The sequence below is a fragment of the Photorhabdus sp. S10-54 genome (assembly GCF_963878145.1).
Taxonomy (GTDB): domain Bacteria; phylum Pseudomonadota; class Gammaproteobacteria; order Enterobacterales; family Enterobacteriaceae; genus Photorhabdus; species Photorhabdus kayaii.
The window spans coordinates 1-57,671 of sequence record NZ_CAWNXG010000027.1 but is presented as its reverse complement, the minus strand read 5'-3'; the positions used below and the strand labels follow the sequence as shown (position 1 = coordinate 57,671).

The 57,671-nt window shown below is 42.2% G+C and carries 52 protein-coding genes, 4 tRNA genes and 3 pseudogenes (1 of these 59 running past the window's edge); 23 read left to right on the top strand and 36 right to left on the bottom strand.

Translation table 11 applies throughout. The features are described 5' to 3' along the window. Positions 1-438: the 5' portion of a 23S rRNA pseudouridine(1911/1915/1917) synthase RluD gene (gene rluD, locus AACQ83_RS15090; protein ID WP_112878370.1), read on the bottom strand. The gene continues 540 nt to the left of window position 1, outside the view; the window shows 438 of its 978 coding nt (coding positions 1-438); the start codon lies at positions 436-438; its stop codon lies beyond the left edge, outside the window. A 138-nt stretch (positions 439-576) separates the two neighbouring features. On the opposite strand from rluD, the gene bamD reads away from it, so the two are divergent. Both bamD and raiA read left to right on the top strand, forming a co-directional pair. Next, positions 577-1,308, top strand: coding sequence for an outer membrane protein assembly factor BamD (gene bamD / locus AACQ83_RS15085; RefSeq protein WP_112878380.1), 732 nt, complete (start codon positions 577-579; stop codon positions 1,306-1,308). A gap of 285 nt (positions 1,309-1,593) precedes the next feature. After that, positions 1,594-1,944, top strand: coding sequence for a ribosome-associated translation inhibitor RaiA (raiA, locus tag AACQ83_RS15080; protein WP_112878379.1), 351 nt, complete (start codon positions 1,594-1,596; stop codon positions 1,942-1,944). A gap of 71 nt (positions 1,945-2,015) precedes the next feature. On the opposite strand, the gene AACQ83_RS15075 is transcribed toward raiA, so the two are convergent. Continuing rightward, on the bottom strand, positions 2,016-2,210 hold the full coding sequence (locus AACQ83_RS15075) for a hypothetical protein (protein WP_112878369.1): 195 nt from the start codon (positions 2,208-2,210) through the stop codon (positions 2,016-2,018). A gap of 77 nt (positions 2,211-2,287) precedes the next feature. After that, complete coding sequence (tnpA, locus tag AACQ83_RS15070; protein WP_112878368.1) at positions 2,288-2,692, bottom strand: IS200/IS605 family transposase; 405 nt, start codon at positions 2,690-2,692, stop codon at positions 2,288-2,290. 58 nt (positions 2,693-2,750) lie between these two features. On the opposite strand from tnpA, the gene AACQ83_RS15065 reads away from it, so the two are divergent. From AACQ83_RS15065 to AACQ83_RS15055, 3 genes are all read left to right on the top strand, one after another. Beyond that, complete coding sequence (locus AACQ83_RS15065) at positions 2,751-3,977, top strand: RNA-guided endonuclease InsQ/TnpB family protein (protein ID WP_192881035.1); 1,227 nt, start codon at positions 2,751-2,753, stop codon at positions 3,975-3,977. 100 nt (positions 3,978-4,077) lie between these two features. After that, positions 4,078-5,235 carry a bifunctional chorismate mutase/prephenate dehydratase gene (pheA, locus tag AACQ83_RS15060; RefSeq protein WP_112878367.1) on the top strand — a complete coding sequence of 386 codons (1,158 nt, stop codon included), beginning with the start codon at positions 4,078-4,080 and terminating at the stop codon, positions 5,233-5,235. A gap of 426 nt (positions 5,236-5,661) precedes the next feature. Continuing rightward, a complete protein-coding gene (locus AACQ83_RS15055; RefSeq protein WP_112878366.1) occupies positions 5,662-6,108 on the top strand; it encodes an H-NS histone family protein in 447 nt (148 codons plus the stop codon). Between the two features lie 1,331 nt (positions 6,109-7,439). Here AACQ83_RS15055 and tyrA read toward each other — a convergent pair. From tyrA to ffh, 8 genes are all read right to left on the bottom strand, one after another. Next, positions 7,440-8,561 carry a bifunctional chorismate mutase/prephenate dehydrogenase gene (gene tyrA, locus AACQ83_RS15050; protein ID WP_112878365.1) on the bottom strand — a complete coding sequence of 374 codons (1,122 nt, stop codon included), beginning with the start codon at positions 8,559-8,561 and terminating at the stop codon, positions 7,440-7,442. Between the two features lie 5 nt (positions 8,562-8,566). Continuing rightward, positions 8,567-9,661, bottom strand: a complete 1,095-nt coding sequence (locus AACQ83_RS15045) for a 3-deoxy-7-phosphoheptulonate synthase (RefSeq protein ID WP_275658144.1) — start codon at positions 9,659-9,661, stop codon at positions 8,567-8,569. An 840-nt stretch (positions 9,662-10,501) separates the two neighbouring features. Then, complete coding sequence (locus tag AACQ83_RS15040; RefSeq protein ID WP_112878364.1) at positions 10,502-11,308, bottom strand: alpha/beta fold hydrolase; 807 nt, start codon at positions 11,306-11,308, stop codon at positions 10,502-10,504. A 348-nt stretch (positions 11,309-11,656) separates the two neighbouring features. Continuing rightward, positions 11,657-12,010 carry a 50S ribosomal protein L19 gene (rplS, locus tag AACQ83_RS15035; protein ID WP_112878363.1) on the bottom strand — a complete coding sequence of 118 codons (354 nt, stop codon included), beginning with the start codon at positions 12,008-12,010 and terminating at the stop codon, positions 11,657-11,659. A gap of 64 nt (positions 12,011-12,074) precedes the next feature. Then, positions 12,075-12,827 carry a tRNA (guanosine(37)-N1)-methyltransferase TrmD gene (gene trmD / locus AACQ83_RS15030; protein ID WP_011145583.1) on the bottom strand — a complete coding sequence of 251 codons (753 nt, stop codon included), beginning with the start codon at positions 12,825-12,827 and terminating at the stop codon, positions 12,075-12,077. Positions 12,828-12,866: 39 nt separating this feature from the next. Continuing rightward, entirely contained in the window at positions 12,867-13,415 is a 549-nt protein-coding gene (gene rimM, locus AACQ83_RS15025) for a ribosome maturation factor RimM (RefSeq protein WP_112878362.1), read from the bottom strand. 18 nt (positions 13,416-13,433) lie between these two features. Further along, a complete protein-coding gene (gene rpsP / locus AACQ83_RS15020; RefSeq protein WP_015835325.1) occupies positions 13,434-13,682 on the bottom strand; it encodes a 30S ribosomal protein S16 in 249 nt (82 codons plus the stop codon). 136 nt (positions 13,683-13,818) lie between these two features. After that, positions 13,819-15,180, bottom strand: a complete 1,362-nt coding sequence (gene ffh / locus AACQ83_RS15015) for a signal recognition particle protein (RefSeq protein WP_112878361.1) — start codon at positions 15,178-15,180, stop codon at positions 13,819-13,821. Between the two features lie 184 nt (positions 15,181-15,364). Here ffh and AACQ83_RS15010 point away from each other — a divergent pair, with 184 nt between their 5' ends. Both AACQ83_RS15010 and AACQ83_RS15005 read left to right on the top strand, forming a co-directional pair. After that, on the top strand, positions 15,365-16,156 hold the full coding sequence (locus AACQ83_RS15010) for a cytochrome C assembly family protein (protein ID WP_112878360.1): 792 nt from the start codon (positions 15,365-15,367) through the stop codon (positions 16,154-16,156). A gap of 39 nt (positions 16,157-16,195) precedes the next feature. Next, positions 16,196-17,488, top strand: coding sequence for an HlyC/CorC family transporter (locus AACQ83_RS15005; protein ID WP_146747470.1), 1,293 nt, complete (start codon positions 16,196-16,198; stop codon positions 17,486-17,488). A gap of 232 nt (positions 17,489-17,720) precedes the next feature. Here the strand turns inward: AACQ83_RS15005 and luxS are convergent, their stop codons facing one another. The 17 genes and pseudogenes from luxS to gpt form a co-directional block, all read right to left on the bottom strand. Further along, positions 17,721-18,236: an S-ribosylhomocysteine lyase gene (luxS, locus tag AACQ83_RS15000; RefSeq protein ID WP_036814109.1), complete on the bottom strand. Its 516-nt coding sequence runs from the start codon at positions 18,234-18,236 to the stop codon at positions 17,721-17,723. Positions 18,237-18,385: 149 nt separating this feature from the next. Next, positions 18,386-19,945 (bottom strand): glutamate--cysteine ligase, encoded by a 1,560-nt coding sequence (gshA, locus tag AACQ83_RS14995; protein ID WP_112878359.1) that lies wholly within the window; start codon positions 19,943-19,945, stop codon positions 18,386-18,388. A 179-nt stretch (positions 19,946-20,124) separates the two neighbouring features. Further along, a tRNA-Arg gene (locus AACQ83_RS14990) sits at positions 20,125-20,201 on the bottom strand. 86 nt (positions 20,202-20,287) lie between these two features. Then, positions 20,288-20,364, bottom strand: a tRNA-Arg gene (locus AACQ83_RS14985). An 87-nt stretch (positions 20,365-20,451) separates the two neighbouring features. After that, positions 20,452-20,528, bottom strand: a tRNA-Arg gene (locus AACQ83_RS14980). A 10-nt stretch (positions 20,529-20,538) separates the two neighbouring features. Continuing rightward, positions 20,539-20,631 (bottom strand) — tRNA-Ser (locus tag AACQ83_RS14975). A gap of 386 nt (positions 20,632-21,017) precedes the next feature. Beyond that, a complete protein-coding gene (gene csrA, locus AACQ83_RS14970; protein WP_002209449.1) occupies positions 21,018-21,203 on the bottom strand; it encodes a carbon storage regulator CsrA in 186 nt (61 codons plus the stop codon). A gap of 246 nt (positions 21,204-21,449) precedes the next feature. Next, positions 21,450-24,080: an alanine--tRNA ligase gene (gene alaS / locus AACQ83_RS14965; RefSeq protein WP_112878358.1), complete on the bottom strand. Its 2,631-nt coding sequence runs from the start codon at positions 24,078-24,080 to the stop codon at positions 21,450-21,452. Between the two features lie 442 nt (positions 24,081-24,522). Next, on the bottom strand, positions 24,523-25,590 hold the full coding sequence (gene recA, locus AACQ83_RS14960; protein ID WP_112878357.1) for a recombinase RecA: 1,068 nt from the start codon (positions 25,588-25,590) through the stop codon (positions 24,523-24,525). A gap of 176 nt (positions 25,591-25,766) precedes the next feature. Beyond that, positions 25,767-26,324 (bottom strand): nicotinamide-nucleotide amidase, encoded by a 558-nt coding sequence (gene pncC, locus AACQ83_RS14955; RefSeq protein ID WP_112878375.1) that lies wholly within the window; start codon positions 26,322-26,324, stop codon positions 25,767-25,769. Between the two features lie 10 nt (positions 26,325-26,334). Then, positions 26,335-27,504, bottom strand: a complete 1,170-nt coding sequence (lplT, locus tag AACQ83_RS14950) for a lysophospholipid transporter LplT (RefSeq protein WP_112878374.1) — start codon at positions 27,502-27,504, stop codon at positions 26,335-26,337. Between the two features lie 68 nt (positions 27,505-27,572). Beyond that, positions 27,573-29,450: pseudogene (gene aas, locus AACQ83_RS14945) on the bottom strand (bifunctional acyl-ACP--phospholipid O-acyltransferase/long-chain-fatty-acid--ACP ligase); the annotation flags it as partial. 99 nt (positions 29,451-29,549) lie between these two features. Then, on the bottom strand, positions 29,550-30,074 hold the full coding sequence (aroL, locus tag AACQ83_RS14940) for a shikimate kinase AroL (protein ID WP_112878355.1): 525 nt from the start codon (positions 30,072-30,074) through the stop codon (positions 29,550-29,552). 176 nt (positions 30,075-30,250) lie between these two features. Continuing rightward, positions 30,251-31,504: a glutamate-5-semialdehyde dehydrogenase gene (proA, locus tag AACQ83_RS14935; protein ID WP_112878354.1), complete on the bottom strand. Its 1,254-nt coding sequence runs from the start codon at positions 31,502-31,504 to the stop codon at positions 30,251-30,253. 9 nt (positions 31,505-31,513) lie between these two features. Next, the gene (gene proB, locus AACQ83_RS14930; protein ID WP_112878373.1) at positions 31,514-32,617 is read right to left on the bottom strand and encodes a glutamate 5-kinase; all 1,104 of its coding nucleotides are present in this window, start codon (positions 32,615-32,617) and stop codon (positions 31,514-31,516) included. A 200-nt stretch (positions 32,618-32,817) separates the two neighbouring features. After that, positions 32,818-34,065 carry an esterase FrsA gene (gene frsA, locus AACQ83_RS14925; protein WP_112878353.1) on the bottom strand — a complete coding sequence of 416 codons (1,248 nt, stop codon included), beginning with the start codon at positions 34,063-34,065 and terminating at the stop codon, positions 32,818-32,820. A 13-nt stretch (positions 34,066-34,078) separates the two neighbouring features. Then, the gene (gene gpt, locus AACQ83_RS14920; protein ID WP_112878352.1) at positions 34,079-34,540 is read right to left on the bottom strand and encodes a xanthine phosphoribosyltransferase; all 462 of its coding nucleotides are present in this window, start codon (positions 34,538-34,540) and stop codon (positions 34,079-34,081) included. Between the two features lie 380 nt (positions 34,541-34,920). On the opposite strand from gpt, the gene pepD reads away from it, so the two are divergent. After that, positions 34,921-36,396 (top strand): beta-Ala-His dipeptidase, encoded by a 1,476-nt coding sequence (gene pepD, locus AACQ83_RS14915; RefSeq protein WP_112878350.1) that lies wholly within the window; start codon positions 34,921-34,923, stop codon positions 36,394-36,396. A gap of 52 nt (positions 36,397-36,448) precedes the next feature. On the opposite strand, the gene dinB is transcribed toward pepD, so the two are convergent. Then, entirely contained in the window at positions 36,449-37,504 is a 1,056-nt protein-coding gene (gene dinB / locus AACQ83_RS14910; RefSeq protein ID WP_112878349.1) for a DNA polymerase IV, read from the bottom strand. A gap of 241 nt (positions 37,505-37,745) precedes the next feature. Between dinB and AACQ83_RS14905 the strand changes: the two genes are divergently transcribed. From AACQ83_RS14905 to AACQ83_RS14890, 4 genes are all read left to right on the top strand, one after another. After that, a complete protein-coding gene (locus AACQ83_RS14905) occupies positions 37,746-40,076 on the top strand; it encodes a TonB-dependent hemoglobin/transferrin/lactoferrin family receptor (RefSeq protein WP_112878348.1) in 2,331 nt (776 codons plus the stop codon). Between the two features lie 601 nt (positions 40,077-40,677). Then, complete coding sequence (locus AACQ83_RS14900) at positions 40,678-40,992, top strand: antitoxin of toxin-antitoxin stability system (RefSeq protein WP_112878347.1); 315 nt, start codon at positions 40,678-40,680, stop codon at positions 40,990-40,992. Positions 40,993-41,153: 161 nt separating this feature from the next. Further along, positions 41,154-41,558 (top strand): type II toxin-antitoxin system YafO family toxin, encoded by a 405-nt coding sequence (locus AACQ83_RS14895; protein ID WP_112878346.1) that lies wholly within the window; start codon positions 41,154-41,156, stop codon positions 41,556-41,558. A 40-nt stretch (positions 41,559-41,598) separates the two neighbouring features. Further along, the gene (locus AACQ83_RS14890) at positions 41,599-41,814 is read left to right on the top strand and encodes a hypothetical protein (protein ID WP_240000815.1); all 216 of its coding nucleotides are present in this window, start codon (positions 41,599-41,601) and stop codon (positions 41,812-41,814) included. Positions 41,815-42,657: 843 nt separating this feature from the next. Here AACQ83_RS14890 and AACQ83_RS14885 read toward each other — a convergent pair. Next, complete coding sequence (locus tag AACQ83_RS14885) at positions 42,658-42,864, bottom strand: hypothetical protein (RefSeq protein ID WP_112878344.1); 207 nt, start codon at positions 42,862-42,864, stop codon at positions 42,658-42,660. 90 nt (positions 42,865-42,954) lie between these two features. On the opposite strand from AACQ83_RS14885, the gene AACQ83_RS24665 reads away from it, so the two are divergent. Continuing rightward, positions 42,955-43,089, top strand: coding sequence for a DUF7706 family protein (locus tag AACQ83_RS24665; protein ID WP_445260530.1), 135 nt, complete (start codon positions 42,955-42,957; stop codon positions 43,087-43,089). Between the two features lie 64 nt (positions 43,090-43,153). Here AACQ83_RS24665 and AACQ83_RS14880 read toward each other — a convergent pair whose 3' ends face one another. Together AACQ83_RS14880 and AACQ83_RS14875 are read right to left on the bottom strand one after the other, a co-directional pair. Continuing rightward, positions 43,154-43,606 (bottom strand): hypothetical protein, encoded by a 453-nt coding sequence (locus tag AACQ83_RS14880; RefSeq protein ID WP_112878343.1) that lies wholly within the window; start codon positions 43,604-43,606, stop codon positions 43,154-43,156. Further along, complete coding sequence (locus AACQ83_RS14875; protein WP_240000814.1) at positions 43,593-45,281, bottom strand: hypothetical protein; 1,689 nt, start codon at positions 45,279-45,281, stop codon at positions 43,593-43,595. The genes AACQ83_RS14880 and AACQ83_RS14875 overlap by 14 nt, the downstream gene beginning before the upstream one ends. On the opposite strand from AACQ83_RS14875, the gene AACQ83_RS14870 reads away from it, so the two are divergent. Next, positions 45,270-45,599 carry a hypothetical protein gene (locus AACQ83_RS14870; RefSeq protein WP_240000813.1) on the top strand — a complete coding sequence of 110 codons (330 nt, stop codon included), beginning with the start codon at positions 45,270-45,272 and terminating at the stop codon, positions 45,597-45,599. The genes AACQ83_RS14875 and AACQ83_RS14870 overlap by 12 nt on opposite strands. Here the strand turns inward: AACQ83_RS14870 and AACQ83_RS14865 are convergent. Beyond that, a complete protein-coding gene (locus AACQ83_RS14865; protein WP_112878342.1) occupies positions 45,569-45,898 on the bottom strand; it encodes a DcrB-related protein in 330 nt (109 codons plus the stop codon). The two genes, AACQ83_RS14870 and AACQ83_RS14865, sit on opposite strands and share 31 nt — an antisense overlap. Positions 45,899-46,784: 886 nt before the next feature. On the opposite strand from AACQ83_RS14865, the gene AACQ83_RS14860 reads away from it, so the two are divergent. Continuing rightward, positions 46,785-47,303, top strand: a complete 519-nt coding sequence (locus AACQ83_RS14860; protein WP_112878341.1) for a sigma-70 family RNA polymerase sigma factor — start codon at positions 46,785-46,787, stop codon at positions 47,301-47,303. Between the two features lie 102 nt (positions 47,304-47,405). After that, positions 47,406-48,281, top strand: a complete 876-nt coding sequence (locus AACQ83_RS14855) for a glycerophosphodiester phosphodiesterase family protein (RefSeq protein ID WP_192881034.1) — start codon at positions 47,406-47,408, stop codon at positions 48,279-48,281. 159 nt (positions 48,282-48,440) lie between these two features. Here the strand turns inward: AACQ83_RS14855 and AACQ83_RS14850 are convergent, their stop codons facing one another. Beyond that, a complete protein-coding gene (locus AACQ83_RS14850) occupies positions 48,441-50,366 on the bottom strand; it encodes a sigma 54-interacting transcriptional regulator (protein ID WP_205068661.1) in 1,926 nt (641 codons plus the stop codon). 247 nt (positions 50,367-50,613) lie between these two features. Between AACQ83_RS14850 and AACQ83_RS14845 the strand changes: the two genes are divergently transcribed. The 7 genes from AACQ83_RS14845 to AACQ83_RS14815 are packed head-to-tail and all read left to right on the top strand — an operon-like array spanning position 50,614 to position 56,510. After that, a complete protein-coding gene (locus AACQ83_RS14845) occupies positions 50,614-51,096 on the top strand; it encodes an MSMEG_0572/Sll0783 family nitrogen starvation response protein (protein ID WP_112878338.1) in 483 nt (160 codons plus the stop codon). 29 nt (positions 51,097-51,125) lie between these two features. Next, positions 51,126-52,133 (top strand): Nit6803 family nitrilase, encoded by a 1,008-nt coding sequence (locus tag AACQ83_RS14840; protein WP_112878337.1) that lies wholly within the window; start codon positions 51,126-51,128, stop codon positions 52,131-52,133. Positions 52,134-52,156: 23 nt separating this feature from the next. Then, on the top strand, positions 52,157-53,254 hold the full coding sequence (locus AACQ83_RS14835) for an MSMEG_0568 family radical SAM protein (protein WP_112878336.1): 1,098 nt from the start codon (positions 52,157-52,159) through the stop codon (positions 53,252-53,254). Between the two features lie 12 nt (positions 53,255-53,266). Further along, positions 53,267-53,830 carry an MSMEG_0567/Sll0786 family nitrogen starvation N-acetyltransferase gene (locus AACQ83_RS14830; protein WP_112878335.1) on the top strand — a complete coding sequence of 188 codons (564 nt, stop codon included), beginning with the start codon at positions 53,267-53,269 and terminating at the stop codon, positions 53,828-53,830. Then, positions 53,827-54,882 (top strand): sll0787 family AIR synthase-like protein, encoded by a 1,056-nt coding sequence (locus AACQ83_RS14825; protein WP_112878334.1) that lies wholly within the window; start codon positions 53,827-53,829, stop codon positions 54,880-54,882. The genes AACQ83_RS14830 and AACQ83_RS14825 overlap by 4 nt, the downstream gene beginning before the upstream one ends. Further along, positions 54,870-55,160 (top strand): MSMEG_0570 family nitrogen starvation response protein, encoded by a 291-nt coding sequence (locus tag AACQ83_RS14820; protein ID WP_112878333.1) that lies wholly within the window; start codon positions 54,870-54,872, stop codon positions 55,158-55,160. The genes AACQ83_RS14825 and AACQ83_RS14820 overlap by 13 nt, the downstream gene beginning before the upstream one ends. A 12-nt stretch (positions 55,161-55,172) precedes the next feature. Next, positions 55,173-56,510 (top strand): MSMEG_0569 family flavin-dependent oxidoreductase, encoded by a 1,338-nt coding sequence (locus AACQ83_RS14815; RefSeq protein WP_112878332.1) that lies wholly within the window; start codon positions 55,173-55,175, stop codon positions 56,508-56,510. 625 nt (positions 56,511-57,135) lie between these two features. On the opposite strand, the pseudogene AACQ83_RS14810 reads toward AACQ83_RS14815, so the two are convergent. Further along, a pseudogene (locus tag AACQ83_RS14810) lies at positions 57,136-57,457 on the bottom strand (transposase); the annotation flags it as partial. 127 nt (positions 57,458-57,584) lie between these two features. Beyond that, positions 57,585-57,671: pseudogene (locus tag AACQ83_RS14805) on the bottom strand (RNA-guided endonuclease InsQ/TnpB family protein); the annotation flags it as partial.

The window sequence follows — 57,671 nt, the reverse complement described above, 5'->3', positions numbered from 1 at the left end:
CATCAGCCCTGTCGTATCTTTATCAAGACGGTGAACAATGCCTGCCCGAGGAACATCGGCAATTTCAGGATAATGATATAACAGTGCATTCAATACCGTACCATCTGGGTTTCCTGCTCCTGGATGGACGACCAAATCACGCGATTTGTTTATGACTAGAATGTCATCATCTTCATAGACAATATTTAACGCAATATCCTGAGGTTCCCAACGCGCATCTTCTTCAATGATGGCATCAATTGCAATTTCTTCACCTCCCAGTACTTTTTCTTTTGGCTTATTGATTAATTTGCCATTAACCTGAACTCTGTCATCCAAGATCCAATCTTTTATGCGTGATCTTGAATAATCAGGGAACAATTCAGCCAAAGCCTGATCTAAACGTTGACCGAGCTGAGATTCGGCGACTGTTGTACTAAGTCGTATTTGTTGTGCCATATATTGTTTCTACACTTACGTTGAGTTTTGACGGCAGAGCCGTTTAATTTAATATAGTGTGCTATTGTAACTCGATCTTTTGCCGGGAGCTTCATGGATAGTCTCCCAGAAAAACACTCAGAGGATAATCAACACGTGATGATACGCATGAAATATCTGGTGGCGGCAGCCACATTGAGCCTGGTACTTTCCGGGTGCTCTGGTAATAAAAATACTGTCCCCGACAGCCCACCTGCGGAAATTTACTCTAAGGGTCAGGAAAAGCTGCAAAAAGGTAGCTATTCCGATGCGATCAAGCAATTGGAAACCCTCGATAATCGCTATCCATTTGGCCCCTATTCGCAGCAAGTACAACTCGATCTGATTTATGCTTATTATAAATCCTCTGACTTGCCAATGGCTCTCGCTTCTATTGACCGTTTTATACGCCTGAATCCAACTCACCCCAACATTGATTACGTTCTGTATATGCGTGGATTAACTTCACAAGCATTGGATAACAGTCTATTGCAAAGTTTCTTCGGCATTGACCGCTCAGATCGTGATCCTGAACACGCCAGGGTAGCATTCAAGGATTTTAGTCAATTAGTACGCTATCATCCTAACAGCCTGTATACTGCCGATGCTATTAAGCGTTTAATGTTTATCAGAGAGCGCCTGGCAAAATATGAACTTTCTGTTGTGGAATATTATAACAAACGTGGAGCTTATGTCGCGGTGGTAAATCGAATTGAACAAATGTTACGTGATTACCCTGATACACAGTCAACTCTCGAAGCGCTGCCTTACATGAAAAAAGCTTATACACGTTTGGGTTTAACAGCCCAGGCAGATAAAGTAGCAAAACTCATTGCTGCTAATCCGGTATAAAAAAGCAGATGATAAAACAGCGGTGGGTACCGCTGTTTTATTTTTACTTATGAGATCTAAAAAAGACTACTTATCAGCAGAGTTGATAAAGACTCAACTTGTCAATAGTGTCCCATTAGCTTCAATCCTGCAATAGATATTCTTCATATTTTTACCACTAATCACAATTACTTCAACTAGTTGCCTCATATCTGGTTAAATAGTGATTTAGATCACCTTTTTCATGAAAAAGAAATGTATGCTGAAATTATTGAAGGTGGATAATCAATAATGAGAGGTAACTATATGATAGTGAATATTACCAGCAAACAAATGGAGATTACCCCGGCAATTCGCAACCACGTAGAAAAACGTCTAAATAAACTAAATAAATGGCAAGTAAATCTGATAAATCCTCATATTATTCTATCAAAAGGGCCTCAAATTTTTAGGGCTGATGCAACCATAAGTATACCAAATGGTATGCTAGTTGCCGGTGCAAAACATGAAGATATGTATATTGCTATCAATGAATTATTAACAAAACTGGAGCGCCAATTGAATAAAGTACAGCATAAGGGAGAAGCACGCCGTACTGACAACAGTGTTAAAGAATCAAACCTTAACCTAGAAACAGAACCAGAAATATCACAATAAAATAACAATGACTTGCCTGTGACGCGTCCAATTTGGACGCGTTTTTTGTTGACAGAAACAACAACATAAGGTTAATTAACAAAAACCACCGTAACCCTTGTCCAATGCGGACGGCTGCCGATGAAATGGCAAGCAAATGGGAAGCTTCGCCCGATTGGGCAAAGAGCAGTCACCCAAACTATGAATATGAGAATATGATGAACATAAGCCTGTTTTTCTTTTCTTTCTTTTTTACCTTCCCTTGAGGGAAGCTTTTTTCTATCCATCTTTACCTCCAAAGGGTACTCCCGCCGACATCAGGCGGGAGGGGAATTTGGACGGGCTTGAAAAGCCCGTGGAATCATCAGCCACGCTGATGTTGAATGTATTGTTTCACCACTCCCAGCGGTGCTCCACCGCATGAACCTGCAAAGTAGGAGCGAGACCAGAGAACTGCCTTTCCGTATGCTCCGCGTAAGTCCAGAAACTCATTACGTAAGCGACGGGAGGTGACTGCTTTCAGCGAGTTAACCAATACCGATAGCTGAACGGTCGGTGGATACTCAATCAGCATATGAACATGATCTAAATCGCCGTGACTCTCTTTAAGTTCTGCGCCGAAGTCACGGCAGATTTCACCTGCATACTGATGAAAGGCTGCATAGTGTCGCTCGCCAAGAATCTTTCTACGGTATTTGGTCACAAACACAAGATGTACATGCAAAAGAAAGGCGGCATGTCGTGAACGATTAATTTTGTATTTTTGCATTGAAGTTAGCCGAAGGCACAGTAAAATAGAGAGTAAAACTACTACACACTGAATGATAATGCTAATACTGAAAGCCTACAAGTTCAGACTAGAGCCAACTGAAGAACAGTCGCCGCGTTTGCGGCAGTTATGCGGGTGTGCTCGTTTTGTCTGGAATCACGGACTTGAGGTAACAAAACACATTCTGGATTCCGGCGGAAAACTTCCCTCAGCGTTTGAACTAAACCGCATGCTCACGGGGTGGAAAAAAACACCGGAATACGCCTTCTTACAGGAAGCTTACACCGATAACCTTCAGCAAAAATTTAAAGACTTACATGGGGCATGGAGGCGTTGCTTCGATAAGACACTGGCAGCGAAAGCGCCTGTATGGAAACGAAAAAATGACGGCAGGGATTCAATCCGGTTCGTCAATTTTGAAAAATATTGTCTCCTTGAAAATCGCAGAGTCAGGCTTCCTTCTGGGCTCGGATGGATAAAGTTCCGGCAATCGCAGGAGGTGAACGGCAAAATCAAAAATGCCACGATCAGCCAGTCAGCGGGTAAGTGGTATGTGTCGTTTCAAGTCGAGATAGAAGCCTCTGAGCCACACCACGAATCAACAACAATGGTTGGTCTGGATGCAGGGATATCGAAACTGGCGACGCTCTCAGACGGTACGATATACGAACCCGTCAACAGTTTTAAAACCCGCCAGCGCAAACTGGCGAAGCTCCAGAGACAGTTAAGCCGCAAAGTTAAGTTCAGCGCCAACTGGCAGAAACAGAAGCGAAAAATTCAGCGTCTGCATTTGCACATCGCCAATATCCGGCGCGATTACCTTCATAAGACCACCACGAAAATAAGCAAAAACCACGCGATGATCGTGATTGAAGATTTGAAGGTCGGTAACATGTCGAAGTCAGCGAAAGGCACGGCAGAACAGCCCGGAAGGAACGTTGGGGCTAAAACAGGCTTAAATCGCGCGATACTGGATCAGGGCTGGTATGAAATGCGCCGTCAGCTAGAATATAAGCAGCTCTGGCGCGGCGGTCAGGTACTGGCAGTCCCTCCGACATACACCAGCCAGCGGTGCGCATGTTGCGGTCATACAGCAAAAGAGAACCGCTTGTCGCAGAGTAAATTCGTGTGCCAGGTGTGTGGATATACCGCGAACGCAGATGTAAACGGCGCACGTAACATTTTAGCGGCAGGGCATGCCGTGCTTGCCTGTGGAGGGACGGAGCAGTCAGGCCGCCCGTTGAAGCAGGAACCAGACGCAGAGCGATCAACTGTCGCCCACTAACGGGGATCCCCCTCTTGAGTCACGAAGTGCGAAAGTGGGGGAGGATGTCAATGCAAACCTATTATTATCAGAATGTGAATAACCCATTAGGAACCCATTTATGGATCAAAATAATTTGCTGAAAATACGGGAAAAAGTCAGCGAACTTGATTTAAAGTTACTGATTTTACTAGCAGAGCGTCGCCAATTAGCTTTTGATATTGCCCAAACTAAGTTACAGGATAATCGCCCTATCAGAGACAAGGATCGCGAACGAGAACTACTAGATGTTCTGATTAAAAAAGGAAAAAACTACGGGCTTGATGGCTTTTATATTTCGCGCCTTTTTCAGATGATCATTGAAGATTCCGTACTCACTCAACAGGCATTATTGCAGCAACACCTAAATCAAACACCCCAAGATTCAGCGCGTATTGCATTCCTCGGTCCTAGAGGTTCCTACTCTCATATCGCAGCCCGCCAATATGCCGCACGCCATTTCAATCAATTAGTTGAATGTAGCTGCCATAAATTCCAGGATATCTTCTCCCTGGTTGAAACAGGCCAAGCGGATTACGGAATGTTACCCATTGAAAATACCAGCTCGGGTTCCATCAATGATGTTTATGACTTGTTGCAACATACCAATTTGTCAATTGTGGGAGAAATAACCATTCCTATTGACCATTGCCTACTCGTTGCAAAAGACACAACGCTATCAGAGATCAAAACGGTTTACAGTCACCCTCAACCATTCCAACAATGTAGCCAATATATTAATCAATTCCCACATTGGAAAATTAACTATTGCGAAAGCACTGCCGCAGCAATGCAAAAAGTCGCCGAACAGAATTCACCAGAAATTGCAGCTTTAGGGAGTGAAGCGGGCGGTGCACTTTATCAGTTACAGGTTCTGGAACAGAATCTCGCAAATCAATCACATAATATTACTCGTTTCATTATTGTTGCCCGTCAACCTATTGAAGTTGCAGAACAAGTACCGGCTAAAACGACATTTATTATGGCAACCGGACAGCAGGCAGGCGCACTGGTAGATGCGCTAATGGTGCTGAAAAAACATAATATTATTATGAGTAAACTGGAATCCCGACCGATCAACGGAAATCCGTGGGAAGAGATGTTTTATATTGATGTCCAAGCTAATATTCGTTCAATCAATATGCAACACGTCCTGAAAGCATTGGCGAAAATCACTCATTCATTAAAGGTATTGGGATGTTACCCAACAGAAAGCGTGGTACCGGTTAACCCTTCCTGATTAAAAAGAACCGGGTATTCAAATATCCGGTTCAGATTATTGGTTTTTAGCGTTTTAACTATCAATGAGAAAATTTTTACTGCCTTTAACCTTTTGGTTTAAGGCTCTTTATTTATTCCGTAAATCCCGACTTCTCAGCTTAAATAATATGGATTATCGCTTTTCGTGCCATCTGAAAACAAGGGATTAAAGAATATCTACTTATTCACATAGGATTAAATACGTTTTATCTGTCACCACGGTTTTAAAATTTAGGAAAAAACGGCAAGCATATCACGAAAAAGAAGGCAAAAGCTTTAATCATTAAAGGTAAAACAGAAATGATTAAAGCTTTTTTAAAGCAAGTAAAAAATTCGGTGTTATACTGACGCTGGAAGAGAAAACATCAGAAAAGATAGATTTTAAACTTATTAACAAGGTGACAAAATGACAACATTAACCACAGAAAAAGAATATGATATTGTATCAGCATATTTATCAAGAATAAGCTTATTAAGAAGATTTGCTCAAACAAAAGATGTTGAATGGCTAGAAGATGCTTACAAAACATTAGAAGTAGTCGTTCAAGAAAGCAAAGAAACCTTCAGATTAATGAGTTTAGAAGCGGAACAAAAAGAACAAAAACGTTTAGAAATATTAAGAATGATTGAAGAAATCGGCCTTAATCCTAATACTATTAACATACCTGTTACCCTCTCTGATTTTAAACCTAAAAAATCAAATGCAGGAAAAGGAAAGACGAGAAAACCTAAGTATCAGTTTAATGACAATGGAGAAATTAAATACTGGTCAGGAAACGGGAAAAAACCATCAGGTTTACAAAAATTACTCAATGAAGGCCATTCATTAAATGAATTTTTAATTCAAAAATAAAAAACTTCGGAATAAAAATAGCCTCACAGGTTTATTATCTGTTTAATATTATTTACTTTTCTTTTTTGCTTGCATTTGCTTTTTTGGGCGATCGCAAGCGCCTTTTTATGGGTGATTAACTCGGCTATTAATCAAAAAAGTGTTAAAAAAACAGGTACCCATTAATGCCAAATTTTTAAAAGGTAAAACAGTGTTAAAACCTTATACCGATTAAACCCAAAAGCTAAACCATGACTTTTAATAACAACTTAAAAACTGCCCATCATAAAACCATCAGTGAAAAAATAAGAAATAAAAATCGGTTTTGTTAATGCTTAAGACGAATATGATTAATGCTTACTGAGCATAAAACATCGACATACCATGATGATTAAACTCAATAAAAAAACAGGTGTGAAAAAGGGTAAAAACACACGGTTAAAACCTTATACCGATTAAACCCAAAAGCTAAACCATGGCTTTTAATAACAACTTAAAAATTGTCCATCATAAAACCATCAGTGAAAAAATAAGAAATAAAAATCGGTTTTGTTAATGCTTAAGACGAATATGATTAATGCTTACTGAGCATAAAACACCGACATACCATGATGATTAAACTCAATAAAAAAACAGGTGTGAAAAAGGGTAAAAACACACGGTTAAAACCTTATACCGATTAAACCCAAAAGCTAAACCATGACTTTTAATAACAACTTAAAAACTGCCCATCATAAAACCATCAGTGAAAAAATAAGAAATAAAAATCGGTTTGTTAACGCTTACGCACACCGGAAAAAAAGATAAATAAAAATATGAATAGGTTTATCCGTTTACCAGAAAATACACCTCCAAAAAGAAACCGTCTTTAATAACGTTTTCAACCGGAGAATAACCTTTTCCTAAACCAGTTAAATAATCCGATGATAAAAAATCCGCGTAACAAAACCTGCAAATAAATAATTTAACCAAATAATAACTCAGTTACTCTCACGTTATTATATTGCACATTTACTATGTAAAGCTGAATACCTTAAATACGCCAGTTTAAACTTGCTTTACACGATTTTAATCCGTCCAATAGCATTGTTTTCTACGGTTTAAGTTAAAATATTCCTCTATTTTATGTCTTTAATGTGATTAATCTGCAAAGCCTTTCACCCTCATTAATACAATTAAACTTGTCAGCAAATTGAATCGGGTATTGTCATATCCGGTTCTTTTTATACCTGTTATCTTTCAAGTTGCCTCTTTGTTGGCTGCACTCGCTCACCCCGGTCACATAGTTACCTATGCTCCCGGGGATTCGCTCCCTTGCCGTCGCGATCCATCTTGAAATCCATAAGGTATAGTTATTGGCGACTATCATTCGCTTGTTGAAGCAATACCCTGCTCTCTCTCATAAAATGAGGTGCATAATCACCAAACCATGCACTAACATCTTCAAAACTGCTGACAAAAGCCCGTTTGTCTTGGTTTTCCAATATCTCTAGCGCTTGCCCAAAACTTTGATGATAACGGCGTATAAGATCAATATTCTCTGGTGATGACATAATAATATCCGCGTAGAGCTGAGGATCTTGTGCAAATAAGCGCCCGACCATGATCAGTTCCAAACGGTAAATAGGTGAAGATATTGATAACAGTTGTTGTAAATCCGCACTTTCCTGTGCGAGATGTTGCCCATAAGCAAATGTCGTGAAATGGCGCAACGCCTGAATAAAGCTCATGTTTTTATCATGCTGTTCAGGACTCATCTGATGCAAGCAAGCCCCCCAAATCAACAACTGTTCTAAAAACCATTGATAAGCTTCCTCTTGACGTCCGTCACAGTAAACAACAACTTGTTTTACCAAACTACCAACATCCGGCCCAAACATAGGATGTAATCCCAACACTGGACCTTTATGCACATCAAGCATAGCTTGTAATGGCTGCTGTTTTACGGACGCCAAGTCCACCAAAATGCAATGGTCAGGTAATGGCGGTAAACGGCGAATAACTTCTTCTGTCAAATGAATCGGTACACTGATAATCACCATACCCACTCCCGCCAGAATTTGTTCCGCGTTAGGCCAATCTTGCGGTTCCAGATTTCTGACTTCATAACCAGACAAAGTTAACAAACGGCCAAATAGTTTCCCCATTTTGCCCAAGCCACCAACAATGACTATCGGCCCCAATTGAGGGCAAAGTGTTTTAAACCCTTTGTTATTTTCACTGGTGTAGGACTCCCGCATAATACGGCGCAGAATATCTTCAATTAAATCCGGTGGAACACCAAACTCTTCAGCCTCCTGCCGACGTGAAGCAAGCATCGCCATTTCTCTGTCAGGCGCATAAATTGACAACCCATTCTGACTTTTTACCTCACCAATCTCTGCAACCAATTCCAGACGCTTTGCCAGCAAGCCCAGCAAAGCTTTATCCACTTCATCAATCTTATCCCGCAATTGAGATAATTTAGCCGCCATATTTATTATCCCGCTTTTTTCAATACTGCCATTCTTTGCGACAATTGCATGCTAATTTGCTGATGTAATTTTCTTAGAATTGCTTCTGTCGTCTGCCAACTAATACATGCGTCAGTCACTGATACACCATATTTCATTTCACTACGCGGTTGCTCAGAAGATTGATTACCCTCATTAATATGGCTCTCCAACATAATGCCAGTAATAGATTGATTACCTGAAATGATCTGCTCCACAACAGAATCCACAACCAAACTTTGGCGACGAAAATCCTTATTAGAGTTACCATGACTACAATCAATCATCAAGGACGGTAATAATCCAGACTGCATCATTTGCTGTTCACATTCCATTACATGTTGGGCGCTGTAATTAGGGGTTTTACCACCACGCAAGATAATATGCCCATTGGGGTTTCCTTGCGTTTGTAATAAACACACCTGCCCCGACTGATTTATTCCCACAAAACGGTGTGGCATAGCGGCTGCACACATCGCATTAATTGCAGTGTTCAAGCTACCATCAGTCCCATTTTTGAAACCAACAGGCATAGATAAACCTGAAGCCATTTCCCGGTGTGTCTGAGATTCTGTGGTTCTCGCGCCAATTGCAGACCAACTGAATAAATCCCCCAAATATTGTGGACTATTCGGATCTAAAGCTTCTGTTGCAAGAGGCAATCCCATTTTAACTAAACTAAGTAGTAAACGGCGAGCAATATGCAGGCCAGCTTCCACATCAAATGAACCATCCATGTATGGATCATTAATAAGACCTTTCCAACCCACTGTTGTACGAGGCTTTTCAAAATAGACACGCATGACAATGTACAAGCTATCACTCAATTCAGCAGAAAGAGCGGCCAAACGGTGAGCATAATCCAGTGCCGCATCCACGTCATGAATAGAGCAAGGACCACATACTACCAGCAAACGGGGATCACGGCGCTGAATAATATCCGCAATTGTTTTACGTGCATTTGCAATAACATGCAGATCATCATCACTCAGTGGGTATTGTTGCTTTAATTCTTTTGGAGTGATAAGGATTTGCTCACCACTGATGTGAACGTTATTAAGTGCATCTCTTTGCATGAACATGTCGATTTTCTCCTCAAATTATCATTCTGTACTTATTTGTTTTTATGCATTTGACTAATAACATATCACGCGTCGTAAAGAATACAATCCAAAAGTGTAAACAAACTCAAAACATTGTAAACTATTATTTACAGAAAATAAAAAAGGCGTCAATTCAGTGATAAATCTATTCTAGAACTGAATTATTTCATATAGAAATAATTATCTTAAAATAAGATTAATATCAAAACACAAGAGTGCAATATTTGAGTCAATATTTTATGATTGTTAATCTTTTATTTTTCCATTTAAAATCATTAGGTTAAAAATATATTTACTTTATTTTTATTATTAAAAACAGATAATATCAATAATCACAGTTTATATTTCATATAAAGTTACCAAATAGCACCCATAAAATATTAAGCTATGCCCAACTCGCTTTTTCATTAATTTATTAAGATCCTATCCCAATAGGCGTAATTGTTGCAGGCCGTTCTTATCAATGAACAGTGAACACGGACAGCGCGGAAAAACCGGAGCGTACACGTAGTACGTGAGGATGACTCGCTTCGCTCGCCCTTCGGGCCGCACTAAAGTGCGTTCAAAAGCTAACGCTTTTATCTGAGCACTGCCCAGGTTCGCTCTTTATGGCAAAGAACGGCAAATAAAATAGCCCTATTGGGATAGGTAGTAAGAGAAATAATAATATGACTACAGTCCGCTATAGAATAATTGGATGCGTATTACTTAGCACTTGTTATGAAAAGAATCTGTGCCACCAGATCACTCTTTTAAATTCAATACACTAATATCAGCAGTCTGAGGCCGGAAAATCCGGCCTCTTTATTAAAATATCTGTTACAAAGCTTGCTGTAAAAAAGCAATTAATTCCTGATTAACTTTATAGGGTTGCTCCAATGTGGAAATATGCCCTGCATCCTGGATGATAATATGATCACAGTGCAATATTTCAGCCATCAAATAACCCTCCAGAGGCGGGCGAGGCGTATCTTGTTCACCAGTCATAACAAGCGAGGGAATATCCAGTTTTTCCAACAAATGAATTCTATCTTCACGCCCAAATATTATTCTACCTAACGGAACAATACTATTACGCAATATTTCCGCAGGAATGGCTGCCAGACGCTGAGTTAATTCATCAACCAAATACTGAGCCGGTTGCTGGCTAAAGAAGGCTGGCACTATCTGCTGTTGCAAAATAGATTGAGGAATTACACCAACCTGCTCTATCGCATCCAACATGGCAAAGTATTTTGTATGAGTCACTTCAGGTTCTAATCCGACAAAGGTATCCATCAAAACCAGTGCCTTAACTCTGTCCGGCGCCATAGCCACCAACTCAATTCCCCACATACCACCAGCAGATAAACCAATGATAGCGAATTCTTTAATACCAAGTTGATCCATCAACGCTAGGTAATCCCGAGCTAAATCAGCCAAAGTGCTATGTTGTTCCGGTAGCTCTCCAGAGTTTCCATGCCCCCAGAGATCAGGAGCAATCACCCGGTATTTTTTACTTAAGGCCTCGATCTGAGGCTCCCACATAGTAGAATCAAACAAATAGCTATGCCCGAGTAATAACGGGAAACCTTCACCTTCATCCCGGTAAGCCATCGTTTTGTTATGTATTTGAAAAGTTTTCAAAGCAAATCCTTATAGTTAGTTAATCATGTTTAAAATTATTCTAAAACTCTCAAAATAATTGTCTTTAAGATTATTACGATCTGATAATAATATATTGTCGAATAATTTATCGATGAGTAAAAATCCTCCTTAACATCAAAAGGGCATTGATTTCACCTTGGAGGGACGTAATCAAAGATCTTCTAAAAACCCGCCCATATTCAGCCTGTTTCTTCATTACAATAAGGCAGAGCCAAAACCAAATTGATGACCACACCCACAAGACGCGGTTTTAAGTTGAGAATAAAAAAAAGAGGCCAGCAATTGCTGACCTCTTTAACGATAACTTTCGGATGTAACGAAAGCGTATTATTTACTGTTCAGACGCTCTTTAATACGAGCAGCTTTACCAGAACGCTCACGCAGATAGTACAATTTAGCTCTACGAACAGCACCACGACGTTTAACGCTAATGCTGTCTACGACTGGGGAGTGAGTCTGGAATACACGCTCAACACCTTCGCCGTTAGAAACTTTGCGAACAGTGAATGCAGAGTGCAGACCGCGGTTACGGATAGCGATAACCACGCCCTCGAATGCCTGCAGACGTTTCTTAGCACCTTCTACGACCCATACCTTAACTTCCACGGTGTCACCCGGACGGAATGAAGGTACGTCTTGCTTCATCTGCTCTTGTTCAAGTTGTTTAATAATGTTGCTCATAATAATTCTCTTACCCTAGGTAAACTGATATATCAGAGACATTCCCTTCGGGGATATGTCTGGATTAATTAGTTGCTTCAGTTAGATGTTCCCGTTGGAACTCTGTTAGCAATATCCTTTGCTCGTCAGTCAGAGCTAGGTTTTCCAGAAGTTCAGGTCTTCTAAGCCAGGTCCGGCCAAGCGATTGTTTCATCCGCCAGCGATTAATTTCAGCATGATTTCCAGACAGCAACACTGGTGGAACTTCCATACCATCTAATACCTCCGGGCGAGTATAGTGCGGACAATCCAGCAATCCATCAGCAAAAGAGTCCTCCTCCGCTGATGCCTGATGCCCCAGAACGCCCGGAATGAACCGAGAAACTGAGTCAATCATCGTCATTGCAGGGATTTCACCACCGCTGAGTACGTAATCACCGATAGACCATTCTTCGTCAATCTCGGTTTGGATCACCCGCTCATCTATCCCTTCATAGCGGCCACAAATCAAAATCAGTTTTTCATTTGTTGCCAGCTCACAAACCCCTTGTTGGTTGAGTTTGCGTCCCTGAGGTGAAAGATAAATCACTTTTGCACCTTCGCCTGCCGCAGTTTTTGCTGCATGAATGGCTTCCCGTAAAGGCTGAACCATCATCAACATGCCTGGACCACCGCCATAAGGTCGATCGTCAACGGTACGATGCCGGTCATAGGTAAAATCCCGTGGATTCCAGCATTCAATACTTAACAGGCCATTTTTCACTGCCCGGCCAGTTACCCCATAATCGGTTATTGCGCGGAACATTTCAGGAAACAGGCTAATAACCCCAATCCACATTATCGCGTCCCACTCATTTCAACCGCTTATAACCGGAGTTTAAAAACCAGGATCCCAATCTACTTCAATGGTTTTAGTAGCGAGATCGACTTTCTTGATAACCTGCCCATCAAGAAACGGAATTAGCCGTTCCTTGATACCGAATGCATCTTTCAGGTTTGCTTTAATTACCATTACGTCGTTAGAACCGGTTTCCATCATGTCATTGACAGTCCCCAAGTTATAACCTGCTGTGCTGATTACCTGGCAGCCTATTAAGTCTTTCCAGTAGTAATCACCCGTATCCAGCTCTGGCAGTTGTTCTGAATCTACAATAATTTCGCAATTAGTCAGTAAATTCGCAGCATCCAGATCATCAATACCTTTAATTTTGATGATCATATCCTGATTGTGGTGTTTCCAGGTTTCTAGTTCGATGTGTTGCCACCGGCCTGCCCGTTGAATAAACCACGGTTGATACTCAAAAATGTCTTCGGCATGTTCGGTGGAAGAAAAAACTCTGAGCCAACCACGAATACCATAAGTTGAACCTAATTTTCCCAATACAATTGGGTTTACAGGCGGTTCAAAACAGGTTTGCTTGCTCATAGTTACCACCGCGACAGATTAAGCTGCTTTTTTGGCGTCTTTGATCAGTGTAGAAACACGATCAGACACAGTTGCACCCAGACCAATCCAATGTTCAATACGGTCCAGATCTAAACGCAATACTTCTGCTTTCCCTGTTGCAATAGGGTTGAAGAAGCCAACGCGCTCGATAAAGCGACCATCACGCGGGCTGCGGCTATCGGTCACGACTACTTGGTAAAACGGACGCTTTTTGGCGCCGCCACGAGCTAAACGAATTGTTACCATAACATCCTCATTAGTTAACAAAACAACCAGACTTCATCGAGGAACGAAGTCCGGTTATCAGATAAAAAGCCCGAAAAGTTTACTCACTTTGGCGCAAAAAGCAATCCAAAGTGGATATTCTTCGAGACTTTATCGATTAACGGCCCATAAATCCGGGTGGCATCATGCCTTTCATACCACGCATCATTTTTGCCAAGCCGCCTTTCTTCATCTTTTTCATCATGCGCTGCATTTCGTCGAATTGTTTAAGCAAACGGTTAACATCTTGAACCTGAGTGCCAGAACCATTAGCAATACGACGTTTACGAGAACCTTTGATTATCTCTGGTTTTTGTCGCTCTTTACGCGTCATAGAATTGATAATAGCTTCCATTTTCACCAGAATTTTATCATCCATCTGGGATTTCACTGCATCTGGCACTTGAGACATCCCCGGCATTTTGCTTAACATGCTGGCCATTCCCCCCATGTTACGCATCTGCTTTAACTGATCTAGAAAATCATTTAAATCGAAGCCGTCACCTTTCTTTAGTTTAGAAGCCAGCTTTTCAGCCTGGGTGCGATCGACTTTACTTTCAATCTCTTCAATCAGGGAGAGAACATCGCCCATTCCAAGGATTCGAGAGGCAATACGATCCGGATAGAATGGCTCCAACGCATCCGTTTTTTCACCAACACCCAAGAATTTAATCGGCTTACCAGTAATATGACGAATAGATAGCGCAGCACCGCCACGGGCATCACCATCGACTTTCGTTAACACTACACCGGTCAGTGGCAATGCTTCATTGAAAGCTTTCGCGGTATTAGCCGCATCCTGCCCCGTCATTGCATCAACAACAAATAGGGTTTCTACTGGATTGATGGCTTTATGAACCTGTTTGATTTCATCCATCATTGCTTCGTCAACATGTAGACGACCCGCAGTATCCACCAAAAGCACATCATAGAATTTCAATCTGGCGTGCTGTACCGCTTGAGTCACGATATCAACGGGTTTTTCCTGAGCATCAGAAGGGTAGAAATCAATACCAACTGCCTGCGCCAAGGTTTCAAGCTGTTTGATAGCCGCTGGACGATAGACGTCAGCAGATACCACCAAAACTTTTTTCTTCTGCTTTCCTTTCAGAAAGCTACCTAGCTTGGCAACGCTAGTCGTTTTACCTGCACCTTGTAGACCCGCCATTAATACGACAGCAGGCGGCTGAGTAGAAAGATTCAGTTCACTGTTAACTTCCCCCATCGCCTTAACGAGTTCATTCTGAACAATTTTGACAAACTCTTGGCCGGGAGTCAGGCTTTTATTAACCTCGTGGCCTACCGCGCTCTCTTTAACACATGAAATAAAATCACGCACTACAGGCAATGCGACGTCAGCTTCAAGTAAAGCCATGCGAACTTCGCGCAGTGTCTCTTTAATGTTATCTTCGGTCAGTCGCCCACGGCCACTGATATTGCGCAATGTGCGCGATAGTCTGTCGGTTAAATTATCAAACATTGTCTCTGCTCAATTTTTAAAAATGGGCTACCTGTAAGGCATATTCCGCAAATTATAACACGATGGAAAGGGATCTCTGCACAGAGATTCACACCGATGATTAACAACGGTTGGAGGCTATCCTTGCTGGCGGTATACTTAAGCTTTAATTCAACCTAAAACTATCGCTAAAACGACTAATGCTATGCCAGTATTTTCTATAATTTCTTCATTCGCTTATTTATTCAGCCTGGTACTGATTATTCCCGGCTTGCTGCGGAAACCGAAAGGATACCGCAGGCTGGCATTACTTTCCGCGATTGTCGCTTTAATTTGTCATGCTATTGCACTTAAACACCAGATATTCCACGTCAGCAGCGGGCAAAACCTCACCCTCCTAAACCTAGGTTCTATCGTCAGTTTACTTACTTGTATCATAATGACAATTGTCGCTTCTCACGGCCGTGCTTGGTTCCTGCTACCCATTGTTTACAGTTTTTCCATGATAAATTTGGTTTTAGCGAGTCTTATGCCGGGTGAATTCATTACCCATCTAGAGGCCAGCTTTGAATTATCTATCCATATTGGGTTGGCGCTTCTTGGTTATGCGACTTTACTTATCGCTGCATTATATGCATTACAGCTTGGGTGGTTGGATCATCAGCTTAAAAATAAAAAACTCACTTTTACGCCAGATATGCCCCCATTAATGTTCATTGAACGCAAAATGTTTCATATCACTCAGCTTGGCGTAATATTGCTAACGTTGACACTCTGCACTGGCATCCTCTACATGGATAATATTTTCAGTAGCGAAAACATCCATAAAGCAATTTTGTCTATTATCGCATGGTTTGTTTACATTGTTTTATTATGGGGTCACTACCATGATGGATGGCGCGGTAAACGCGTTATCTGGTTTAACCTGATCGGCGCATTTACCCTGACACTCGCCTATTTCGGTAATCGATTATTGCAGGAAATCATGATTTACTAGGAGTATTATGTTCAATCAATACTTGGAAGGAATTCTGCTTTGGAGCATGTCTCAACAAGCACATTACTGATTATTTTAATCATCATGGTCATTGTCTCAGCTTATTTCTCCGCCTCCGAGACAGGTATGATGACAATGAATCGTTATCGCTTACGTCATCTGGCAAAGCAAGGGAACCACTCTGCCCGCAGAGTTGAAGCATTACTTCGTCATCCTGAGCAGCTCATCAGTCTGATTCTTATCGGCAATAATCTGGTTAATATTCTTGCTTCAGCACTCGCTACTATCATTGGTATGCGTCTTTACGGTGATGCCGGAGTCGCTATTGCAACCGGTATTCTGACGTTTATCGTACTGATATTTTCTGAAGTTATGCCAAAAACGATAGCCGCCCTCTATCCTGAAAGAGTCGCTTTTCCGAGTAGTTTTTTGCTCCGCCCGTTACAGAAAATCATGCTGCCGTTGGTCTGGGTGCTAAATAAAATTACTTTATTGTTAATGCGTTGCCTTGGTATCAAACAACCTACTGGCTCTAGTCACGCAATGAGTAAAGATGAACTTCGCACTATTGTGAATGAATCAAATGCCAAGCTATCACAGCAAAATCAGGCTATGCTGACTTCAATTTTAGATCTGGAAAAAGTCACAATCGGCGACATTATGGTTCCCCGTAATGAAATTATTGGCATTGATATTAATCATGACTGGAAATCCATCATACGGCAATTAACTCATTCACCTCATGGCCGGATCGTGCTTTACCGTGATTCACTTGATGATGCCATTGGCATGCTTCGTGTGCGTGAAGCTTACCGACTGATGACAGAAAAAAAAGAGTTCACCAAAAGAAACCTGATAAAAGCAGCAGATAAAATCTATTATGTCCCCGTCAGCACACCACTTAATATCCAGTTAGTAAATTTCCAACGTAATAAGGAGAAAGCCGGACTCATCGTTGATGAATACGGTGATATTCAAGGTCTGGTCACTGTTGAAGATATCCTCGAAGAGATTGTCGGTGATTTTACAACATCAATGTCTCCTTCTCTGGCAGAAGAAGTTTCACCACAAAGCGATGGGACTATTTTGATTGACGGGACAGCCAATATCCGCGAATTAAATAAAGCCTTTAACTGGGCATTGCCTGTTGATGGGCCACGGACGGTTAATGGTATGGTGCTTGAAGAATTAGGAGAAATACCCGCACTTAATGTACAAGTACAAATCGGCAAATATAATTTTGAAGTACTTTCAGTCAACGATAATGTCATTAAACAAGTTCGAGTCACTCCCATTAGCCAATTTCCTGAGCAAAAAGCACAAGCCATTTAAATCGAGGCGGAAAATTGACGCCGCTGGAGGCGCACCACCAACCTCCAACGGCAAGTTCCTGTTAATATACCCGTCATCTTTCAAGTTGCCTCTTTGTTGGCTGCACTCACTCACCCCGGTCACATAGTTCTCTATGCTCCCGGGGATTCGCTCCCTTGCCGCCGCGATGCATCTTGAAATCCATAGGGTATACTTCATCTCAGGAACCCGAAATATTATCACTGCTATGGAACTACACTTTCAATTCGGTCAGTTTTTCCTCTGGCAATGCCAACTCGTCATTCTTATTAACGAGGACGTCTGAATCAAGAATATGACGTGCAATATCCTGAGCTTCTGTCAGTGAATGCATGTGATAAGTACCACATTGATAAATATTTAGTTCTGGGATCTGGCTCTGATCTTTCACTTTCAAGACATCAGCCATAGCCGCTTTCCATGCGTCTGCAACGCGTATTTCTGCCGGGGCGCCAATCAAGCTCATATAAAAACCTGTTCGACATCCCATTGGCGATATATCAATAATTTCAACACCCTCACCATTGAGGTGATTGCGCATAAAACCAGCAAACAAATGCTCAAGTGTATGAATACCCTTTTCAGGCATAACCTGTTTATTGGGTATACAGAAACGTAAGTCAAAAACTGTGATGGTGTCGCCATGAGGCGTTTTCATAGTCTTAGCAACTCTTACGGCTGGCGCATTCATACGAGTATGGTCAACAGTAAAACTATCCAGTAAAGGCATTTCTTTATCTCCACAAAAAATTCAGATTTTTCTTCAAGCAAATGAAACCTTTTCATCTGCCACCGGTCGTAAAGAATGAAAGACGCATAATTATTATCCCTATTCTCTAGAAAATCCCATTTGGCCACTTTTACTTGTGGCCATTTTTTCTAGTATCCTGTTTGTTGTTTTAGATACTCATCAAAACTCATCGTATCCTCACGTTCCAATGCGTCTTGTCGCTCTACGGAGGCCCTGCGTTCTATAGCGAACTGCTCGTCGCTAATAACCTCATATTGCTCATTGATCAATTGCTGGCGGTATTCATCTGCTAGTTCCAGTCCAAAACCACCAATACCCTGGCTCTTCACTTTTTCCAGCACACGGGCCGATAAAGTCAGTGATGAATCATCAAACATAGCAATTAATTCTTCGCAAACCTTTTGATACTGTGTGCCAGAACAACTATCCAATATTGCGGCAACCCGTTTCAAGTCACTAAATAACTTTTTACCAACTTTTACTAGCGGTTCTTCCACACTTCCACAACCAAAGCCAATCATTTGCTCTGGTTTACGCCCTTCAAGGATCACTCTATTCCAATTCTTACGGCAACAATCTAATTCATCACTGCCCATTTCCGGCGCTTCGGCAAGCACACACCATATTAAGAATAGGTCAAGAAAACGAATTTGTGTTTCATTGACACCAATCGCAGCAAATGGATTAATATCCAATGAACGAACTTCGATATATTCCACTCCCCCACGCAACAAAGCATCAGAAGGCGATTCATTCCCTCTAGTGACACGCTTAGGTCGGATTGGCGCATACAACTCATTTTCAATTTGTAAGACGTTGGTATTGAGCTGAATATATTTATCACCTTGCTTAGTGCCCAACTTAGCAAACTCGTCAGATGGCTTGTGAATCGCTTTTTTCAGCCCTTCAATATAAGTATGTAGGTTATTAAACGTAATATTCAGATCGCTCTGTGATTTATTGGTGTACCCCAAATTACTCATTCTTAGTGAAGTCGCATAAGGCAGATAACAAGTTCCATCTTCTGTCCGTTCAAAAAGAAAAGAAGTCTCTCTTCCACGTAAGAACGAGGAACAAATTGCCGGAGAAGCACCAAACAAATATGGGATCACCCATCCAAAGCGATAATAGTTACGGATCAAGCGGAAATAACCATTAGAGATCTGCTCCTTACCACTCTCTGCATCTTCAACACCAGCCCAAGCACGCCAAAACTCAATTGGCAATGAAAAATTATAATGAACCCCGGATATGGTCTGCATCAACGCGCCATAACGATTTTTCAGACCTTCACGGTATAAGGTCTTATAGCGACCAACATTCGATGCACCATATTGAGCCAAAGTGATGTTCTCTTCCGCATCAATAAAGCATGGCATACTTAATGGCCACATTTTTTCTTTGTCCAGCATACGCGCCGTGTGACGATGAATATCGCCAAGAAAAGAAATCGTATATTTTATATCATCACCAACTGGTGTTATGAATTCCAACAATGACTCAGCAAAGTCAGTAGTAATCCATTTATGCGTAAGCGCTGCACCGAGTGTTTTAGGATGTTCTGTTATGGCTAAACTACCATCTGAAGTAATACGCAATGTTTCACGTTCAACACCGCGACGAATTCCCTTTAAAATTGTCGGATGCGCCTCTAGCCATGATAGAGCCTTTGATACGTCCGGGATCAATTCGACCTCCCGTAGTGTTTTAGAAGAATTTTTATAAGGGTTTACTTTATCTTAAACAAGCCAAATTGTCGCTGATTAGATAGATAAGCAAAAATATTTCAGCGTCATACCGAGGGCAGGTTGGTTACGGCAACACAGGTAGAAAAGAAAAAGCCCTGCTGTTTAAGCAGGGCTTGATATGGCGCATCCAGAAGGATTCGAACCTCCGACCGCTCGGTTCGTAGCCGAGTACTCTATCCAGCTGAGCTATGGATGCATGTTCAGTTTTTTACTCTGGTAAAAGATAGCAGTTGCCTCGATTACCTGAATGGTACCTTGGATGATTTCATCTCAAAGTTAAATTGGCGCATCCAGAAGGATTCGAACCTCCGACCGCTCGGTTCGTAGCCGAGTACTCTATCCAGCTGAGCTATGGATGCGTGTTTAGTTTTTCACTCTGGTAAAAGGCAGTAGTTGCTTCGATTACCTAAATGGTACCTCAGATGACTTCATCTCAAGGTTAAATATGGCGCATCCAGAAGGATTCGAACCTCCGACCGCTCGGTTCGTAGCCGAGTACTCTATCCAGCTGAGCTATGGATGCGTGGTTTAAATGGCGGTGAGAGAGGGATTCGAACCCTCGATGCAGCTTTTGACCGCATACTCCCTTAGCAGGGGAGCGCCTTCAGCCTCTCGGCCATCTCACCGTACGCTTTCTCTCGAATCGCGACTCAGAACTTTTATTTAAGCTCCTCGTCACTGCGTGGCGCACATATTACTTTCCCAGATTTATAAGTCAAACAATTTTTCTAAACCCGTGTTTGTTTGAACACTTCACACACAAGATGTGTGGTTTGACACCAAAAAGTGTACTTTATCAGCAGCAAACTATTACACCTTCAATTAAAGTGCATGCAAATCATTATTCGCCACAATAACATGATAGGAACATTCTGTTCTTACGATAGAAAAACAAAAAAGATGGGAAAATAGACAAGAGTTTAAGAAATTAGCAAGACAAAAAGTACCAACAGAGGTGAAATCCCTCAAAAATGGCGCCCGGTTCTAACAGAGATAGGACGCCAACTTAGAGTCAATAAGTTGTTGGCTGAGATTTTTCGGCCTGAATCCGCTGATAAATTTCTTCACGGTGAACAGAAACTTCTTTAGGGGCATTTACACCAATACGAACTTGGTTACCTTTAACCCCTAGTACTGTAACTGTTACCTCATCGCCTATCATGAGCGTTTCACCAACTCGACGAGTCAGAATAAGCATTCTTTGCTCCTTGAAAATTTAAAAGAGTCGGGTCTTTCGGTTTCCCCGCTATTATCCATCAAACACCGTGAAAACGTAAAACAATAGTATATGCTTAAAGTATAAGCAATTTTAAGCGCATTTCCTATCTATATAGTTTAGCCAAAATAAATAAATATGCGCTCAACCTTTTAACAATTTCACAACAAGATTTCAAGGCACCATAAAAACAACTCTATGGCGCCCTCTAAACTCAGGTAATACCGCTTATAGCCGCGATACTACCCACTCTTCCACACTATCCAAAGCAGAAGGCAACGCTTCAATATCAGAACCACCTGCTTGGGCCATATCAGGGCGACCACCGCCTTTACCACCGATTTGCTGAGCTACAGAGGAAATTAACTCACCTGCTTTTATTTTAGCCGTCAGATCCTTTGTGACCCCAACAATTAAGCTGACTTTATCATCACTTATAGTGGAAAGCACAATAATTGCTGAACCTAGTTGATTTTTCAGATCATCAACCATCGTTCTCAACATCTTAGGCTCTGTATTGCTTAACTGACTGACCAACAACTTCACACCCTTCACTTCTTTCGCTTTGCTTGCTAAAGAAGAGCTCTCTTGTGCAGCCTGTTGATCTTTAAGCTGTTGAAGCTCTTTTTCCAACGCTTTGGTTCTATCCAGCGTCACCCGCACTTTTTCACTCAGGCTATGAATATCACTTTTCACCAATTGAGCAATATCCTGAAGTAAATCAACCTGTTGATGTACAGATTCCAACGCTTTTTTACCTGTAATTGCTTCGATCCTACGGATACCCGCAGCCGTTCCAGATTCAGCAATAATACGGAACAAGCCAATATCGCCGGTACGATTTGCGTGAGTCCCTCCACATAATTCAGTGGAGAAATCCCCCATTGACAGTACACGGACTTGCTCTTCGTATTTTTCACCAAACAGTGCCATTGCACCTTTGGCTTTTGCTGTTTCTAGATCCATCAATTCAGTAACAACAGGTGAATTTTGACGAACTTCGGCATTAACCAAATCCTCAACCTGACGGATCTGTTCTGGTTTCATCGCTTCAAAGTGAGAAAAATCAAAGCGAAGGTATTTATCGTTAACCAGAGAGCCTTTCTGTGATACGTGCTCACCCAAAATTTGACGTAATGCAGCATGTAACAGATGGGTTGCTGAGTGATTCAAACGAATTGCATCACGACGTTCAATATCAATAACCTCATTGATGGTATGGTTTACACTTAAGGTACCTTTTTCAAGCTTACCAATATGACCAATAGCCTGACCATATTTTTGTGTATCAATAACACAAAAAGCACAATTGGTATTACTCAGAATACCCGAGTCACCAACTTGTCCACCGGATTCAGCATAAAAAGCGGTCTTATCCAGGATAACAATCGCTTCTTCACCCGCTTGAATTTGATTCACTGATTCACCATTACGGAAGATAGCAGTTACTGTTGCCTGCTGTTCGTTATGATCGTAACCAGAGAAATCGCTGCGTTCATCAACTTTGATCAATTCATTATAATCAGTACCGAAACCACTTGATTCACGAGCACGACGACGCTGATTTTCCATTGCTACTGCAAATCCCGCTTCATCAACGCTAATACTACGCTCACGGCAAACATCAGCGGTTAAATCCACAGGAAAACCATAGGTATCATACAAACGGAAAGCCGTTTCGCCATCCAGAATATCACCGGACAGTTTTGCGAGTTCATCGTCTAATAACTGAAGACCACGTTCCAGAGTACGAGCAAACTGCTCTTCTTCTGTTTGCAAGATCTGCTCAACAATTGCTTGCTGGCGTTTAAGTTCTTCCCCCGCAGCTCCCATCACTTCTAGCAATGGCGCAACCAGTTTGTAGAAGAAGGTTTCTTTAGCCCCCAACATGTTTCCGTGACGGATAGCTCGGCGGATAATACGACGCAGAACATAACCACGGTTTTCATTAGAAGGAACAACACCATCACAAATCAAAAATGCACATGAACGAATGTGATCAGCAATAACCCGCAGAGACTTATTACTCAGATCATCTGTCGCACCGGTGACATTAGCAACAACTGTAATCAAATCACGGAACAGATCGATCTCATAATTAGAATTGACATGCTGCAATACAGCGGCGATACGCTCCAGCCCCATACCGGTATCTACTGATGGTTTTGGCAACGGTTCCATCGTGCCATCAGCATGACGGTTGAACTGCATAAAGACGATATTCCAGATTTCAATATATCTGTCACCATCTTCCTCTGGACTTCCTGGCGGCCCACCCCAGATATGCTCACCATGATCATAAAAAATTTCGGTGCAAGGGCCACAAGGACCAGTATCACCCATTTGCCAGAAGTTATCCGACGCATAAGGAGCACCTTTATTATCACCAATGCGGATAATTCTTTCTGCTGGTATTCCGACTTCATTCTTCCAGATATCATAGGCTTCATTATCTGTCTGATAGACAGTCACCCATAATTTTTCTTTAGGCAAATTAAACCAATCTTTACCCGTCAGAAGTTCCCAAGCATAACTAATAGCATCATGTTTGAAATAGTCGCCAAAACTAAAATTACCCAGCATCTCAAAGAAAGTATGATGGCGTGCGGTATAACCTACATTTTCTAAATCATTATGTTTACCACCAGCACGAACACAGCGCTGAGCAGTTGTTGCTCGGGAGTAAGATCTTTTGTCCTGTCCAAGAAAGACGTCCTTAAACTGGTTCATCCCTGCGTTGGTAAACAGCAGTGTTGGGTCATTATTTGGCGCCAAAGAACTACTTGGTACGACTTGATGCCCTTTAGTATGAAAAAAGTCGAGAAACGCTTGACGGATCTCAGCGGTGCTTTTGCTCATAATTGTCCCAAAATCAAGCTGGAAAAAACAGATTTATGAATTGGTTAGGTGGGATATTCCATCACCTATTTTCAACTCACGAATAAACAAAGTGGGGATAAGATAAAAGTTCTTCTATTAGAAGTAAAATCCCATATATACCCGTCATCTTTCAAGTTGCCTCTTTGTTGGCTGCACTCGCTCACCCCGGTCACATCATTACCTATGCTCCCGGGGATTCACTCCCTTGCCGTCGCGATGCATCTTGAAATCCATTGGGTATACATCCATTCGCAGGCAGCATTGTAAATCGTCTAGGTATTTTCTGAAAGCATGATCGCATAATATGGATAATACTTGCTTTCTGAGAGAAGAAACCGCGTCATTATTAACGCGGTATAAGTTTGATGACAAAACTTTTACAGCTTTGAATATAAGAATAGAGACTACCGATATTATTAGATTAGAATTCTTCGTTATTCATCTCTTCGTTTTCATTGGCTTCATAATCAGAAGCAGCACTATTGAATTCGCCGGCATTGTGCAACAGCATTTCACGTAATTTTTTATCCAGCTCAGTAGCAACTTCAGGATGTTCTTTCAGGTAGATGGTAGCATTCGCTTTGCCCTGACCAATTTTATCGCCATTATAGCTGTACCATGCGCCTGCTTTTTCCACCAATTTATGCTTCACACCTAAATCGATTAATTCACCATAAGTGTTAATGCCTTCGCCATACATAATCTGGAATTCTGCTTGCTTAAATGGCGCTGCCACTTTGTTTTTTACCACCTTAACACGGGTCTCGCTACCAACGACCTCTTCGCCATTTTTCACAGAACCAATGCGGCGAATATCCAGACGAACAGAAGCATAGAATTTCAGCGCGTTACCACCGGTGGTAGTTTCAGGGTTACCAAACATGACACCAATTTTCATACGAATCTGGTTGATAAAGATCAACAACGTATTGGAACTTTTCAAGTTACCGGCCAGTTTGCGCATTGCCTGACTCATCATTCGAGCTGCCAGCCCCATATGAGAATCACCAATTTCCCCTTCTATTTCGGCTTTTGGTGTTAAGGCAGCAACGGAGTCTACGATAATGACATCAACAGCGCCGGAACGTGTTAACGCATCACAGATCTCAAGAGCCTGTTCCCCCGTATCGGGTTGAGAACACAACAGGTTATCAATATCAACACCCAACTTCTTAGCATAGATAGGATCAAGAGCGTGTTCAGCATCAATAAACGCACAGGTTTTACCTTCACGTTGTGCCGCAGCAATCACCTGTAATGTCAGCGTTGTCTTACCAGAAGATTCCGGGCCATAGATTTCAACAATACGCCCCATCGGCAGGCCGCCAGCACCTAATGCAATATCCAGTGACAATGAACCCGTGGAGATAGTTTCAACGTCCATTGAACGGTCTTCGCCCAAACGCATGATGGAACCTTTACCAAACTGTTTTTCAATTTGGCCTAGTGCCGCTGCTAGTGCTTTTTGTTTATTTTCATCAATAGCCATTTTTACTCCCTCGTAAGCAATGAAAGGGCTCTCTCACTGCCGATGAATAATTTCTGATACTAAAACATTGTTTGTAATTATACTGTATAATCATACAGCATCAAGTTAATTTTTTATACCCGTTATCTTTCAAGTTGCCTCTTTGTTGGCTGCACTCGCTCACCCCGGTCACACAGTTACCTATGCTCCCGGGGATTCGCTCCCTTGCCGTCGCGATCCATCTTGAAATCCATTGGGTATATAATCTCTGATAACAGTGTTTTCAGAGAATAAATGACAGCTTGAAGGCGTACTTCATTTCGATCACCATTAAAACAACAACGGCGAGACACAACTTCTACCCCATTTACCGTTAGATATGCAAACCCAAACCACACTGTACCAACAGGTTTTTCTTCGCTGCCACCATCAGGCCCAGCAATGCCACTGACCGAAACCGCCAGATCTGCCTGCGCAGCTTTCAGTGCTCCTACGGCCATTTCTCTCACAACCTGTTCACTGACAGCCCCATATTGCTGTAAAACGGCTTCTGACACACCAAGCATCTGATGCTTAGATTTATTACTGTATGTCACAAAGCTTCGGTCAAAATAAGCAGAGCTACCGGCAATATCTGAAATTGTTTTCGCCAACCAGCCACCGGTGCAAGATTCAGCGCAAGTCACCCACAGTTTTTGCTGTCTCAGCTTCTCTCCCAGTTCAATACTAAGCTGAGTCAGAATTTTTTCACTCATAACACTCTCTTTATCCGGTAAAAGATCCATTTCTTTGAAACCGGTTCCAAATCCACAAACTCGTGATTGTCAACGCCAACAGAGTACCAAAGCCTATCCCTGTTGTAACAACCGGGACGCCTATTTTAATAACCAATGAATACAAGCCAAGCATCAATAACATGGCGATATTCTCACCCAAATTCTGTACTGCAATTGCATAACCAGCCCCAATCGTTTGTCTGCCACTTTCCTGCAATAATGCATTCAGTGGAACAATAAACAAACCGCCAAAAATACCGAGAGTGATTAATAAGACGTAGGAAGCCCAAATACTTTGCTGAACAGCAAAAATGACCACCATCACGCCGATTAAAACACCAGCAGGCATACAACGGTGGACTGTTTTAAGGGTGATGAAACGGGCAGCAATACCTGCACCAATAATAATGCCGACAGCAACCATCACATTAAGTATTGTCGGCGTGCTATTGTCAGAAATTCCCAGAACAACAGGTACCCATAAGACCAATAGGAATCTCAATGTGATACCCGCTCCCCAGAACAAACTCGTACCAATTAAAGAAAATCGAGCTCCTTTGTTATGCCAAAGAATACAACAAGATGAAGCAAAGTCTGTCAGCACCTTTTTCAGATTCCAGCCTTTATCCTGACGCACCGCCGATAATCGAGGGATAAAGAAATTAGCGACAACAGCGATACCATACATCAGTGCACAAACAAGCAGTGCGACAGCCAAATTCCAATCAGACAAAAAACCGCCAGCAACAGAGCCCGTAAGAATGGCAATTATCGTTGAAGCCTCCATCAAACCATTAGCCTTGACTAAACGATCACCATCGGTCAATTCAACCAAGATTCCATATTTAGCCGGTGAATATGATGCAGCCCCCACGCCCACCAAGGCATAACCCAGAAATGGATCATATCCCAGGCAAATAGTAAACGCGCCCAACAACTTTAGGCTATTAGCAAACAACATCACACGATCTTTCGGGAAACGATCAGCAATTTGCCCCACAAAAGGCGCCAATAGGATATATGCCAAGACAAACACTATCTGTAATATTGGCTGGCTCCAGTCAGGATAAAACTGGGCTTTCAATTGCGCCAGGATCGCAAACAACAGCGCATTATCGGCAAAAGCCGAAAAAAACTGCGACACCAATACAGCTTTCATACCGCGGGTTAATAGCGGTTGAACAACGGAGGATGCATTCACGATTATTGTTCCTATTCAGCTTCACTTTCCAATAACACGATTTCTTCCTGTTTAACAAAATGTTTCCCCTGACCGAGGATAGTACAGAATCCCTGTTCATCAATTGAAACAATATCTCCAGTATCGAACCAATCAAACTGAATATTCCCATGCTCATCTTTTGCCGCCGGTGGTTCTAAATGATTTGGATCTTCCACTCTCAGATACCCTTTCATCATATTTGGGCCACGTAGTTGCAAACGTCCCCCCGTCTTAATTCCTGCTACCGGAATCAAACGGGATTCCATTGCTGGCAAAATCCGCCCAACAGTACCGACCTTAGCCATCATCGGCACATTTAATGCAATGACAGGCGCACATTCTGTCATGCCATATCCTTCTAAAATGCGAATGCCGAATTTATCTTGCCAAATCTGTTTAGTATTTTCAGCAAGCTTTTCAACACCGGCTATAACACAACGAAGACGCGCAAAATCATACGGATGAGCAAAATAGGCATAATTCTCCAGGAAAGTGGATGTACCCAATAATACGGTACAGTTACATTCATATACCAGTTCTGGTACTACCCGATAATGCAATGGATTTGGGTAGAGGAATATTCGACTACCAGACAACAGTGGAGTGAATAAGCCAACAGTCAATCCAAATGCATGAAATAGCGGTAGAGAAGACATAAAACGGTCAAGTGGATTGAAATCAGTAATGGTTTTTATCTGTTCCACATTGGCTAACAAACTCGCGTGACTGTGAACTACACCTTTTGATACAGCTTCTGAACCGGACGTAAATAGTACCAAAGCATCATCATCTGGTTTTTGTGCCACCATCGCTTGCTTCGGAAAAAAGAGGTGCCACAAGATCCATAATTTATCCAGCAAAGTCACTGTGCCTTCCAAATCTTCAAGATAAACCCAGTTAATCTCAGTAACCTGCTCGGATAAATGTGTTAATCGCTCCTTTTTCAGAAATTGCCGGGAAGTCACGATAGTTTTAATACTGGCAACCGCTAGCGCATTCTTCAATCCATGACTGTCGGTTGTATAGTTTAGTAAAGCCGGTATTCTTCCTCTCAAAGATGCCCCGAATATCGCAGCGACCATAATAGTGGCATTAGGTAAAAGAAAACCAATCCGTTCCCCCTGGCAGGTAAAACGCTGCAAAATACGACTGGCAGCCAGTACTTTTTTAAGCAGACTGTTATAACTCTCTTCTTTAAAAGAAACATCTTCAATACAGGGCTTAAAACGACCAAATCGTTTTCGTGCAACCAATAAAGATTCAAATATTGTTTCTTGCGGTCGGGTCGCCATTCGTGCATTCATCATTATTTCATGCAAACGCTCACCGGCTAAACGACGTCGTTGCTCCGAACTAGACACATCCGGCATCGGCAATTGTGTCGCAGGCAGGATTTTCATTGTCACCTTCGGAAAAAAATGAAGTTTGAAAATACCTTTTAATCGGCTGAATAGGGTTCTTTCTAACCCTTCAAAACGAACAGGAACCACAACGGCTTCGGATATCGCCGCAATAAAAGCTGCCCCATCATAGATTTTCATCAAAGAACCGGTAACAGTAATTCTTCCCTCAGGAAAAACAACTATTGGTCGTCCTTTTTCTATTTCCTTAACCAGTATCCTGACAGCCATTGGATTTATTGGGTCTAAGGGAACTATTTCAACATAGCGCCTTACCAGTTTCATAAAACCACGATTTGCAATGTTGGAATAGACAGCAAATACTGGCTTAACCGGCAAGAAAAGTGTCAGCAAAACACCATCAAGAAAAGAGACATGATTAGGCGTGATAAGGCATTTGGGGTGGTTAAATTGTTTAATATCTCCTTCTATTGTTAAACGAAACATTAAACGAAAAACAAGCCTTAGAAATTTAAACAACATATTCGTATCTCAACCCATTTGAAAAAATAAATAGAAGATACTATTTATTCTTCGACACTGTAATATTCCTATTTCTCTATAAAAAATACTAAAATAGTGTCAGAAAACTATTCCAGAGAACATAATTTCTTTCACATAAGTTGTAATTTTTTCCGGTGAAAGTTGCGCATTAATAATATGGTTCGCACATTCACAGTAGAGATTTTCTCTGGCGGCAAGCACTTCTTCCATTTCTTCAATAATAGATTTTCCCGTCAAACTAGGGCGTTGGGTACTTTCTGGTTGCTGCATTAATCGCTCAGCCAAAATGCTCGCTGAAGCTTGAAGATAAATCACCGTGCCATTTTGTCGCATATATTGGCGATTTTCAGCGGAAAGAATGATCCCACCACCGGTAGAAATAACACAATTGCTTTGAGTAACTTGTTGTAAAGCTTGACTTTCTAATTGCCGAAATTGTTGCCATCCTTGCTGGTTAACAATATCCTCAATGGTCATGTTACTGGTTTGTTGGATATGGTGATCAGTGTCAATAAATGTGTACGATAATTCATTGGCTAATAATTTTCCAACCGTCGTTTTTCCTGCCCCACGTGCACCTACAATAAATAATATTTGGTTCACTGCCTGATATCCTTGATAAATTTCATCGTTAAAAATATATTAACGCCTATAGTAACCAGAACTTTACATCAACGTAAAATTAAAAGTTAATATATACGGTAAAAGCTACCCCAAAAGCATGATCTTACCGAAACTTCAATATAACCAGACACGCTTCTGGGGTAACAGTAAACACATTACTTACGGATTAAATCATCTCCATAACCAATCCATTTATACGTAGTCAGCGCATCTAATCCCATTGGACCACGGGAATGCAGTTTTTGCGTACTAACGGCAACTTCCGCTCCCAAGCCAAACTGGCCACCATCAGTAAAACGAGTGCTAGCATTCACATAAACCGCAGCAGAATCAACCTGACGAACAAAATAGTCAGCATTGTGCAAAGATTGAGTCAAAATAGCATCAGAATGGGACGTACCATATGTACGAATATGATCAATTGCCTGCCCCATATCACTAACAATTTCCACATTCATATCCAGAGATAACCACTCATCACAGTAATCTGCTTCTGTAACATCCACGACCTTAGCAGGTCCATCTTTCAAAAACACCATTGCTGATTTACTCGCATGCAGAGTAACTCCCTGTTCTTCCATGCGCTTGCTCAATGCAGGCAGAAAATCAGCCGCAATCTTCTGATGTACCAGCAAGGTTTCCAAAGCATTACAGGCACTTGGCCGTTGTACCTTAGCATTAGTGATTACAGTTAATGCCTTAGCAAAATCAGCACTTTCATCGACAAAGGTATGACAAACGCCAATTCCACCCGTAATAACTGGAATGGTCGATTGCTCACGGCACAGCTTATGCAACCCTGCCCCACCACGTGGAATCAACATATCCACATAGCGATCCATTTTTAGTAGCTGAATAACTAACTCACGGTCCGGTTTATCTATCGCTTGCACGGCTGCGGTAGGTAATCCACTCTGTTCAAGTGCCTGCTGAATGACTTTCACTGTCGCTTGATTGGTGTTATGAGTCTCTTTACCTCCACGCAAAATAACTGCATTACCGGTTTTCAAACACAGAGATGCAACATCGATGGTGACATTAGGGCGCGCTTCATAAATCACCCCGACCACACCCAGCGGTACACGGCGACGCTCCAACCTCAAGCCACTGTCAAGCAAACTGCCATCAATGACTTCCCCTACCGGGTCAGATAAACGGCATACCTGACGAACATCGTGAGCTATCGCTGTCAAACGTTCTGGCGTCAATAATAGACGATCCAACAGTGCTTCGCTCATGCCCTGTTCACGAGCCTGAATCATATCAAGCTGATTAGCTTCAAGAATGATTGCACATTCCTGCTCTAGCAAATCTGCAATGCGGATTAATGCCTGATTTTTCTGTTTTGTACTTAGCTGTGCCAGTTGCCATGCAGCTTCCCTGGCAGCCTTTCCCATTTGTTCTAACATTATAAATCCTTAACTTACGATCATGTCGTCACGATGAACCGCAACAGCACCATATTCATAACCGAGGATTTGGCTTATCTGTTGTGAATGGTGGCCTGCAATTAAACGTAGAGCATCACTGTTATAACGGCAAACACCATGCGCCAAATCTTTACCAGACAGACTACGAATGCAGATAACCTCTCCACGGGAGAAATCACCTTTAATATTTTTAATCCCTTTCGGTAATAAAGAGCTGCCTTTTTCGCAGATTGCTGTCTCAGCGCCATGATCTACAATAATTTCACCCGCTGGAGGTGCGCCAAAAATCCAACGCTTGCGATTTTCCATCGGGCTTTCCAACCCATGAAAGCGAGTACCTACTGGATTACCTTCAATGACATCAGAGATGACATCTGGTTTATTACCCGCGGCAATAATGACATCAATACCAGCGCGACCTGCAATCCCCGCAGCTTGAAGTTTAGTTGCCATTCCTCCCGTCCCTAAACCCGAAATACTATCACCGGCAACCATACGTAATTCATCGCTGATGTCATAAATTTCCGGGATAAGTTTTGCGTCTGGATTGCTACGCGGATCAGCGGTATACAGCCCTTCAATATCCGTCAGCAATAGCAACTTATCGGCTCCCGCCAGAATTGCCGCTAGTGCAGATAAATTATCATTATCACCAACTTTAATTTCCGCCGTTGCAACTGCATCATTCTCATTAATTACAGGCACAATGCGATTATCGAGCAAAACCTGTAAGGTATCTCTGGCATTTAAAAAACGTTCGCGATCTTCTAAATCCGCCCGGGTCAATAACATTTGCCCAACATGGATACCATAAATAGAAAAGAGCTGCTCCCACAACTGAATCAACCGACTTTGACCGACCGCCGCCAGCAATTGCTTGGAGGCAATTGTTGCAGGTAGATCCGGATAGCCCAAATGTTCCCTCCCTGCCGCAATAGCACCGGAAGTCACAATAATAATGCGATGACCTTTTTCATGTTGCTGAGCACATTGCCTTACCAGTTCTACAATATGAGCTCGATTCAGGCGACGAGAGCCGCCTGTCAGTACACTCGTCCCCAGTTTCACAACCAATGTTTGGCTGCTATTCATCATATTTTTGCCATTAGATTTAAATTAAAAAAACAGTGCTCAGTTTTAACAGGAGAGAAGCGTTATGCCAACAGGCATCATAATGCTAAATTGAAAAATATAGGAGCTTAGAACAAATTAATGCTGTTCACTTCACCCGAAAGCGCATGAAATTTTTATAAAATAAAGCAGCTAATAATCAACAAGTAACGGAAATTTCATCAACAGACTTTATTTTTCAACCATTGACTAATCTCCCATAACGCCTTATTGAAACTGTTATAAACAGGCGTTGTCGGAATAGCCAGTAATTTACTCTCCATTGATGACATTGCTATCAGCTTAGATTCTTCTTTCGGACTGAAAATATCATTCTGCCAATAACCCGCTAACATAGGAACGGAACAACGCCGACCTAACAAACCTTGTTTTTTAAGGGAGTAACAGCCGAGTTCGAGACGAAACGCCTTTTCATCCACATTATAAATACCCAATCTGCTAGCAAACATATCAAGATACATCGAAGGTGAATTTTGTTGACGTTCAACGCTGCTGAGCCACTCATGAACGATAGCGCCAAGAGTTGCAACACCCTTGATACGTTTAAATTCCAAATAGGCCAACCGGACGGCAATATTGGCACCAAAGCGAAAACCAAATAGGCCAATCCTGGAGTGGTCAATCCAAGGAATTTCATCCAGTTGATGGATGATTTGTTGATGGAGAATACAAGTATCCTGTGTCAGCCTCAGACGTGAAGAGTAACCAATCGAGGGCATATCCACAGTTAACATCGCAAATCCAAGCGGCGCCAGATAATCACGGAATAGCCGATAATAATCGCTTTGCAAATTATCCAAACTGCCACAAACCAAAATAGTTGGAGAAGGCCTTTGCAGTTGCTGAGGCAGATGAAGGAAGCCAGTCACACAACCACCTTCCTTGAGTTTGAACTCTATTTTCCTCAACTGATAGCCAGAACAACGAGCCGCATTTTCATAAGCTTTATTGGCTAGAATGACGGCCTGCTGAGACAACTCATCACCCTTAAGATGGGGATAACCAGCGATGCTATACAAATTAGCCGCTTTCAACCAGAAATTGCCAGCTTCTGAGATCTGCTCTGCCTGCAACGCTCTCTGTTGCCACAACATCGCCTGATGTGACCACTCAAAAACCCAGTTACCTTTACGATACCCAATCACAGTATCCAGTAAATTATCATCACTGCGCTGCGCGTTTGTCATGGCAATCCGGCACAACACTTCTTCTATTTCAAACGGATCAATTTCTCGCCAAATCCACATCAGCCGGTTAATCATACGATACCAACTACCATGACTATTACCATCCAACGTACTGTAATTACCCGCAATTAACCGGGGATGGCAGTGCTTTACCAGCGTGGAAGTTTCCTGATGTTTTTGTCTTGGCTTAAAAAGTGATTCTGAAAGGTTCTGGTTTGCCATAACAATGCTGACGTTATTTACCTTCACAAATTGGCGGAACGAATACTACACCCATATCCCAAGGTTGCTCGATCCAAGTATCTTGAGGAATATCAACAATATAATCATCAACCAGAGGTTGGCCTGCCGGCTTTGCAAAAATAGTCACAAAATGGGCTTTTGGATATATTTCACGGATGGCCTGAGCAGTACCTCCAGTATCAACCAGATCATCCACAACGATAAAACCTTCACCATCACCTTCTGCTTTTTTCAGAACTTGTAGTTCACGTTGATTATTATGGTCATAGCTGGAAATACAGACTGTATCTACATGACGGATACCCAATTCACGCGCTAAAAGCGCCCCAGGCACAAGACCACCCCGGCTAACGGCAATGATACCTTTCCACTGTTCGATAGGGAGTAAACGTTGCGCCAATTTACGGGCATGTATTTGCAACATATCCCAAGTTACGACATATTTTTCGCTCATAAAAATTGATCCCGACAACTTAAAAATACTTTAGAAAAGCATCTGGCAAAAAAAGTTGCGCGAATTATAGTGACTTAGGTCTGTAAAAACTAGCGGAAACAAGGAATCGATGAATCGTATTATTCTTAACAAAACTAAAGTGGTATTCTGAGCCCAATAACATCATGGCGTTAAGCGCTCATCATATATACCCAATGGATTTCAAGATGCATCGCGACGGCAAGGGAGTGAATCCCCGGGAGCATAGATAACGATGTGACCGGGGTGAGTGAGCGCAGCCAACAAAGAGGCAACTTGAAAGATGACGGGTATAAAAACTATTTCTCGGGTAGAGAGTAGTATTTCCATCTTAATTGAGATGCAGTCATAGGAGATTCGTCGTGTCAGAACTATTACAATCAGAACTATCACAATTATCCCCTCAACCTCTATGGGACATCTTTGCCAAAATCTGCTCTATTCCTCACCCTTCTTACCATGAAGAAGCGCTGGCAACCCACATTGTTCAATGGGCGCAAGAAAAAGAGTTGCACGTTGAACGTGATCAAGTCGGCAATATTCTGATCAGAAAGCCAGCCAGTAAAGGGTTGGAAAATCGTAAGGCGGTTGTTCTGCAAGCACATCTTGATATGGTGCCGCAGAAAAACAACGATACAGTGCACGATTTCACTCAAGATCCTATCCGTCCTTATGTTGATGGTGAATGGGTTACTGCCCAAGGTACAACTCTGGGGGCTGATAACGGTATTGGCCTGGCATCAGCGTTGGCTGTACTGGCTGATGACAATGTAAAACATGGCCCTATAGAAGTTTTATTGACCATGACAGAAGAGGCCGGAATGGATGGCGCTTTTGGCTTGCAACCGGGCTGGCTGCAAGCTGATATCTTAATCAATACCGATTCAGAGGAAGAAGGGGAAATCTACATGGGTTGTGCTGGAGGTATCGATTTTACCACCACTTTAGCATTGACTCGTGAAGTTGTTCCGGCTAACTACAAAACACTAAAACTGATAATCAAAGGGCTAAAGGGCGGGCATTCCGGTTGTGATATTCATTTAGGACTGGGTAATGCCAACAAACTACTGGCTCGCTTCCTTGCCGCCCATACTCAGGAATTGGCGCTAAAACTGCTCGACTTCCAAGGCGGTACGCTGCGTAATGCCATTCCACGCGAAGGCCATGTTATTGTTGCCATCCCTGCCGATAAAGCAGAACAGTTTACTCAACTGAAAGATGAGTACTTAGGTATACTGAAAAATGAGTATGCCGTCGTTGAGAAAAACCTGACTGTATTACTGGAAGAGGTCGAAACCGACATTCAGGCATTAACTGATGACTGCCAAAGCCGTTTTATCTCATTGCTAAACAGTACCCCTAATGGTGTTATCCGTATGAGTGATGTCATCAAAGGTGTAGTAGAAACTTCGCTAAATGTGGGCGTTGTGGCGATGGAACAAGATAAGGTAAATCTCATTTGCTTAATCCGTTCGCTTATCGACAGCGGCAAGTCTTATGTCATAGGTATGCTCTCTTCGCTAGCTCAACTGTCGAATGCTGAGATTTCCGCTAAAGGTGATTATCCCGGCTGGCAGCCAGATGCAAGTTCTCCGGTAATGCACTTAGTACGTGAAACTTATCAGCAGTTATTCGACAAGATACCTAATATCATGGTGATCCACGCCGGACTAGAATGTGGCCTATTCAAGAAACCTTATCCTGATATGGATATGGTATCTATCGGACCAACCATCACGGGCGCTCACTCTCCTGACGAACAGGTGCACATCAAGAGTGTCGGGCAATATTGGCAACTGCTGACGGCAATTCTGAAAGCTATTCCTGAAAAAGCTTAATCAGCTCTCCCCTGCCTCAATGTGATGGCAGGGGAATTACCATTCAAGCAAGTTACCATTCAAATAAAAGTTGCCGCTCAATTTCTGGATCCTGCAAAGTTACGTGCAAACCCACTAAACGAACGCCACGCCCTTCCCGACGAGAGGTCCATGTTTTCTGGGCCAATTGCAATAAATCCTGCTTATCCAATAGTGGATGAACATGCTCCTGAGTGGTTAGTTGAAAATCATCAAATTTCAGTTTCACCCCTTGACGGGCAATCCGCAGATCAGGTTTAACGTTATTCAACCGTTTTTCTAATTCCAGATATAAACTTTCTATTAGTTCAGTGCACTGTTCCCATTGATGAATATCTCTCGCAAGTGTCCGCTCCACACCAATTGATTTTCGCAGACGGTCTGGATTCACTAATCGCTCATCAATACCGTGACAACGATCCCAAAGTACCTGACCAAATTTCCCCAATTGTTTCACCAAAACAATCACGTCATATTTTTGTATATCAGAACAGGTTTCCAGCCCCATATTAGCCAGCCGTTGCACCATGACTTTGCCAACCCCCGGAATTTCTCGCAAAGGTAAAACCTTAACAAAATCAGCCACTCGATCAGGAGGAATGACATATTGCCCATTCGGTTTATTAATATCAGAAGCGATTTTTGCCAAAAATTTCACCGGCGCAATACCGGCTGATGCCGTCAATTGTAATTCATCAAAAATGGATTTACGGATCTCCTGTGCGATAAGCGTGGCAGATCCATAACAATGATGGCTATCAGTGACATCTAGATAAGCTTCATCCAATGACAGAGGCTCTATCCACTCAGTATAACGAGACAATATCTGATGGATATGCCGGGAAACCTCCCGATATAGCGCCATACGCCCCGGAAGAACTTTAAGCTGAGGACAGAGTTTCAACGCCATTGCAGTAGACATTGCACTACGTACTCCAAAACGACGGGCAGGATAATTAGCTGTACTAATAACACCCCGCTTGTCTGCACTGCCGCCCACAGCAATAGGAATATGACGAAGTGACGGATCATCACACATTTCAATAGCTGCGTAGAAACAATCCATATCAATATGAATAATCTTTCGCATTCTGCTTTAGCCTATCAACAATGACTGTATAAACATACATAAAAATAGACTCAAGAGCAATCTAGTAACAACATCAAGAGTTATTGTTAACAGATGCTTTTAGCTCAGATTTGAAGATATCTTGAACAACAAAATAATTAATACCGTTATTAACTTTTTACTGCCCGATTCCTTGCGTTAAGTGACCTATCCTGTAAGTGCAACTTTTCTATTTAACGACATTTCAAGGATGCTTATAACAATGAAAAATAGCGGGAAACCACAAAAAACCTCAGCTACAGCGACTACACAACCAATTAATCGCACTCTTCATTATGCTTTATCCAGCATAATTATGCTGAGTACTGGCCTGCCAGGTTATCTGGCCGCCCAGGAAAATGGAGAGCAAAAATCAAAAGAAAAACCGGAAAAATCAGAGAAAGTCATCACACTTTCCACACTTTCTGTTATTGGCGGATTGAATAACAGCGTCAGTGCTGGAAGCTCAGTATTGAAAAAAGAGGATATTGAACGCACCCAGGCAGATAATATTGCCGAGCTGCTCGATCAACTCCCCGGCGTTTCTATGTCAGGATCGCCTCGTCCAGGCGGCCAAACTTTGAATATCTGGGGAATGGGCGATACCGAAGACGTTAAAGTCACTCTGGATGATGCACCAAAAGGTTTCGAGAAATATCGCCAAGGCTCTATCTTTATTGAGCCAGAATTAATCAAGCGAGTCGATGTCGATAAAGGCCCACATAATCTACTTGATGGTAATGGCGGATTTGGCGGAACAGTTAAAGTTGTCACCAAAGATGCCAGTGATTTATTACGGCCTGGAGAAGATTTTGGTGGATTGTTGAAATACAGTTATCACACCAATGATCGCCAAAATATTTATAGCAGCGCAGTCTATGGCCGGACAATAGAAGGCTTTGCTGACGGCCTGTTATATATGAGCAAACGAGATGGCGGCAACATTAAACGACCGGATGGCACCCGTTTTGCATTCTCTAAAAGTGATCAGGCATCCTACTTACTGAAAACGAATTTTTACCTGAACGATGCTAATACATTAACACTTTCCGCTATGCGTTCTGATTCTGATGGTTGGCAGCCGTGGGCAGCAAAACGCGATGAAATAGTTACTCCATCAGAGGCCCATATTAAGAAATATGGTTGGGATGAAGCCTGGCGTCGTAAGCTGGTTTATCGTGATCAAACAGACCAAAATTACACTGCTAAATGGAATATTGCACCAGAAGACAATCCGTTACTTAACCTGACAGCAACTTATGCCTATTCGAAAACAGAACAGCATGATAAGCGGCCAGTCAATGCAGGAGCAGTTGCTAGCATAGGAAATCTTGGTAATGAAAGTTGGATCGACTATGTGGATAATCTTGTTGATATCAATAATAAAATGGCTTTTATGACTGGAGCGATAGAGCACACGCTCCTAACTGGTGTTCGTTGGCATAAAAATCAGCGTAACACATTAATGTATTACAAAAATCAGAGTAAAAATCCAGCCTATAATTATGGCTATTTCCAACCATATCAAATGCCATCAGGAAAACAAGAAACTCATAGTTTCTATCTACAAGATGCAATGACTATTGGCAGTGTCACCGTCACACCGGGAATTCGCTATGACCATATCAAAAATACGGGCAAGGAAAACATTGCTGCCGTTTATAATGATAAATCGCCCAAAATAGGCCACGATTATAGCAGCGTCACCTATACCGGCTGGTCTCCTCATTTAGGTATTATGTGGAAAGCAACACAAAACCTATCACTATTTTCTGATATTAGCCATACATGGCGTGCCCCACTGGTAGATGAGCAATATGAAGTACAATATGCACAGTCAAGTGTTACAGCCACCAGTCGTAATCTAGATGTAGAAAGAATGACTGGACTCCGCTTCGGTGCAATTCTGGATTTTAATAATCTGCTGACAGCTCAGGATAGTTTACAGATCCGCACCACTCTATTCTACAACAGAGGTAAAGACGAAATATTTACTGGTCGCAGTAAGATTCACTGTAAAGCTCAAGCAAACGGCGCACCAGAATCCGCTTGCAGCAAGCCCTTACCCAATTATCGTAATTTACCGGGATACTCCATTCAGGGGCTAGAAATCGAAACCTTCTATGATAGTAGTTACCTATTTGGCAAATTCTCTTTCTCAACAATCCGTGGGCAAAGGGATACCTCTCCTATCAATCCGTGGTGGAACCGTAAAACCTGGCTTAGAGATATTCCACCTACCTCTGCCCATACAATGCTTGGTGTAAAAATTCCTCAATGGCAAATGGCTGTTGGTTGGACTGGTGATTTCATTCGCAAACAAGACCGTTCTCCTACAGATGGCGATCCAGATGCAGGTCATTGGGCATTACCAAAAAGCAAAGGTTATGCACTGCACGGCTTATTCGCCAGCTGGCAACCCAATTTCTGGCAAGGTCTTGAAGCACGTGTCACAGTAAATAACCTGTTTAATCGTGATTATCGCCCATACCTCAGTGAATCGGTTTCCGGGATTGGACGTAACATTAAATTCAGTATCTCCCAGAAATTCTGATTTCTCACCTGATAGTTCCCTCTTTTTGAGGGAACTCAGACTGCTAACCAACCCATTTAAAATTTCGTTTTATCGGAAACTTTTGATAGCGTGTTATCGGCTGATTCGTTTTCTCTGATACTTTAATAATGCTTTATTGCATCAACGATGGTAAAAGTCTGGCAAATTAATCAGCCAGAACAGTTAAACGGGCATTTAAACGTTTAAATAAAACCGTAGAAAAACAACGTTATTGGAATGATTAAATCAATGTAAAAAAATTTAAACCCGCGTATTTAAGGTGTTGGTTTTGCATAATAAATGCAACATAATAATACCGCAAATAACCTGGTTAATATTCATTTAAATCATTTGGTTGCGGATTTTGTTACCCCCTATTTTTAATGATTTAATCGGTTTATGAAAAAGTTTATTCCCCGGTTGAAAACGTTATTAAAATCGGTTTCTTGAAACTCTTTATCTATGGGAACCTCAAAGATTGCCAAACAGCTAAAGATAGGCCGATAAACGGTCTACAAGATACTGGTTTCAGATTAAATATAGAGCTATATTTAGCCCTATATTTAGTATATTTTATAATTTTTCTGAATGGAGGTTTACCATGTTGCAGAAAGTCATGTGTGGCTACACAACAGCTATCAGTAAGTTTAAATCCAATCCCAGTGCAGCACTGGCAGAAGCCCAGGGAGATGCTATTGCTGTTTCATCTAACAATCAGATCCAGTTTTACGCCGTTCCTGCCGCACTTTTTGAAGAGATGAGCACGCTTTGTGAATATGCACAACGGGGAAGTACGGAATTGAAAAGCATCCCGGCCAATTTCACCGGAGAAGGGCTAAATATGAATAAAATAACCACTAAGATGGCTGCAAAAATCAAAGAGGGAATGGCCGGGGACTACGAAGAATGGTCGTAAGATATGGACCTATCTCTCCGAAGAAAGGACACGACCAATCTTTAGTGATCTGCTGGTGATGAACAGCGCCCTTCGTCTCCAGCAGATCATTTTCACCTTAGTGAAAATGAAATAAAGAAAATAACGGAAAAGTCAATAAGCAATTAAAAGGAAACTCTGCGGTGATAAGAATATTCACGCACCGTGTTTTAAAAGAGGCTTTAGGCGAACAGAAAACCAAGGCGCTGGTTGATGACTTTCGGGCCTATAAAGAGGGAAAAGGCTTACCCATTACCTTTGGTCGAGACGTTCCCTACCGGTTTACGCATAATCGATCTTACCTTGAATTGCAGCACCTGCATTTCAAAGACAAAGGATTTCCACTCAAACTGGCGCAATTTAAACGAACCAGTGGTTATGTTTTGGTTTATTGCCTTGGTTTTTTCGACGCCAACACCTATCTGTTAATCGCGATTATCAAACACTGGGATCACAACAAGCCCAATGATGTAGCTGAAACGGACAGGGATATCCATTTAATGAACGAGCTGGAAAAAATTGCCGAAGGCTTTCGGGAAAAATACTAGTCTGACGGTAACAAGTGAACATTTGTTACTCCGATTTTTCATGATTGATGATTTAATGGGTTTAATGGGTTTAATGGGTTTAATGGGTTTAATGGGTTTAATGGGTTTAATGGGTTTAATGGGTTTAATGGGTTTAATGGGTTTAATGGGTTTAATGGGTTTAATGGGTTTAATGGGTTTAATGGGTTTAATGGGTTTAATGGGTTTAATGGGTTTAATGGGTTTAATAACATTATTTAAACCAGTTAATTTTTAAATATATTATCTGATTAACCTATTCTATATTATCATTCATCCTTTTTCACTAATATTTTTATGATGAGCAGCTTTTAAATTGTTATTAAAAGCCATTTTTTAACCTCTACTTTTAATTGGTATAATAAGGTTTTAATCGTTGTTTTTACTACTCTTAACACCTGTTTTATATTAATTTTAATCATCATGGTATATACCCTATGGATTTCAAGATGCATCGCGACGGCAAGGGAGTGAATCCCCGGGAGCATAGGTAACTATGTGACTGGGGTGAGCGAGTGCAGCCAACAAAGAGGCAACTTGAAAGATAACGGGTATATTGTGTTTCACGTTTAATCAACGTTAATTATACTTGCTTTTTATCTTTGTTAATGCTGTTTTACTGGCAATTTTGAACAGTTTTCATAAGTTACCCCCTTTCTTTTATCTTCATAAATCAACCAGTAAATAGCTTGACGGTATAAAGATGCCCCTTTATTTTTTTCGGATAATATTATTTTTTCGCAGATTTCTTTTCAATTTTCTGTTAATGGTTAATGGATTTCGATTAAATTTTATTAACGTCTTTTTAAAAAACTGCACTTATAGTTAAATCCGTCTTTTATATAAAATCTTTAATACCTCTGTTTTTGTGCTTCTAAATGGTCATGGCAGGTTAGGTAAAAATAAGAGGAGGATAGCATTGCCGATAAATGAATTAAATATGGATGTGAATAGGCTGTTAAAGGGAAATGCAGGTAAAAAGATAAAATGAATACTGTTAAAATGGGGATCTCGAATAAAGCGATTATCATTGTGAGAGTTTTCTTATTTTTTAATTAAAAATTCATTTAATGAATGGTTTTCATTGAACTATTTTTGTAAATATAATCGTTTTTCCATTTCCTGCCTTGTATTTAAATTTTCCTATTTTCATTAAATTGATACTCGGATTTCCTCGTTTTTCCTTTTTCCTTTTTCCTTTTTCCTTTATTTGATTTTTAGGCTTAAAACCAAAGAGGATAATAGATATATTACTGATATTAAAATCAAAGTCCATTTCTTTAATCATTTTTAATACTGCTAAACGCTATTGTTATTTTTTCGCTATGCGGTTAACTCTGTTAAATGTTTTAATATAATCTCATTCAGTTGACTCACATTGAAGCACTGGTTTTTGCCCAACTGGACGGAAATACTCGCCTGTGTCGTAAATGACGAGGAAGCATACCAGATCAAAGATGTGATCTCTAAGCTCCAATCTGCTCTGGCGTACCGTGGCTATGCGCCTCGGTAGATCATGAATAAAACCGGAAGAATTAATATTCTCCCGGTTTTATTATATGTATTTTGACAGATAACTATTTATATATTATATGACTACATTCTATATTAGAACAATCATAATCAATTTGGATTTGAAATGATAAATCACAAGCTATAATCCTTATTTCATCAGAATATAAATCATTAAAATGATAATCTTGATTATAATCAAGATTCCTGTTTATCTTATATGCGCCACAGAATTTCCATTCTTCGTCCATTAGCAAATAATAAGAAACTCCTGTAACTTTTTCTTTTATAAAAGAAACAAGATCTTGACAAGAATAAATTTCCACTTCATGACTTGAGATTATTTTCTTATTTTTCAATGAGTTTATAATTAAGTCTGTTTCTTCCAAACTTAAAAAATCACTAACATTCACAAGTTCATTAGTAATGGATTTAATTTTATTCAAATACTCTTCTCTGCATACATTTCCTTGAGATTTTCTATAAAGTAATGATCTTCTATATTCAGAGATATTCATTTACATCCTCCTGATAGTCAACCATGCCCCGGTAATGATCTTCCATCATCTGCAATTCGTCCTGGGGGCCGTAGACCCACGCCCGCCACGGCTTGCCCTCGCTGAGATAGGGCAGTGGATCGGCATCGGCCTGTTTCAGCGGCAGGCTATATTGGCGGGTACAGCGCCCCAGCGGATCATAATCGCGCAGCTGGAACAGTTTGCCCTGCGTGCGGCGGGTTTCACGATGCAGCCGGTCCCGCTCAAATTCAGTGATGAGTGTCTGTTCATGCCGGATCGCACTCAGGTGGCCAGAGCCGTAGTAGAGCCAGCTTAAGGTGCCGCCCTGCGGCAGCGTGAGGGCGGTCAGGTTATCCAGTTCATCATAGCTGAACTGGAGACGGTCATCGCCGTTCTGTTCCCAAATGACCCGCCCCAGTGCGTCATAGCCAAAACGCACGGTGTTGGACTCTATTCCCAGTTGTTTACCGTTGTCGTTCGGTTCACAGCTAGCCTCCAGCAGCCTGCCCATGTTGTCCCACCGGTACTGGTAAGTGTCCGTGTAGGTTTCCCGCTGGATCAGCTGACCGGCCGCATCATAATGCTGGTGTACTTGCCGTTCCGGGTACTGGAATACGCGGTCACCCATGCGCCGTTCGGTACTCAATAAGCCCGCCGCGTTGTATTCGTACCGGATTAAGGTGTCGTCAGGACGGATTTCTTCGATTAAGCGCCCTTCGGCATCACGGTTCAGCCGGTAACGGTCATCGTTGGCGTTGTCGAGCTGTATCAGATGCCCTTCGGGACTGTACTGATAGCGAATTTGACGTTGTAAACGGTCCGTCGCACAGACCACCTGACCTAATGCATTGTATTCCCAGGCGCGGGGCGCATTCTCATTGCGCTGGTGATGGGTTAGCTGACCCGCGCTGTCCCATGCCAAGTGTTCTGTGGAATCGTCAGGATAGGTGATGAGGATTAACTGGCCGCTATCGTTATAGTCATAACTGGTCGTTTCCATCAGCGCGTTGGTAAAGCGGCTCAGTCGGTTCTCATCGTCGTAGCGCCATGTGCTGCTTTGCCCGGAACAGTCGGTGTGGCTCATCAACTGCCCCTGACCATTCCACGTAAAATGGCTTTCCCCGCCTTTAGCATCAGTGACTTTGTCGGGACGCACCGTATTATTAAAGCCGTAGTGATAACGGGTAGTCTGCTTCAATGGCGAGGTTTCACTGACCAGACGCCCAAAGTCATCGTAAGCCAGCGCCGTCTCGGTGCCATCCGGCCAGAAGATAACAGTGAGCCGGTCGGTATCATTCTGGTACTGCCAGCCGGTCTGGTTGCCGTTGGCATCGGTGAAACTCAGTTGGCGGCCATGTTGGTCCCATTCACTCAGACGGGTGTGGCCGTCCGCATCTTTGTAGCCGTTCGGCAGGCCAAATTCATCCCACAGGATATGGTGCTCCGTGCCGTTGCGGTCGAGGCAGTGGATAATGTGGTGCGCGTCGTTGAGATGCCAAACCGTGTGGGTGCCGTCGTGCCAGTGCACCGTGCAAGTGAGGTTCTCATCGTCGTATTCCAGCCGATAACCCGCCCCTTCACCAGTTTGCTGAGCAACCACACGCCACAGCTCTTCTTCAGTCTGCTCCCACTTATAATCACAGCGCAGGCCGCTCGCATCCTGATGCCATGCCATCACGCCGTGCTCTGTCCAGCCGAATTGTCGCTGGAGAGAGTCGTTGCGATGGCTAACCCCCGTCAGTTGGGCGTGCTCATTATAATGGTAGCGGCAAAGCTGAATACGATGACCGTCATACAATTCGCGCCAGACGGCGGTGAGGCGGGAAACCGTTTTGCCATCGATATCCATCATCACATAGTCACAATACAGGTTCAGCCCGCCACTGCCCGTGATATTGACCATCTGGTGCTGTTCGTTGTAATGAAAACGCTGTTCGTTACCGACATTATTGCGGATGTGGCTCAGACGGCTGAGGCCGTCATTATCAATTGATAAACTTGCTGCCCCTTTTTGGGCCGATAACGGGAGAGCAGCGCCGTGCCTTGCCGCAGGTTATCGCCCAGCGTTGTGGGTTTTTCTGCCAATAATTGCCAGTTGCGCAGACCGTTTTTCAGCAGATCTTTCTGGCGGCTGAGGTAACTGGCGAGATCTTCGCCTTCGATTAACTGATCACGCGCGATATTCAGCGCCGGGGCATCGGGCGCGATGAGGATATTTACCGTCTGTTCCTGATAGCCTGCGGGTAACAGAATACTGCCTTCAGTGAACCGACAACGTGCTTGATTGTCCATCTTTCTTTTGTCTTATATAGGAATGCCGAACATAGCAACAACATTGATAATCCTGATTAAACAGATTCAGGGGGTATCCCCTTCTCAGTCATCAATAAACTTATACAATTAATAATGCTGTCCGTTTAATATTCAGACAAAAAGATATAACAAAAAATCAGCTATGTCTTGATTATTAGACGAATTAATACCCAATCAATTTAATTAAATGTGATATACATCACAAAAAAAATGCCAATAATCGCGCTGAAAATCTGTCTTAATGAACTAAATCACTACAATTTTATTCAATCAATTTATCTTGGCCGGTTTATAGACCTTGCATTAATCACCAGATAAGTTTAACTCTGCATTTTTTATGATATTGAAAAAAATTAGCTCTATTTAAGGATAGTCAGTTCAGAGGCGCACAGATTCAAATCCGTTTTTTTGGGTTGGAATGTGTAGGCAATCAAATCTATACCCAATGGATTTCAAGATGCATCGAGACGGCAAGGGAGAGAATCCCCGGGAGCATAGCAAACTATGTGACCGGGGTGAGCGAGTGCAGCCAACAAAGAGGCAACTTGAAAGATAACGGGTATAGCATCGAATTTTTTACCCGCTTTAAAAAATCTTTAATCATTGATTTTCACCTTTAATGATTAAAGTTTTATCTGTTTTTTCATAACACACTTACGCTTTTTTCCCGATTTTAAAACCACATTGACAGCCAAAAAATGGCTTTTCTTAACACTTGTTTTATCATTGATGAAAACTCAGCAGTGATAATCGAAACGCTAAAAGTCAGTAATCTAAGAACCTCACGTGATGACAATCACTTGACAGCCAATGCTTACATTAAAATAATAATCATTATCATTTTCCCGAGTTATTGGAAATCATCATGGCAATCCAGAAAGCCGTATCTGAAATTGATAGTTTTGCGCAACAATTTTACTTTGAACATCATGACTGGTTATACAACTGGTTACGCCATAAAGTCTCCTGTCCCTGCCATGCTGAAGATCTCACTCAGGACACTTTCCTGAATGTTCTATCCGGTTCAAACCTGTCAGATATCCGTCAACCACGGCCTTTTCTGGCAACCGTAGCCCGCTGTCTGGTTGCCAACTATTACCGTCGAAGAAAAACCGAAAAGAATTATTTGGAATATATAAACTCGACACCAGAAATGACCATGCCTTCTACTGAAAGCAGAATCGCCACATTTGAACAGCTTGAAAAACTCGATATCACTCTTGATAAATTGCCAGTCCAAGTAAAAAGAGCTTTTTTGTTGACACAGCTACAAGGACTGCGTTATAGCGAAATAGCTGATCAGCTTCAGGTTTCTTCCAGTTCAGTAAAACAGTATTTGCAACGAGCACATAACAAATGTAAAAAAATTCAAATTCTCACTTAAAATTCAAAAAACCATGTTACATTCAAAATTGATTTCATTACCAAATCATTAATAAAGTTAATTATTTTAATTTAACTATAATTGGATATTATGGAGAAAATGATGCGACACGGAATTACCGCTACAATCCTACTTTGCTGCTCTGCCAGCGCTTTCGCAACAACACCACAAATTATCGCTCATCGTGCTGGTACAGGTGATGCACCTGAAAATACCGAGTACGCAATTTCCAAATCCTTAGAAAATAAAGCAGATGCTATCTGGATCACTGTTCAGCTTTCAAAGGATAGTATTCCAGTACTCTATCGTCCATCTGACCTAAATAGCTTGACCAATAAAAGTGGACTCGTTTCTGGTTATAAAGCAAGTCAGTTGGCTAAATTTGATGCCGGTTACAAATTTGGCTCTGATGATGATCATCCATTCCGTAATAAAGGGTTAGGTATTCCAACACTGGAACAAGTCTTAAAAAAATATCCAGATACTTTCTTCTATATTGATCTGAAATCACCGGATGCAGATCCAACACAGCAAGCCAAAACACTAGAAAAAGTACTGACCAAACAAAAAGCGCTTGCCCGTACCCGTTTCTATTCCACTAACGAAACTTACCTTAACGCATTGCCAGCAACAATTCAGCGTTTTGAAAGCCGTGATAAAACCCGCACCATGCTGGCAAATATCACAATGGCTCACCAATGTGACATCCCTGCAAGTACCGATACCGCTCGCTGGTATGGTTTGGAAATGCGCCGTAACGTAGAAGTTGTTGAGAAATATACTCTCGGTGAAGCACGTTCCAAATCAGTATTGTCATGGGATAAGGAAGCAATGGAGTGTTTCCGTGCTCAGGGTGGCGCTAACATCATTCTTTTTGGCATTAAAACTGAGGAAGATTTCAAACAAGCTAAAGAGCTTGGTGCCGATGGTGTGCTGGTGGATTCTCCCAAGCTGTTCAGTACCTTTAAAACAAAATAAAAATTGGGGGTTCTCAGAAAGAAACTTCTCCAGTAACTATTTTGTAGGAATACTTTTTCCTATCAGCTAAAACCCTATATAGACAGAACAAAGCAGAACCCGCAGTTTTTTGCGGGTTTTTGCTGCTGAGGTGAATTTTCCAAACTTAAGATAAGATTTTTAATAATCAATTCTCAATTTCTTTAAGCGTGAGATCAATGTCGTTGGGTTCATGCCCAACAATTTTGCTGCACCGTCATCACCAAAAATTTTCCCTTTGCATTGTTTAACGGCAAGAGAAAAATTTTTAATTTCCAACTCTTTCAGTTGCTGCATGGTCAGCACGACTTCAATTTGTTGAAGTTTATTGTGAATATTCTGATGCATAGTTTCATTTTGCTGTTGATCTTGTTCTAGCAAATATTTAAAGGAAACAGTGCCTTGTTTCGCTATAATTAGTGCGCGTTCAATGACATTTTGCAATTCACGAATATTGCCAGGCCAGTCATATTGCTGTAGTTCTAAAATATGCCTTTGTGAAAATGGTAGATAATTAATTTTACGCTTGTCACAAATTAACTTAGTAAAATGCGTAACCAAAAGTGGAATATCTTCTTTACGGTTACGTAAAGCTGGTGAATAAACCGGGAATACATTTAAACGGAAATACAGGTCTTCACGAAAGCGCTTGTGTTTAACTTCTTCTTTTAAATTGCGGTTGGTGGCAGCAATAATCCGCACATTCACATGTCGCGTTTTTTCTTCGCCGACCCGCTCAAAGGTTCCTTCCTGCAATACACGCAGCAATTTACTTTGTAGCTCGACAGGAATCTCGCCAATTTCATCTAAAAACAGTGTGCCCTGATCTGCCAATTCAAAACGTCCGGCACGGTCACGCACCGCCCCAGTAAATGCACCTTTGACATGTCCGAAAAATTCACTTTCAAACAGTTCCGAAGGAATGGCAGCACAATTGACCCGAATAAGTGGTTGCTGTTTACGGTGACTGGATTGGTGAATAGCACGAGCAATCAGCTCCTTGCCTGTACCTGATTCACCATAAATCATCACATTGGCATCGGTTGGCGCGACTACCTTAATTTTTTCAATAATCTGTAAAATGGATGCACTACTGCCAATAATTTCATGATATTGATTTTCCTGTAAAATTTCCTCTTGCAGATATTCATTTTGCTGTTCCAGTCGGCTTTTTAAATCTTGTAGTTCTTCAAGGGCATGGGTCAGTTGCCTTTCGGTATTCAGCCGATCGGTAATATCACGGAACACCACTACCGCGCCAATGATTTCACTATCACGAATCACTGGGGTACTGGTAAATTCCACTGGAAAGCAACTGCCGTCACGACGCCAAAAAATTTCCTGAACCCCTTCATGCACAATACCGTCATGTACTGCTGCATAAATCGGGCACTCTTCTACAAGATAGGGCTCGCCATTTTCATGGGTATGGTGATGAATCTTATGGATATTGTCACTCAATACATCTTCAGGTTGCAGCCCCAACATTTTAGCCCCGACAGGGTTAATAAAGGTACACAAGCCTTGTTTGTTAATACTGTAAATACCGTCACCGACTGAACTCAGTAATAAATGCTTGCCTGTGTCGGAGTCAATAAACAGCTCTTGCAAGGCTTGCGATTCTTTTAAACCTGTACCAATGACTTTATCAGCATTTATATTGAGTTGGCGCAGCTCTAAATCTTTAAGATCCACCAGCGACCATATCAGCAAAGTTTTATTTTTATAGGGCAATGAAATGGAAGTAATATCCAACTGGATTTTTTCACCATTTTTATCAAAGGTATACAGCTCATTATTCCAAGCCCAACCTTTTACCAAAGCGCCTTCGGTAAATGCCATAAGGTATGGTAGTTGTCTGAAATGACCAAAAATGGAAGTTACCGTTTTTTGCATAATTTCATGACGTTCATAGCGTAATAGTTTAGTGGCACTGATATTCACATCAATAAACTGGTTTTGATGTGGGTCCAACACAATTAATGCCTGTGACGTGTGTTCAAATACCAACGGACGAATCGAGTCTTCAGAAACTACCCAGTCCGAGATAAAGTCAGTTGTATTCATACTATGAATTTTCATAATTTAAGTTATGGAATTTCATAATACTACGAAAAATCCTAATTCCCTAGTAGCGCTATTTATCTCCATGAAAAATATTTTTATAAAATTTAAATGATATTTTTCAATGTGATAATAATTAACTTCCGCTCCAAAATATAACTTGGCACAACTCTCGCAATAATTTCTCGCAATAGTACAGACAGACTACATGTTGGTTCATTCCCAAATAACATTGAACTAGGAGTTGGTTATGCCAAAGATTGATATCGAGCAATATAAAGATGGCGATTTTCTTGTTGATTATGAAGAAAAAGTGTTTGAGGACGTCAAAGCCCAGCCAGGTGAAAAGGCACTGGTGACTTTCCATACTGTTGCATTTGAAGGATCAATTGGCTTGGTCAATGTGTTACAGGCAAAACGTTTGTTGCGCAAAGGCTTTGAAACCAAAATTTTGCTTTACGGCCCAGGCGTGCAGTTGGGTGTACAACGTGGTTTTCCAACTTTAGGGGCGGAAGCTTTTCCGGGTCATTTAGCCGTCAACAATCAGTTGAAAGCCTTTATGGAAGAAGGTGGCGAAGTCTATGCCTGCCGTTTTGCGTTGCAAGCGTTGTATGGGCAAACCGAAAAAGCGCTTATTCCGGGAATTCGTCCAATTAATCCATTGGATGTGATGGATTTAAGACTGCTGATGCGTCGTGACAATGCCTTAATCATTGATACTTGGACTGTCTGAGTAAACATAAACTATGAGGGGATAAGGTTATGAACCGAATAATTAAAGCTGCCGCAGTACAATGTAGTCCTGTGCTTTACAGTCAAGCCGCAACAGTAAAAAAAATCTGTGACATTATTTTAGAGCTTGGAAAACAGGGAGTGCAATTTGCAGTCTTTCCTGAAACCGTCGTGCCTTATTACCCTTATTTCTCCTTTGTACAACCGCCATTTGCTATGGGTAAAGAACATTTAAAACTGTTGAATGAATCGGTGGTTGTCCCTTCCGAAGCAACCTTAGCAATTGGTCAAGCCTGTCTTGAAGCCAACATGGTGGTGTCGATTGGCATTAATGAACGTGCAGGCAGTACGATTTATAACGCGCAACTGCTATTTAATGCCGACGGTTCAATCATTCAGCATCGCCGCAAAATTACCCCAACTTACCATGAACGAATGGTGTGGGGGCAAGGTGATGGCAGTGGTTTACGTGCCATTAATTCTGCGGTAGGGCGTATTGGTTCGCTGGCATGTTGGGAACATTACAACCCGTTGGCACGTTTTGCCTTAATGGCAGATGGCGAACAAATTCATGCTGCCATGTTTCCTGGTTCGTTGGTAGGACAAGTCTTTGCCGATCAAATCCGCGCAACCATTCAACACCATGCTTTAGAATCTGGCTGCTTTGTGATCAATGCTACCGCATGGCTGCATCCCGAACAGCAACAACAAATTATGCAAGATACTGGCTGTGATATCGGTCCAATTTCAGGGGGATGTTTTGCCGCCATCGTTTCTCCCGAAGGCAAACTCCTGGCTGAACCGATCACACAAGGTGAAGGTTATTGCATTGCTGATCTGGACTTTAGCCTGATTGATAAACGTAAACGCATGATGGATTCAATTGGACATTACAGCCGACCTGAATTACTCAGCTTATTCATTGACCGTCGTCCAACACAGGTATTACACGAACTGAAAGTTGAAACATCAGCTCAAAGTCATCTCGAAAAGCTCTCAAAATTTAATGAAGAACATGTCGAAACCATATTGATGTAAACCCAATCGATAGGGGGTTAAAGATGTCTGCAATACAACTATTAACCAATTTGCAATTATTAACTGATTTGCAATGTAATGGTCTGAAATGGGAAGGCAATTTTGGCTTGTCCCGTAAAGGCGGCGCAGGGCCAAGCGATCATAAGGCGCTGAGCCTTGACGGGCAGACCATGATGATTCCTGTGCTGAACCTTGCAGCACAAGATTCTCCCTACACCGCAAAGCCTGAACCGCACTCTGACAAGGTAATTGTCTTTAAAAACCGGATTCCCGTGGCGACCTTAACTGCACCAACACGACCACGTTTTTACGATTTAAAAACCGCCGAAGGCATTGCCTATGAGCAAATTGCAACCTTACATAGCCGTGATGTGTTGGCGACAACAGTGTTACAGCATTGCATTCGTATGAAGGACAAGGCAACTGCCTGCCAATTTTGCTCGATTGATCAGTCTTTAAAAGAGGGTCGAACCTTGATCCGTAAACGCCCGGAACAATTGGCTGAGGTAGCGAAAGCAGCCGTTGAACTGGATGGCGTCAAGCAAATGGTAATCACCACTGGTACGCCAAACACGGGAGATCGTGGCGCCAAAATTTTATATGACTCAGTTCAAGCGATTAAGGCACAAGTAGATTTGCCGATACAGGTACAGTGCGAACCACCTGATGATTTTGCCTGGTTTCAACGTTTAAAAGATGCAGGAGCGGTGTCGATTGGCATGCACCTTGAGGCGGTAAGCGAGCGTGTACGGCAGAAAATTATGCCGGGTAAAGCCGAAGTATCATTGGAAAAATATTTTGCGGCATTTGAAGCAGCCGTTACGGTGTTTGGTCGAGGACAGGTCAGTACCTACATTTTGGCAGGTTTGGGTGATACCGAACTGGAAATCGTGGAGATGACCGCCAGACTGACCGAAATTGGGGTGTATCCATTTGTGGTACCGTTTGTACCGATTCAAGGTACACCATTAGAGCATCACCCTAAACCTGATCACGCTTTTATGCAGTCGCTCTATCCGAAAATTGGACAGCAACTCAAGCAACATGGTTTGAACTCGGAAAATACTCAAGCCGGCTGTGCCAAATGTGGCGCTTGCTCTTCGCTGAAAGCGTATGAATAAGGAGAATGTGATATGGAACTTTCTCACCATCCCTGGCTGCTTGAGCAAAATGAAGGGCAGAAACAATTTGTTAGCGATGACATTGCCATCAAAATTGTGTCGGAAGATTGGGAGCGTCACCAATATTATCGTTTGCGTGAAATGACCTTTCGCGATGAACAGAAAATCTTGCAAGAAGATCGTGACGAATACGATGTTAAAGCATTAGGTATTGTTGCCATTGAGAAAATGTTTGGTGAGCATGACCGAGTGATTGGCGCAGTACGGATTTTTCCTGATAGCGAACAGACGTGGTATGGCGGGCGTTTATGCGTAGAACCTTTATATCGACGTCGCCATATCATTGGTAAAACGTTAATCAATACCGCGGTATCGACCGCCAAAAACCTGGGATGCCGTACTTTTTTAGCCACCGTGCAAAGTCAAAATGAACGCTATTTCCAACGGTTGTGTTGGGATAGTTTGTATCAGTTAACCGTTGCCAACATTCCACATGTGCTGATGCAGGCACAGATTGAAAACTATCCGTTACCGCATGTCCCGATGCAAGCCTATATGCAAAAGGAGACGCAATGATGGAACTCAATCAATTACTCGAAATATTAAAACATACACCCGCTATGCACTCCAAGCAGGCGATTGCTCACCATGTTTCAATTAACACAACTTGCCATGTGGATTCATTGGATAGCTTATATGCCTATCCCGGAGATGACACCGCAGCTGTGCCACTAAATGGTCAATATGTATTGCACGCCTGTGAAGGCATGTTACCCAGTTTTGTGACCAATCATCCTTATTTTGCGGGGTGGTCAGCGGTCATGGCGAATATTAGTGATATTGCCGCAATGGGTGGTCGGGCATTGTCAGTGGTGAACAGTTTTTGGCATACCAGTAGCGAACATGCCCAATTGTTAATGCAAGGCATGCAGGATGCTTGTCGTGCTTATAGCGTACTACTGGTCGGAGGACATACCAATATTGGGGTAGTTTATCAGCCCACTTTATCCGTTGCGATTCAAGGCATAGCACGAAAACTGCTCTCGGTGTTGCATGTCAAACCACAACAAAAAATTCTGATTGCTTTAAATCTAAAAGGGCAATTCCACCCCAATACCACTTATTGGAAATGCTTTGAACGAGTGTCTGACCGCATTTTACAGTCACAAATTGCCTTGCTGCCGCAATTGGCGGAGACAAATCTGGTTCATGCTGCCCGTGATATTAGCAATGCCGGTATCTTAGGCAGTTTATTGATGCTGCTCGAAGCCACGGCATCGGGGGCACATATCAATTTAGATGCCATTCCTAAACCTGATGATGTGGACTGGTTTAAATGGCTACAAATCTTCCCCAGTTTTGGTTTTTTACTGACGGCCGATACAAATGAATGTGAAGACATTATCGCGTTGTTTCACCATCAGGATATTGCCTGCGCGGTGATTGGTGAAACCAATGTCAGTGGCGTAGTTGCCGTGCAACAGCAGCAGCAAGACGGAATATTTTGGGATTTTAACCGCCAGATGTTTACCGGTTTTTGTTATGCCGATGCGTTAAAAAAATTACAAGCTCAATCCATACAGATTAAACCTAAAAGTCAGCAGGAGTCGATGTTATGCCCAGTGTGAATTTTACTGTGAAATGGCCTAATGGGGAGCTGATTCAATATTACTCCCCCTCAACGGTGATTTATGAATATCTGTCCATTGGTCAGCGTTACCCAAGTATGCAGTTCTTGCATCAGGTTGAAAATGGTCTGCATGCCGCCTCGGAAAGGGTACTGGCACGTTATGGCTTTTTCTGTAGTTCAGCCGTGGACAATCTGGCGATAATCAAACGCCAAGCCAAATTCTTCGGGCTAAGTCCAGAAGATCAAATTGAAGTTATTGAAATGACGAATCAATGAGAGGGATATCCCATGTTAAGTATCCAAAATCAAATGTTACAGCCAAATTATGATGTGGTCATTGTTGGTGGTGGTCAGGCAGGTTTATGTATCAGTCACTATTTGCAAAAAGCGGGCATTGACCATGTGGTATTGGAAAAAGAATCCGAGTTGACTCATAGCTGGCGCCATAAACGGTGGGATAATTTTACCTTGGTGACACCAAACTGGCAGTGTCTATTGCCTGAACATCCTTATCAGGGGAACGATCCTGACGGCTTTATGAAAAAGTACGAGATTGTGGCATATCTTGACGAATTTATTGAAAAAACTAATCCTCCCGCCATTTTAAATATTCAGGTAAAACATGTGAAAAAAGTGGCAACGCATAAGTTTGTCATTGAAACCAATCACGGTACAACCACAGCCAAACAGCTTGTCGTTGCAGCAGGCGGGTATCACACCCCGATTTATCCAAAACTAAGCGATACCTTGCCTAAACATGTGAAAGTGATGCATTCGGAAGAATATTTAAATGCAGATCAACTGCCTGAAGGTGCAGTGTTGGTGGTCGGGTCAGGGCAATCCGGTGCACAGATTGCCGAAGATTTACATCTGGCAGGCAAAAAAGTCTATTTATCGACAGGCAATGCACCACGTTGTGCTCGCTTCTATCGCGGTAAAGATGTGGTGAAATGGCTGTTTGATATGGGTTATTACGAAACGACTGTCAAACATCATCGCTATAGTGAAAAAGTACGTAACAGTACCAACCACTATGTCACAGGGCGTGACGGCGGGCGTGATATTGACCTGCGTAAATTTGCCTTAGAAGGTATGCAACTGTTCGGACATTTTGATGACTTTAAAGAGGGCCAATTCTGGTTTAGACCAGATTTATCAGAAAACCTAGACCTTGCCGATACCACTTATAATCGCATTAATGCCTCGATTGATGAGTATTTAGAAAAAAACAATATTGCAACCGACGAACCTGCATCGGTATATCAACCGGTTTGGCGGCCTGAGCAAGAAATCACACACATTGACTTAGTAAAAGAAAATATCACCTCAGTGATCTGGTGTATTGGTTTTAAACCAGATTATTCATGGATTGATTTAGATATTTTTCAAGCCAATGGTTATCCAAAACATGACCGTGGTATTACCATCGATCCAGATGTCACATTTATTGGTTTGCCGTGGTTATATACATGGGGTTCTGGACGTTTTCTCGGGATCGATCAGGATGCCGCCTATGTGGTGCAACATATTGAGCAACAAATAAATCAGCAAAATATGCATATGCCACATACTCTGATTAAAGGTGCTAAATCTGCAATCAAAGATAAAAGAATATCTCAAATGTGAAATTCCTAACTTCGCCTGACAGAATATTTTTAAACGCTTATTTTTTTAATAAGAGTCTGGTTGCAAAAACGGGGGTGACCATAGATTTTACGCTCTCCTGGGTGAGTAGACCTACCCAGTCACCTAGGTAGGCCTCTCCTCAGAACCGGACATGCTGAACTACCGCATCCGGCTCCCGATAGATCAGAGTCCCCGCACATATTCGGTGAGCTAGAACATCGATACCGTTTTCCAATTTGCAGGAAAACCTATGGCTTTAAGAGCACGAAGCAGTCTGTCCCAGGTAACACGACGTTTCCCCCCTCGACGGTTTAGCCATTGCAGGCTGATCCGTTTGGATCGTTCCAGAAATTGACCAACTCGTCTTTGGTTGTCGGAAACTCCGTAGTAGTTGACCCACCCTTTAATTACTCTGATCACATTCTTGACAACACTCAAGGTGTCTTTCGCGTTCAAGTTCTTCCTAAGATATTGCTTCATGCCTTTGAGTTTGGCTGAAAAGCGATCTTTACGGCTGGTTAGTTTCAGTCGCCAGAAACCGCTTGCAGCTTTACCCCAATAGCAGGTAAAGCTTAGGAAATTAAAGGTGGGTAGCCGTTCTCTTCGCTAGTGCGTCCTTTGCGCAGCGATTTTGACTCAGGGTTGAGGCATCAGGGACCTTCTCGGTCAATCCGAGGCGCAGAAACCAGCGGTAAGCCACATTGACCTGAATTTCCTGTACCAGACGGCGTTCACTGGGGATCACGAATAAGTAGCCAAGTAACATCATTTTAATCAACCTGACCGGATCGATGGCTATTGTGGCAATACAAAGGCGCGACTAATTCGCGAATAAATTCGAAATCAATGGTGGCATCGATTTTACGGACCAGATGATTTTTGAGCACCAGCTCGTCAAGCGAGAGCGTTTCTGGCGGGAAAGTCTGGAGAGGGGGTGTTCTTAACATAGCGGCAAGCTCCGTTTGGTGAACGGAACTTAATTAAAACAACGTGCCAGATAAAAAACCAGCACTTTGTCAATAATCTGCCACCTAGTGACTGCTCCCCGCCGTAAACGGCGAGGCTTCCCACTTCCTAGGCCGCAGCCGTCTGTGCGACGGATTTACGCAGGCCTCCATGGGCAGAAACGACGAGTCCCGCCGCCTGTAATTCAAATATGCC

Excerpts from the sequence above, each read along its gene's own strand:
- AACQ83_RS14875 (WP_240000814.1), bottom strand. The coding sequence starts at position 45,281 with ATGGCATGGCATCAGGATGCGAGCGGCCTGCGCTGTGATTATAAGTGG.
- AACQ83_RS14840 (WP_112878337.1), top strand. The coding sequence starts at position 51,126 with ATGAACCGAATAATTAAAGCTGCCGCAGTACAATGTAGTCCTGTGCTT.
- AACQ83_RS15010 (WP_112878360.1), top strand. The coding sequence starts at position 15,365 with ATGCCAGTATTTTCTATAATTTCTTCATTCGCTTATTTATTCAGCCTG.
- csrA (WP_002209449.1), bottom strand. The coding sequence starts at position 21,203 with ATGCTTATTCTGACTCGTCGAGTTGGTGAAACGCTCATGATAGGCGAT.
- AACQ83_RS14820 (WP_112878333.1), top strand. The coding sequence starts at position 54,870 with ATGCCCAGTGTGAATTTTACTGTGAAATGGCCTAATGGGGAGCTGATT.
- recA (WP_112878357.1), bottom strand. The coding sequence starts at position 25,590 with ATGGCTATTGATGAAAATAAACAAAAAGCACTAGCAGCGGCACTAGGC.
- pncC (WP_112878375.1), bottom strand. The coding sequence starts at position 26,324 with ATGAGTGAAAAAATTCTGACTCAGCTTAGTATTGAACTGGGAGAGAAG.
- dinB (WP_112878349.1), bottom strand. The coding sequence starts at position 37,504 with ATGCGAAAGATTATTCATATTGATATGGATTGTTTCTACGCAGCTATT.
- AACQ83_RS15075 (WP_112878369.1), bottom strand. The coding sequence starts at position 2,210 with ATGGATAGAAAAAAGCTTCCCTCAAGGGAAGGTAAAAAAGAAAGAAAA.
- AACQ83_RS14885 (WP_112878344.1), bottom strand. The coding sequence starts at position 42,864 with ATGATTAAAGAAATGGACTTTGATTTTAATATCAGTAATATATCTATT.
- AACQ83_RS14860 (WP_112878341.1), top strand. The coding sequence starts at position 46,785 with ATGGCAATCCAGAAAGCCGTATCTGAAATTGATAGTTTTGCGCAACAA.
- AACQ83_RS14855 (WP_192881034.1), top strand. The coding sequence starts at position 47,406 with ATGCGACACGGAATTACCGCTACAATCCTACTTTGCTGCTCTGCCAGC.
- luxS (WP_036814109.1), bottom strand. The coding sequence starts at position 18,236 with ATGCCTTTACTGGATAGTTTTACTGTTGACCATACTCGTATGAATGCG.
- frsA (WP_112878353.1), bottom strand. The coding sequence starts at position 34,065 with ATGGCAAACCAGAACCTTTCAGAATCACTTTTTAAGCCAAGACAAAAA.
- AACQ83_RS14825 (WP_112878334.1), top strand. The coding sequence starts at position 53,827 with ATGATGGAACTCAATCAATTACTCGAAATATTAAAACATACACCCGCT.
- AACQ83_RS14870 (WP_240000813.1), top strand. The coding sequence starts at position 45,270 with ATGCCATGCCATCACGCCGTGCTCTGTCCAGCCGAATTGTCGCTGGAG.
- rpsP (WP_015835325.1), bottom strand. The coding sequence starts at position 13,682 with ATGGTAACAATTCGTTTAGCTCGTGGCGGCGCCAAAAAGCGTCCGTTT.
- AACQ83_RS14830 (WP_112878335.1), top strand. The coding sequence starts at position 53,267 with ATGGAACTTTCTCACCATCCCTGGCTGCTTGAGCAAAATGAAGGGCAG.
- AACQ83_RS14850 (WP_205068661.1), bottom strand. The coding sequence starts at position 50,366 with ATGAATACAACTGACTTTATCTCGGACTGGGTAGTTTCTGAAGACTCG.
- AACQ83_RS14845 (WP_112878338.1), top strand. The coding sequence starts at position 50,614 with ATGCCAAAGATTGATATCGAGCAATATAAAGATGGCGATTTTCTTGTT.
- raiA (WP_112878379.1), top strand. The coding sequence starts at position 1,594 with ATGATAGTGAATATTACCAGCAAACAAATGGAGATTACCCCGGCAATT.
- ffh (WP_112878361.1), bottom strand. The coding sequence starts at position 15,180 with ATGTTTGATAATTTAACCGACAGACTATCGCGCACATTGCGCAATATC.
- AACQ83_RS14835 (WP_112878336.1), top strand. The coding sequence starts at position 52,157 with ATGTCTGCAATACAACTATTAACCAATTTGCAATTATTAACTGATTTG.
- gpt (WP_112878352.1), bottom strand. The coding sequence starts at position 34,540 with ATGAGCGAAAAATATGTCGTAACTTGGGATATGTTGCAAATACATGCC.
- tnpA (WP_112878368.1), bottom strand. The coding sequence starts at position 2,692 with ATGCAAAAATACAAAATTAATCGTTCACGACATGCCGCCTTTCTTTTG.
- AACQ83_RS14905 (WP_112878348.1), top strand. The coding sequence starts at position 37,746 with ATGAAAAATAGCGGGAAACCACAAAAAACCTCAGCTACAGCGACTACA.
- rimM (WP_112878362.1), bottom strand. The coding sequence starts at position 13,415 with ATGAGCAAGCAAACCTGTTTTGAACCGCCTGTAAACCCAATTGTATTG.
- trmD (WP_011145583.1), bottom strand. The coding sequence starts at position 12,827 with ATGTGGATTGGGGTTATTAGCCTGTTTCCTGAAATGTTCCGCGCAATA.
- AACQ83_RS14865 (WP_112878342.1), bottom strand. The coding sequence starts at position 45,898 with ATGGACAATCAAGCACGTTGTCGGTTCACTGAAGGCAGTATTCTGTTA.
- proB (WP_112878373.1), bottom strand. The coding sequence starts at position 32,617 with ATGAATAGCAGCCAAACATTGGTTGTGAAACTGGGGACGAGTGTACTG.
- bamD (WP_112878380.1), top strand. The coding sequence starts at position 577 with ATGATACGCATGAAATATCTGGTGGCGGCAGCCACATTGAGCCTGGTA.
- tyrA (WP_112878365.1), bottom strand. The coding sequence starts at position 8,561 with ATGGCGGCTAAATTATCTCAATTGCGGGATAAGATTGATGAAGTGGAT.
- AACQ83_RS15055 (WP_112878366.1), top strand. The coding sequence starts at position 5,662 with ATGACAACATTAACCACAGAAAAAGAATATGATATTGTATCAGCATAT.
- lplT (WP_112878374.1), bottom strand. The coding sequence starts at position 27,504 with ATGAAAGCTGTATTGGTGTCGCAGTTTTTTTCGGCTTTTGCCGATAAT.
- AACQ83_RS14880 (WP_112878343.1), bottom strand. The coding sequence starts at position 43,606 with ATGAATATCTCTGAATATAGAAGATCATTACTTTATAGAAAATCTCAA.
- AACQ83_RS14815 (WP_112878332.1), top strand. The coding sequence starts at position 55,173 with ATGTTAAGTATCCAAAATCAAATGTTACAGCCAAATTATGATGTGGTC.
- pheA (WP_112878367.1), top strand. The coding sequence starts at position 4,078 with ATGGATCAAAATAATTTGCTGAAAATACGGGAAAAAGTCAGCGAACTT.
- AACQ83_RS15065 (WP_192881035.1), top strand. The coding sequence starts at position 2,751 with ATGCTAATACTGAAAGCCTACAAGTTCAGACTAGAGCCAACTGAAGAA.
- AACQ83_RS14900 (WP_112878347.1), top strand. The coding sequence starts at position 40,678 with ATGTTGCAGAAAGTCATGTGTGGCTACACAACAGCTATCAGTAAGTTT.
- AACQ83_RS15045 (WP_275658144.1), bottom strand. The coding sequence starts at position 9,661 with ATGTTCATGCAAAGAGATGCACTTAATAACGTTCACATCAGTGGTGAG.
- alaS (WP_112878358.1), bottom strand. The coding sequence starts at position 24,080 with ATGAGCAAAAGCACCGCTGAGATCCGTCAAGCGTTTCTCGACTTTTTT.
- proA (WP_112878354.1), bottom strand. The coding sequence starts at position 31,504 with ATGTTAGAACAAATGGGAAAGGCTGCCAGGGAAGCTGCATGGCAACTG.
- rplS (WP_112878363.1), bottom strand. The coding sequence starts at position 12,010 with ATGAGCAACATTATTAAACAACTTGAACAAGAGCAGATGAAGCAAGAC.
- AACQ83_RS14890 (WP_240000815.1), top strand. The coding sequence starts at position 41,599 with ATGATTGATGATTTAATGGGTTTAATGGGTTTAATGGGTTTAATGGGT.